Genomic DNA, 56,381 nt, shown 5'->3' on the forward strand with positions numbered 1-56,381 from the left:
GGTGCCGGAGCAACGCAGTGTTCCGCAGCCAGGCCCCGACGAGATCCTGGTCAAGGTCGAAGCTGCCGGCGTCAACCGGCCCGACGTGGCGCAGCGCTCCGGCGCCTATCCGCCGCCGCCCGGCGCCAGCGACCTGCCCGGCCTCGAGATATCAGGCGAAGTCGTTGCGGTCGGCAGCAACGCCAAGCGGCACAAGGTCGGCGACAAGGTGATGTCGCTGGTCGCCGGCGGCGGCTATGCGCAGTACTGCATCGCCCAGGACGCCCAGGCAATGAAAGTGCCGCCGGCGCTGTCGATGAAGGAAGCCGGCGCGCTGCCGGAAACCCTGATGACGGTCTGGCACAACGTGTTCGAGCGCGGCGGCCTCAAGGCCGGCGAGACGCTGCTGATCCATGGCGGCTCCTCTGGCATCGGCACCATGGCGATCCAGCTCGCCAAAGCCTTCGGTGCGAAAGTGTTCGTCACCGTGGGATCGCAGGACAAGATCGACGCCTGCCTCAAGCTGGGGGCCGACCGCGCCATCAACTACAAGAACGAAGACTTCGTCGCCGTGGTCAAGGAAGAGACCAACAACGTTGGCGTCAACCTGATCCTCGACATGGTCGCCGGCGACTATGTCGATCGCAACTATGATGCCGCCGCGGTCGACGGCCGCATCGTCCAGATCGCGACCCTCAACGGCCCCAAGGTCAGCGTCAACATCGCCAAGGTGATGGTCAAGCGCCTGACCCATACCGGCTCGACCTTGCGCCCCCGTAGTAATGCGGACAAGGCGGCGATGGTGGCCGCTATCGAGCAGAAAGTGATGCCGCTTTTGCGCGAAGGCCGCGTCAAGCCGGTGATGGACAGCACTTTCCCGCTGGAAAAGGCGGCAGACGCCCACCGGCGCATGGAAACGAGCGCACATATTGGCAAAATTGTGTTGGAGGCCTAGGCCGCTGGCCCACAGGGCAAGCCGGAAACCCTTTGATTTTCCTCGCTTTCGTGGCATCTATCGCGACGCACCGAACCGCATCGGTCCGGTCTGAAATCGCCTACTAGATTTGCCTTGCACTGACGAGTTTGCGTCGAACGCGGAGAACTGACCTTGCGTCTGATCAGGTGCCTCGCGCCCATCGCGCTGGGCCTCATGATTCTTGTCGCCGCGTATCCTGCGCGCGCGCTCGACGCCGTCAGCGTCCGTAGCGACGCGCCCGCGATCGACCTCACCGGCGTGCTCGAGCATCAGCGCAGCGATGCCGATCGTATCCAGGTCTCCACCGCACCCGGCACCGACGGCATCGTCCGCCGCATCGAGGTGCGCGCCCGCGAGGGCGGACAGAACTGGGTGGTGTTCGCGCTCGCCAACAACACCGACGACCAGCTCGACCGCCTGATCGTCGCTCCGCATTACCGCATCGTCTCCTCGGGATTGCTCTGGCCCGACCTCGGCCTGTCGCGCATCGCGACCATCACGCCCTCGATCGGCGACCGCCCGGAACGGCAGGAAAGCGCCACCGCGGACGTGTTCCGCATCACGCTCGACCCCGGCGCCGTCGTCACCTTCGTTGCGGAGCTGCGCACCGACAAGCTGCCGCAGCTCTATCTGTGGGAGCCGGAAGCCTACAAGGACAAGGTCAACTCCTTCACGCTGTACCAGGGCATCGTGATCGGCATCTCCGGGTTGCTCGCGCTGGTGCTGACCATCCTTTTCGTGGTGAAGGGCAGCATCATGTTCCCCGCCGCGGCGGCGCTGGCCTGGGCGGTGCTGGTCTACATCGGCGTCGATTTCGGCTTCTGGGGCAAGGTGCTCGACATGTCGAACAACGCCGAGCGCATCTGGCGCGCGGCGGGCGAAGCGATCCTGGCGGCGACACTCCTGGTGTTCCTGTTCGCCTATCTCAATCTCAGCCGCTGGCACGTGCGCTATTCGCACATCACGGTCGGCTGGCTCGCGTTCCTTGGCTCGCTGGTGGCGCTCGCGCTGTTCGACCCGGCGGTGGCTTCCGGCATCGCACGCATCTCGCTGGTGCTGATCGCCTTCGCCGGTTTCGCGCTGATCGTCTATCTCTCCACCCACGGCTTCGACCGCGCCGTGCTCTTGATCCCGACCTGGTTCCTCCTCGTGGTCTGGGTGGTCGCGGCCGGCATGACGGTGGCGGGCTCGGTCACCAACGACATCGTCGGCCCGGCCCTGCTCGGCGGCCTCGTGCTGATCGTGATGCTGATCGGCTTTACGGTGATGCAGCACGCCTTTGCCGGCGGCGGCGCCAGCACGGGCGTCGTCTCCGACATCGAGCGGCGCGCTTTGGCGCTGGCCGGCTCCGGCGACCTGATCTGGGACTGGGACGTATCCGCCGACAAGGTGTTCACCAGTCCCGAGACCGAAGCCCTGCTCGGGCTGAAGCGCGGCACGCTGGAAGGCCCGGCGGCGTCTTGGCTAGAGGTGCTGCATCCGCTCGACCAGGACCGTTTCCGCGCCGCGCTCGACAGCGTGCTCGACCAGCGCCGCGGCCGCCTCGTGCAGGATTTCCGTCTGCGCACGCCGGACGGTCATTTCATGTGGTTCGCGCTCAAGGCGCGCCCGGTGGTCGGCTCGGACGGCGAGGTCTCGCGCGTGGTGGGCACGCTGACCGACGTCACCGAGCTGCGCAACGCCGAGGAGCGCCTGCTGCACGATTCCGTGCATGACAATCTCACCGGCCTGCCCAACCGAAAACTGTTCATGGACCGGCTGGGCGCGGTCGCGCATTTCGCCAAGACCATGCCGACGCTGCGGCCGACGCTGATGGTGATCGACCTCGACCGCTTCAAGCAGGTCAACGATTCCGTCGGGATCGCGGTCGGCGATTCCATCCTGCTCACGCTGGCGCGCCGTCTCACCCGCATCCTGAAGCCGCAGGACACGCTGGCCCGGATGGCCGGCGACCAGTTCGGCCTGATCCTGCTGTCGGAGCAGGACCCGGCCCGCATCACCGCTTTCGCCGAGACCATCCGCAAGACCATCCGCGCGCCGATCGCCTTCAACGACCGCGAGATCTTCCTCACCGCGTCGATCGGCCTCGCGCTGTCCGATCCGCAAACCCAGCTCACGGACGAGATCATCAAGGACGCCGAGCTGGCGATGTATCACTCCAAGCGGATCGGCGGCGACCGCATCGACGTCTACAAGCCGGCGATGCGGGCGCGCAAGACCGACCGCCTGACGCTGGAGAGCGAGTTGCGCCGCGCCATCGAGCGCCAAGAGATCACGATCCTGTACCAGCCGATCGTGCGGCTGGAGGATCGCTCCATCGCCGGTTTCGAGGCCCTGGCGCGCTGGGACCACCCGAAGCTCGGACGCATGGCGCCCTCCGAGTTCATCACCATCGCCGAGGAGACCGGGTTGATCGTCGACCTCGGCATGTTCGTGCTCGACCAGACCGCCAAGCAGCTTTCGGTGTGGCAGCGGGCGATGCGCTCGCGCGAGCCGATCTTCGCTTCCGTCAACGTCTCCTCGCGGCAGCTGCTGCGCCACGATTTGATCCACGATGTCCGTACCGTGCTGTCGCGCTCCTCGGTGGCGCGCGGCACGCTCAAGCTCGAGCTGACGGAATCGCTGGTGATGGAGAATCCGGAGCACGCAGCCCAGATGCTGACCCGGATCCGCGAGCTCGGCACCGGGCTGTCGCTCGACGATTTCGGCACAGGCCACTCCTCGCTGGCCTATCTGCAGCGCTTCCCGTTCGACACTATCAAGATCGACCAGTCGTTCGTACGCACCACCAGCCGCGGCACCCGCCCCGTGATCCTGAAGTCGATCATCGCGCTCGCGCATGACCTCGGCATGGACGTCGTCGCCGAAGGCGCCGAGACCGATTCGGACGCCGTCGAGCTCTACCAGATGGGCTGCGAATACGCGCAAGGTTTTGCCTTCGGCGAGCCGATGGACGCGGACGCGGCGATGCGTCTGCTCACGGAAGTGCGGCTGGAAGCTGCGAGTTGATCTTCCCCTCTCACCTTGCGGGAGAGGGTCCGCTCGCAAGCGAGCGGGGGTGAGGGGTATCTCTCCCCACGTCCAAATCCATCTGAATGCGCGGAGACATACCCCTCATCCGGCGCTTCGCGCCACCTTCTCCCGCAAGGGGAGAAGGGAAGTCACGCACTAGCGCCGCCGCTCACCCTTCTGCTTCCTGAACCGGACGCTCTGGCCGTCCGGCATGCGTGTCGCCACGAAGCCGGCGGCGAGGCAGGCTTCGCGTTGCGGCATCTGGATGTCGGGGCTGCGAAGGCTGTCCCACCATGAGGCACGCTGGGCCGCGCGCGGCAGCGCCGCGCCGATGATCTCCTCGATCTGCTCGAAGCTCAGCACGAGCTCCTCCTGCTTCTGCCGCAGCAGATAATCGCGCAACGCGTCGTAGTCGTTCACACTCGTCCTCTCGTCCGGAGCGAAGTCCAGCTGCTCAAAACCGTCAGCCGCATAAACCGATTCTTAACTCATTGCGGCAGCGCCGTCGCGGCTTAAACACTACGCAAGCTTTCGGGCGCATCCACTATGGACAGGAGCGAACAATGTTCTCTGGATGGCGCGACGTTGCGGCCCGCCGGCCGTGGCGGATTTCGGCGAAGCTGCTGATCATCTCGTCCGTGGTGACGGTGATCGGCTTTTCCGCCATTTGCGTCAACGTCATGCTCGACATGCGCCGCGGCGAGGAGGCACTCGCCCGCCAGACGCTGGAGAACCTCGCGACCACGATCGAGTCCGACGTCAGCCGCAACGTCGAGATCTACGATTTGTCGCTGAAGGCGGTGGCCAGCAACATGCTGCTGCCCGAGCTGGCGACGGTCTCAAAGACGATCCGTCACCTGATCCTTTTCGACCACGCGACCACCGCCAAACATTTCGGCGCCATCCAGGTGTTCGACGCCGAGGGCCGGCTGACCATCGATGCGTCCACGCTCGATCCCCTGCCCGAGGACCGCAGCGAGGAGGACTACTTCAAGGTCCACCGGGATAATCCCGGCACGGAGCTGTTCATCAGCCGTCCCATGCTGTTTCGCGGCGCCTACTCGATCGTGTTGAGCCGGCGCATCAGTGACGCTGACGGCGGCTTCATGGGCGTGGTCGCCGGCTCGATCCGCTTCAGCTATTTCCACGAGCTGTTCGATCGGCTCAACCTCGACCCTGAGGACACCATCACCGTGCTCAAGCGCGACCGCACCATCATCATGCGGCGACCGTTCGATCTCGACATCATCGGCACGAACCTGAACGACCGTCAGAACTGGAAGGCCGACAATCTCAGGGTCGGCGCCGCCTATTCGGGACAGGGCCCGGTCGATGCGACGCCGCGGCTCTATGTCCGCAGCAAGAACAATGGTCCGCTGTTCGTGGTCGCCGGCAAGCCTTTGGCCGCGGTGTTCGCACTCTGGCAAAGGGAGGCGCTCCGCATCGGCACCGTGGTACTGGCGCTCATCCTGTTCGTGCTGGGATCGACCCTCGTGCTCGCGCGCGAGATCGGCCGGCGCGCCGAGGCCGAGCGCAAGCTCGAGGAGTTGGCGACGACCGACGCGCTCACGGGCTTGAAAAACCGCCGCAAATTCGATTCCGTCATCGACGTCGAATGGCGGCGCGCCATGCGCCAGAAGGCGCCGATCGCGCTGCTCATGATCGATACCGATCACTTCAAGGCTTACAACGACACGTTCGGCCATCAGGCCGGCGACCAGGTGCTGGTCGGCATCGCCATCTGCATTTCCGATTCGGTGAGCCGCGCCGGCGATTGCGCGGCGCGCTACGGCGGCGAGGAATTCGCCGTGCTGCTGCCGAACACCTCGGCCACTGAGGCCCACAAGGTGGCGGAGATGATCCGCCTCAAGGTGCAGGGCTGGTCCGACGATCAGGCGATGTCGACGGTGTCCTGCGGCATCGCGAGCCTCGTCCCCGCCGCCGGCATGGACTGGCCGCTCCTGGTTGCCGCCGCCGACAAGGCGCTCTACGCCGCCAAGGCCGGCGGGCGCAACCAGTCGGTGGTGGCGAGCCTGCCGCAGCTGTCGTTGGTGGCGTGAGGCGGTCTCTCGCTCTCGTCATTGCGAGGAGCTCTTGCGACGAAGCAATCCAGACTTCCTCAGCGGAAGGATTCTGGATTGCTTCGCTTCGCTCGCAATGACGAGCGGCTCGCTACTGCCCCAGATACTTCTTCATCTCCGCGACCAGCCCGTCGCGCAATTCCGGGCGCTTCAAGCCATAGGCGATGTTGGCGCGCAGGAAGCCGGGCTTGGAGCCGCAATCATGGCGCTCGCCCTCGAATTCGACGCCGTAGAATTTCTGCGTCTTGGCAAGCCCGATCATGGCGTCGGTGAGCTGGATCTCGCCGCCGGCGCCGCGCTCCTGGGTCTCCAGGATCTTGAAGATCTCCGGCTGCAGGATGTAGCGGCCGGTGATCGAGAGGTTGGAGGGCGCGGTGCCCTTGGCCGGCTTCTCGACCATGCCGTCGACCTCGAACATCTTGCCGTTGCGCTTGCCGACGCCGCAGATGCCGTATTGATGGGTCAGGTGATCGGGCACCGCCTCGACCGCGATCAGATTGGATTTGTCGCCGAGCGAGGACGCCATCTCGATCATCTGCTTCAGGCAGCCGGGCGTGTTGAGCACGAGCTCATCCGGCAGCACCACGGCGAACGGCTCGTTGCCGACGATGTCGCGCGCGCACCAGACCGCGTGGCCGAGGCCGAGCGGCGCCTGCTGGCGGGTGAAGCTGACCGCGCCGGCTTCGGGTTGGTTCTGCGCCAGGATGTCCTGCTCGGCTTTCTTGCCGCGTGCGGCCAGCGTCGTGTCGAGCTCGAACATCCGGTCGAAATGATCCTCGATGACAGCCTTGTTGCGGCCGGTGACGAAGACGAAGTGCTCGATGCCGGCTTCCTTCGCCTCGTCATAGACGTATTGGATCAGCGGCTTGTCGACGATGGTCAGCATTTCCTTCGGCATCGCCTTGGTGGCAGGCAGGACGCGGGTGCCGAGGCCGGCGACGGGGAATACGGCTTTGCGAATCTTCATGGGATCGATCGAATACCTTGGGGGCACATGGGACGGGAGCAATGGCATCCTTGCTAGCCTGTTTGCAGCCGCCAACAAAGGCGGATGTGGGGCCTCGCCCCGACGGAGTTAAGAAAAAGGCGGCCACCAAAATTTCACCTTTGTTAAGCTATTGGCAACGCTAACCAGGCCTCCTGTGGCGGGTTTTCAGGCCGACGGGTGGAACATGATGCAATCAATGGCAGGACTGGCGAGACGGGCTGGCGGCGCAGTCGTTGCGGCCGCTTTGCTGCTGCCGGCCGGCGCGCACGCCCAGGCGCAGAACGGCCTGTCCAACCTGTTCGGCGGCATCTTCTCGGGATCGAACCCGGCACCGGCGCAACCCACACCTGGCCCGAGCGGCGCGCCGACGGGTCCATTGCCGTGGAGCGGCGAGGACGGCGCCTCCGGCCATCCCTTGATGACGGCCGCCGCGATCCGCGAGGCTGCCGGCAATTTCAACAATTGCGTCGCTGCGATGTGGCCCGATGCCGCACGACGCGGCGTCACGCAGGAGAACTTTCAGCGCTTCACCGCCGGGCTCTCACCCGACCTGCGCATCATGGACCTCATGGATTCGCAGCCGGAATTCACCAAGTCGATCTGGGCCTATCTCGACATCTTGGTGAACGACAACCGCCTCGCCAAGGGCCGCGAGGTCCTCGCCAAATACAAGACGCAGTTCGACGCCACCGAAAAGGCCACCGGTGTCGACCGCTACATCATCGCCTCGATCTGGGGCATCGAGTCCAATTACTCGACGCAGATCGGCGATCGCAGCGTGCTGCAATCGACCGCGACGCTCGCCTGCATCGGCCGCCGCCAAGCCTATTTCAAGGACGAATTCCTCTCCGCGCTGGAGATCCTCAACCGCGGCGATTTGCGTCCGGAGCAGCTGCGCGGCTCCTGGGCCGGCGCCTTCGGCCCGACCCAGTTCATGCCGACCGCGTTCAAGCGCTTCGCGGTGGACGGCGACGGCGACGGCCGGCGCGACGTCGTCGACAATCCGACCGACCTGATCGCGTCGACCGCCAACAATCTGAAGAAGGACGGCTGGCAGCCAGGCCAGACCTGGGGCTACGAGGTCGTGGTGCCGCAAGGCTTCAACTACATGCTGGCCGACCGCGCCAAGGCGATGCCGATCGCGCAATGGGAGAAGCTCGGGCTCAAGCGTCCGAACAACCAGGCCTTCCCGCATCCTGCGGACAAGGCCTACCTCCTGGCACCCGCCGGCGCGCAGGGACCGGGCTTTTTGATGCTGCAGAATTACCGCGTCATCATGAAGTACAACCCGGCCGAGGCCTATGCGCTGGCGATCGGCCATTTCGCCGACCGCCTGCGCGGGGGACAGCCTTTCGTGCAGCCCTGGCCGCGGCAGGAGCGCGAGCTGTCCCGCACCGAACGGCTGGAGCTGCAGCAGCTGCTGGCTCAGCGCGGCTACTACAAGGGCACCCCGGACGGCCAATTCGGCGGCATGACCAGGGAGGCCCTGCGCAACTTCCAGGCCTCGATCGGGGTCCCCGCCGATGGCTTTGCCTCCTCCGACGTGCTGGACCGGCTGCGCGGGCGGTAAAATCGCGCCTGAAGTAACCTTGAAGGGGGATTTTGGCTGATAGCCTTGACCGGGACTGGTGTTCCCCGGTCTATGGACAAGAATCTGCGATGGAATTTGCCCGTTTGGCGCCTGATTCCGTTATTATATTGAGCTAACTTCGATCCCCCATTGCACGTGCCCGAGATCGCATGTCGAAGAAGTCCCTGTTCAAGGCGCTGACCGAGACTGGCCCGTTGATCGCGCTGGGGACGGCGCTTGCGATCCTGGTGTCGGTGGCGGCACCCGCTTCGGCGCAGTTCTTCAACTTCCCTGGCTTCGGCGGTCCGCCGCAGCGTTCGGCCCCACCACCGCCACCACGGGGCGGCGGAGGTGGCGGATGGTTCGGCGGCGACTTCTTCGCACCATTCCAGCCGCCGCCGCAGGCGCCGCGCCAGGATTTTTCGCGCGCGCCGGCGCCGGCCAAACGCGACACCATTCCTGAGAAGAACGTGCTGGTGATCGGCGATGCCATGGCCGACTGGCTCGCCTATGGCCTCGAAGACGCCTACGCCGAGCAGCCCGACATGGGCGTGATCCGCAAGCACAAGACCACGTCCGGCCTGATCAGGTACCAGCCCAAGGGCGAGCCCGCGGACTGGGCCGCGGCGGCCAAGGGCATTCTCGAGACCGAAAAGCCCGACGTGATCGTCGTCATGCTCGGCCTCAACGACCGCGTCGCGATCCGCGAGCCGGCCGCCGACAAACCCGACAAGCCGGCCGCGGAGAAGGACAAAGATAAGAAGAACGACAAGGGTGCGCGCGCAAAGCCGCAAGGTAAGCCCAGCGACGCCAAGCCCGGCGACAGCGCCGCCAAGCCGGACGATAAGCCTGCCGACGCCGACCTGCCGCAGGACGACGCCGACAATGCCGACACGCCGGCAGCCGCGCCGGAAAAGACCGCGCGCAATCCGAACGGCCTCTACGAATTCCGTGACGAGCGCTGGGTCGAGCTCTACGGCAAGAAGATCGAGGAGCTCGCGGCCGTCCTCAAAACCAAGGGCGTGCCGGTGCTCTGGGTCGGCCTGCCCGCGGTCCGCGGACCGAAGGGCACCGCGGACACGCTTTTCCTGGATTCGCTGTACCGTGAGGGCGCGGCCAAGGCCGGCATCACCTATGTCGACGTATGGGACGGCTTCGTCGACGAAGCCGGCCGCTTCCTGCAGAAGGGCCCGGACTTCGAAGGCCAGATCCGCCAGCTCCGCAGCTCCGACGGCATCTATTTCACCAAGGCCGGCGCGCGCAAGCTCGCGCATTATGTCGAGCGCGAGATCACGCGTCTGCTTGCCGGACGCTCCGGCCCGATCGCGCTGCCGAGCGAGCCCGCGACCCCCGACACCAGCGCCGAGCCGGGCAAGCCCGCGCCACGGCCGTTGGCCGGACCGATCGTGCCGCTGGTTGCAGCCTCGATCGCGACCGATCAATTGCTGGGCGGACCGGGCACGCGTCCCGCCGCTGTCGATGCGCTCGCCGCCAAGACGATGGTGAAGGGTGAGCCGCTGGCGGCTCCCGCCGGCCGCGCCGACGATTATGCCTGGCCGCGCCGGGAAGTCGGCCGCGAGCAGGCCAAGGGCGATACGCCGATGGCGGCAACGACGCCGGACGGCGGGGCAGCTCAAGGCGTATCGGGCGCGGCCGCCGCGATCGCACCGCCAAAGCTCGCGCCGAAGAAGCCGCAGGTCGCCCCGCAACTGCCGGCCCAGGCAACGCCCACATTCCGTGATTTCTTCGGCTTCGGCTCGCCGCAGCCCCCGCCGCCGCGCCAAATGGCGCCGCCGCCCGGGCCGCGCAATCCGAATCCCAATCCTGGGATCCCGCGTCCGCCGGCTAACGTCGGCCGTTCCGCCGAGATGTTCCGGTAAGGTAAGATCTCGTGTCCCGGACGCGACGCTGCACCTTCTGGTGATGCGGCGCAGAGTCGGGACCCAATTCGTGCGGCATTCAGAAAAGATGGCCCCGGCTCAGCGATGCAGCGTCTCACGCTGCATCGCTGAGCCGGGGCACGCGTGACAGGCGTTTCGGCAACTAGCCGTAATAGCGCCAGCGTGACGGCGGGCGGCGGGCGGGACGCGACATCAGCAGCGCCAGCGCGAAGCCGATGCCGCCGGCAACCAGCAGCGCGCCGAGCGGATTGTCCTGCACCTTCTGCGCAATGGCCTTCGAGCCGTCGCGGAAAGTCTCACCACTGTTCTCGTAGGCGTCCTTGGCATAGCCCGCGGCGGTGTCCGTGGCGTCGCGCACGGCATCCTTGGCCTGGCCGTAGAGATTCTGCACCGTGCCCGCGGCTTCCCGCGCCTTGCCCGACGCCTGCGTCTTGGCATCGCCTGCCATGTCTCCGATCGCGCCTTCCGCGCGTCCGGCATATTCCTTCGCCGATCCAACAATCCGATCCGTGTCCATGATGATCCTCCTCGGTGGTCAGCCGAAGTAACCGATCAGACGCAGCGCGGTTCCTTAGGCTCTCCTATAGAATCAGGCCGCCATCGACGACCAGCGTCTGGCCGATGATGTAGGACGACAGCGGCGAGGCCAGGAACAGCGCCGCGCCCGCCATGTCGGCCGGCGTACCCAATCGCCGCAGCGGGATGCGTGCGAGCGCGCCTTCGAGCCGCTTCGGATTGTCGGTCGTCACCTTCGTCATCTTGGTGTCGACGAGCCCTGGCGCGATGCCGTTGACGCGGATGCCGTCCTCGGCCCAGGCCTCGCCCAGCGTCCGCGTCAATCCGACCGCACCGGTCTTCGAGGCGTTGTAGGCGGGATTGCCCATGGTGGAATGATAGGCCGCGGTCGAGGACACGATGATCAGCGCGCCCTTCGCGTCCCGCAACATGGAATGAAAGCGCGTCGCGCAGGCCATCAGGCTCATCAGATTGACCTCGACCACCTTGCGGAAACCCGCCATCTCGAATTCGCCGCGGCGGTAGATCACCGCGCCCTGCGCGAGCACCAGGACGTCGAGACGGTCGAACGGCGGCCTGAATGCTTCGATCGCACCGGAATTGCCGACATCGAGCTGCGCGTAAGCAAGACCTTCGAGATCGGAGCCTTCGTCGGCTGAATATTCCGTTGCGCGAGCACGCGTGCCGCAGACGGCAACAGCTGCGCCCTTGGCGCGAAAGGCCTGCGCGATGCCGTTGCCGATGCCGCTGGAACCGCCGACCACCAGCACCTGCTTGCCTGAGTAATCGAGCTCATTTGCCATTGTCGGCCTCCCCTTTTGTTTTCTGCTTGTTTGACCTGTCTGCGGATCGATGCCAGCCTTGTCAATCACAACAAGAACCAGCTCGGCGCGAGGGAACAGCATGTCCGACGTCAGGGAGCTCAGCCGGTCCGTGAAGGGGCTCACCGTGCTCGTCACTGGCGCAGCCAGCGGCATGGGGCGCGCCACAGCGCGCGTGTTCGGAAACGAAGGTGCGAACGTCGCCGTCACCGATTTCGACGAGCAAGGCGCGCAGGACGTCGCCAGGGAGATTGCGGCAAGCGGAGGCGCGGCAAGGGCGTGGAAGCTCGACGTCGCCGACGGCGGCGAAATCAAACGTGTGGTCGGCGATGTCGCCGCGCATTTCGGCGCCCTCGACATCGTCGTCAACAATGCCGGCATCTCCGTGCGCGTCGCGATCGACGATGAGGGCTACGAGGACGCCTGGGCGAAGGGCATCGCCGTGATGCTGACGGCGCACCCACGCATCATCCGCGCCGCGCTGCCGCACTTGCGCAAGTCGAAGAGTCCCCGCATCGTCAACATCGCCTCGACCGAGGCGCTCGGCGCCACCGCATTGCACAGCCCGTATTCGGCCGCGAAGGGCGGCGTCGTGAGCCTCACCCGCTCGCTGGCGGTGGAGCTCGGCCGCGAGGGCATCACCGTCAACTGCATCTGCCCCGGACCGATCCGCACAAAAATCACCGACCGCATCCCGGAGGAGCACAAGACCATCTACGCCAAGCGCCGCACCGCACTCGGCCGCTACGGCGACCCTGAAGAGGTCGCGCATATGACGCTGAGCCTGTGCCTTCCGGCGGCGTCCTTCCTCACCGGCGCGGTGATCCCGGTCGATGGCGGGCTGATGGCGCGGAACGCGTGAGAGCCATGCGCGCGGCGCGTTGACATCGCCGGATGCGGGAGTCATTTTTTCCACAAACAGAGCGGGGAAACCGCTCGTAGATGCGGGAGGAACGCAATGACCATCGCCATCCGGCAGCTTCAGAAACATTTCGTCGGCGAGGTGTCCGGCCTCGACTTGCGCAAGCCGCTCACGCCGGATCAGGCGCGCGAGATCGAGGCCGCCATGGACAAGTACGCGGTGCTCGTCTTCCACGACCAGGACATCACCGACGAGCAGCAGATGGCATTCGCGCTGAATTTTGGCCAGCGCGAGGAGGCGCGCGGCGGCAACATCACCAAGGCGGATGAACACCGCCTCACCTCAGGCCTGAACGACGTCTCCAACCTCGGCAAGGACGGCAAGCCGCTGCCCAAGGACAGCCGCGCCAATCTGTTCAACCTCGGCAATTGCCTGTGGCACTCGGACAGCTCGTTCCGTCCGATCCCCGCAAAATTCTCGCTGCTATCGGCGCGCGTGGTGAACCCGAAGGGCGGCAACACCGAGTTCGCCGACATGCGTGCAGCCTACGATGCGCTCGACGACGAGACCAAGGCGGAGATCGAGGACCTCGTCTGCGAGCATTCGCTGATGTATTCGCGGGGATCGCTCGGCTTCACCGAATATACCGACGAAGAGAAGGAGATGTTCAAGCCGGTGCTGCAACGGCTGGTGCGCACGCACCCCGTGCATCGCCGCAAGTCGCTGTATCTGTCATCGCATGCCGGCAAGGTCGTCGGCATGAGCATGCCCGAGGGGCGGCTATTGCTGCGCGATCTGACCGAGCACGCCACGCAACCCGAGTTCGTCTACGTGCACAAATGGAAGCTGCATGACCTCGTGATGTGGGACAACCGCCAGACCATGCACCGCGTCCGCCGCTACGACCAGTCCCAGCCCCGCGACATGCGCCGCGCGACGGTGGCAGGGACGGAGCCGACGGTGCAGCAGCAGGCGGCGGAGTAGGCCGGGTCGGAGTAGCCACAAATTCGGTCGTCGTCCCGGACAAGCGGAGCGCTGGGCAACGCGTAGCGTTGTCCGGCGCGAAGCGCCGATCCGGGACGACAGCGGAGAATAACTGAGGGCAGTGGAGAGTGTGGCAATAGCGGCCGATAACGCTACGCGTGCCCGGCCTCGTTCGAGAGCATACCAGGGTCGATGCCGATCTTCTGCAAAGCGCGATTGTACTTGTCCTCGACGTCGTCGCCGAAAATCAGATCCGCGTCCGCGTCGCAATGCAGCCAGCCGTTGCTCTGGATCTCCGTCTCGAGCTGGCCCGGCGCCCAGCCGGCATAGCCGAGCGCGAGGATGGCGTGCTTGGGGCCGGAGCCGTTGGCGATGGCGCGCAGAATGTCGACCGTCGCGGTCAGGCAGACGCCGTCATCGATCCGCAGCGTCGCGTTCTCGATGTAGAAGTCGCTGGAATGCAGCACGAAGCCGCGCCCGGTGTCGACCGGCCCGCCCCGCAGCACCTTCATACTTTCGGCATTCTCCGGCAGCTTGATGTGCTCGCCCTTCTTGATGATGCCGAGCTGCTGCAAGAGCTCGGGGAAATCGATGCTGCCGGCGGGGTGGTTCACGATGATGCCCATCGCCCCCTCCGCCGAATGGGCGCAAAGATAGATCACCGAGCGCTCGAAGCGGGAATCGCCCATCACGGGCATTGCGATCAGGAGCCGGCCGTCGAGATAGCCGCCGGAACTGGGCAGCGCGGCGCCCGAGCTGCGGGTGCTTTCGCCCGTCCTCTTGCCTGTGGGAGCCATCGCTCGAGCACTCCGGTTTCAATTCCTATCCTGATGTCGGGCCGGGCGGCTGTCAAATCAAGGCTTGCGGCGAGTTGATTCGAGTGCATCCATCACAAGCAATTCAATGGTTTGGCCCTGGGTGACCCTGTAAAGACGTGCCATGTCCAGCATTGTTCCCCTGCGTGCGGCGATTGGCGTCGCGACAACCCTGCTCGCGTCGTCGTTGGCTATCGCGGCCCGTGCCGATGACGCATCGCCTTGGCAACGCGATGGACATTCCGCGGTGCGGCTCCTGGCGGGCTCGCGCAGCGGCGCGGTGCTGCTCGGCGGTATCGCCTTCCAGCTGCAGCCCGGCTGGAAGACCTACTGGCGGTCGCCCGGCGATTCCGGCGTTCCACCCCGGTTCGACTTCTCCAAGTCCGACAATGTCGAGGCGGTGACGGTGATGTGGCCGGCGCCGCTGAAGTTCGACGACGGCGCGGGCGGCCATTCCATCGGCTATCGCGACCAAGTCGTGCTGCCCCTGCGCATCGTCGCCAAGGCTGCAGACAAGCCGGTGACCTTGAGGGCCGAGATCAACTACGCGGTGTGCGAGAAGCTCTGCATTCCCGTAGAGGCCAGCGCCGAGCTCGGCTTCAACAGCGTCGCCTCGACCGAGGACGCGAACTTGCGTGCCGCGCTCGACACCGTGCCGAAGCCCGCCAATATCGGCGACCCCAATCCGCTCACCATTCGCGACGTCAAGCGGGACGGGCCCAAGAACGTAGTGGTCGATGTGGTGGCGCCGGACAGCCGCAAGGTCAATCTGTTCGTGGAGGGACCGACACCCGATTGGGCGCTGCCGATTCCGGCGCCGGTGCAGCCCAGCCCGCCCGGGGTCGTGCGCTTCTCGTTCGAGCTCGACGGGCTGCCGCCGGGCGCCAAGCCCGAGGGCGCGGCGCTGAAGTTCACGCTGGTCGGGCCGGAGAAGGCGTACGAGTTCAACACGAATTTGAACTAGCGTCCGCCCAACCGAATCTTAACGAATGGTTGCTAATCCCTCGCCTGCCGCTGCAGGTCGCTGGGGATTGTTCGAATTGGCCGTGATGGATGCACCACCCGCAACGACCGGACCGGCCGGGCTGGTCGCGCGGCTGCGTGCCAGGCTCGCGGGCGGATCGAGCGAGGCGTCGCTGACCCGACGGCTCGCCGGCACCATCTTCATCATTCGCGTCATCAGCGCCGGCCTCGCTTATGTCTCGCAGGTGCTGCTGGCGCGCTGGATGGGCACGTCCGATTACGGCATCTACGTCTATGTCTGGACCTGGGTGCTGCTGCTCGGCAGCATGATGGATTTCGGCATCTCGGCCTCCGCGCAAAAAATCATTCCGGAGTACCGCGCCAGCGGCGCGCACGCGCTGCTGCGCGGCTTCCTGTCCGGCAGCCGCTGGCTGACCTTTGCCGTGTCCACGCTGACGTCGCTCGGCCTTGCTGGCATCGTCAAATTGCTGTCGCCCTGGATCGATCCGGCCGAGGTGCTGCCGCTCTATATCGGCTGCATGACGCTGCCCGCTTTCGTGGTCGCCAACACCCAGGACGGCATCGCGCGCTCGCACGACTGGATGCAGCTCGGCCTGATGCCGCAATTCATCATCCGCCAGGCGCTGATCATCGGCATCACGGCGTTCGCCTTCCTGCTCGGCTATCACCTCGGCGCGGTCGCCGCGATGGTCGCGAGCCTTTGCGCGGTATGGATCGCGATGGCCGGGCAGATGGTGGTGCTGAACCGCAAGCTCGCCGATCACATCACACCGGGACCGAAGGCCTATGACGTCAAGGGCTGGCTTGCCGTCTCGCTGCCGATCCTGCTGGTCGAGAGCTTCTACCTGCTCCTGTCCTACACCGACGTGCTGGTGCTGCAGCAATTCCGTCCCTCGGACGAGGTCGGCGTCTATTTCGCCGTGGTGAAGACGCTGGCGCTGGTCTCGTTCATCCACTACGCGATGTCAGCTACGACGGCACACCGCTTCGCCGAATACAATGCCAGCGGCGACAAGGCGCGCCTGTCGGCCTACGTCGCGCATGCCATCACCTGGACGTTCTGGCCGTCGCTGGCCGCGACCATCGTGCTGCTCGCGCTCGGCAAGCCGCTGCTCTGGCTGTTCGGGCCGCAATTCACCGTCGGCTACGACATCATGTTCGTCGCCGCGATCGGGCTCGTGGTCCGCTCTGCGATCGGGCCGGTCGAGCGCCTGCTCAACATGCTCGGCCAGCAGAAGATCTGCGCGCTCGCCTATGCGCTAGCCTTCATGATGAACCTCGTGCTCTGCATCGCGCTGGTGCCGCGCTACGGCGGCCATGGCGCGGCGGCCGCGACCTCGATCTCCCTCACCTTCGAGACGGTGCTGTTGTTCTGGATCGTGCGGCAGCGGCTCGGGCTGCACGTGCTGGCGTTCGGCAAATAGACGACGATCGAAAACGCCGATCCACTCTCGCTGTCATCGCCCGGCTTGACCGGGCGATCCAGTACTCCGAGGCGGCTGTGATTAACCGAGAGGCCGCGGTGTACTGGATGCCCCGCCTTCGCGGGGCATGACCGAGAGTTGTCAGGTCGGCACGAATTACTCCGCGGTCCAGCCGCCGTCGATCGAGAGGTTGGTGCCGGTGATCTGGGCGGCGTCGTCGCTGCACAGGAACAGCGCGAGCGCGGCGACCTGCTCGGAGGTGACGAACTCCTTGGTCGGCTGCGCATCGAGCAGCACATCGTTGATGACCTGCTCGCGCGTCAGATTGCGCGCCTTCATCGTGTCGGGGATCTGCTTCTCGACCAGCGGGGTCCAGACGTAGCCGGGGCTGATGCAGTTGCAGGTGATCTTGTGGGTCGCGACTTCCAGCGCCACGGTCTTGGTGAGGCCGGCGATGCCGTGCTTGGCCGAGACGTAGGCCGACTTGAATGGCGAGGCCACCAGCGAGTGCGCCGACGCCGTGTTGATGATGCGGCCCCAGCCCTTCTTCTTCATGCCGGGCACCGCGGCGCGGATGGCGTGGAAGGCCGAGGACAGATTGATCGCGATGATCTGGTCCCATTTCTCCGGCGGGAATTCCTCGATCGGCGAGACGAACTGGATGCCGGCATTGTTGACGAGGATGTCGACCGAGCCGAACGTCTTCTCGCCGAGCGCGATCATGCCGGCGATCTCGGCGGGCTTGGTCATGTCGGCGGGCGAGTAGACCGCCTTGACGCCGAAATCGGATTCGATCTTGGCGCGCTCCTTCTCGATGTCCTCCGGCGAGCCGAAACCGTTGATGACGACGTTGGCACCGGCGCCGGCGAAGGCGCGTGCGTAAGCGAGCCCGATGCCGCTGGTCGATCCGGTCACGACGGCGTTCTTGCCTGACAGAGTACCCATTCTATTCGCTCCTTTTTGCCGGGGGCGCGGTGACGTCCCCCGTGAGATCGTAGGTCACCATGGTCTCGCCGGACTGCGGCCGCTCCAGCCAGTCCTTGTGGCGCATCGACAGGTGCACGTCACGCACGCCGGCCTCCCAATGCTCGACCATGGCAATGTGCGAGAAATCGTAATCCTTGGACGAGGATTCGTAGTTCTTGCTGCGATAGATCAGATGCACCACGGTGACGGTGCTTTCGCGCGACACTTTCGCCAGGAATTCGACGGAAGGATCGTTCTTGAGATAGTCCGGCAATTTGCCGATCAGATCGCGCACGGCCCTGCGGGCGTTGTGCAGCTGCTTGTTCTTGTCGGTGTTCATCCGCGTGCGGCTGGAATAGCGGATGTCCTTCTCGCGCTCGGCCGCCTCCAGCAGCGAGTTCGGCAGGTCGCCCCGCGCGGAAAACAAATCGACCTGAAAGATCAGCATGTCGCGTTCGACCTCGGCATCGAGCACGTAGTCGAGCGGAGTGTTGGAGGCGATGCCGCCGTCCCAATAATGCTCGCCGTCGATGACGACGGAGGGAAAGCCCGGCGGCAGCGCGCCGGAGGCCATGATGTGCTCGGGGCCGATCTTCTTGCCGAGCTTCTTGAACGCGTAATTGTCGAAATATCTGAAATTGCCCGAGGTGACGCCGACCGCGCCGACCGACAGGCGTGTCTTCAGATCGTTGATGCGGTCGAAATCGACAAGACGCTCCAGCGTCTTCTTCAGCGGCGAGGTATCGTAATAGCTTTCGGCCTCGGGATGCCCCGGCGGCCACAGCGGCGCCGGCGGAATGCGTGGGGTGAAGAAGCCGGGCACGCCGAACGTCGCAATCAGCGCGGCACTGGTGGAATTGAACAGCTCGCGGCTGCGGTCGCTCTTGCCGACCGGCTTCCACGGCACCGGGGCCGACACCATTTCCCAGAATTCCTTGAGCCGCTCGACGCGGGTGTGCCCCTCGTTGCCGGCGATGATGGCGGCATTGACCGCGCCGATCGAGATGCCGGCGACCCATTCCGGATCGAAGCCGTAGCCACACAGCGCCTGGAAGGCGCCAGCCTGGTACGAGCCGAGCGCGCCGCCGCCCTGGAGGACCAGGACGCGTTGCGCATTCGTGGGGATTGTTGCGGTTTCCGGACTATGATCGGTCATGCGGGAACAATAGCAAAAGGCTGGCCACCGTGGCGACACTCCGCCGCGACGTCAATGCATCCCCGGGATCAAGTCTGGCTTATCGAGGCTCGGTGGAGGCCAGGATCATGGTCCAGAACACCTTGTATTTGGTGCCTGGAGCATAGCTCGCCGCGATGCCCAATTTTGTGACACCGCTCTTGAGCATGTTCGCGCGGTGCGGAGGCGAGTCGCGCCAGCCGGAAAACGCTTCCGCCAGCGTATGATAGCCGGCCGAGATGTTCTCGACCGCCACGGTGGCAGGATAACCGCCAGAGGCCAGACGCTTGGCGAGCGGCGCGCGGACGTCGTGGTCCATCTTGTTGGCCGCCGCCATCGCGCCCGATTGGGATTCGGCGAGCCGCGTCAAATCCGGGTCGACCACGACCGTACCGAGCCCGTTGTTCTGGCGGTATTGCGAGATCATGATCGCAGCTGCCTGGACGTCGAGCTTGGAGCCCGGCACCGCCATATCGGCATACATCGACGGCTGCTGGACCGGTGCTTCGTTGCCGGCACAACCGGCGAGCAGCAACATGATGAGAATTGCGGCCGCAGCGCGCATGAATCGGGGCCCCCAAATGAGGGGCTGTTGTTGCATACCAACAATGGCTGAAAGGTGAATTTTGAAGAGAATTTGAGCCGTCATTCCGCGGCGGAATGACGGTGGGCTCAGCCCGCAAAAATCCGGTAGCGACGCGGATTGAGGCCGATGGTGTCGCCGGCGCGCAGTTCCTTGTCGCGGGGGGCGTCGATCTCGATGGTCTCGCCGCCGGACAGGGCTACTTCCGCCCGCTGCACCGGACCGAAATTGCGGACGTGCTGGACCGCGCCCTCGAAGGCGCCGCTGCCGGGCGGGCCGACCAGCATGTCATGTCGCCGCACGAACAGCTTCGACGCGCCAGGCGCAAGCCCATCGGCCGCCAGATCGAGCTGCCGGTCGCCGAGCCGGATCGCACCATCGCCGATCTGGATCGGCAGCACGATGGATTCGCCAATGAAGCCGTGCACGAACGCAGTCGCCGGATTGTCGTAGACGTCGTCGGGCGAGCCGATCTGCTCGATCCGTCCCTTGTCCATCACCACGACGCGGTTGGCGACTTCCAGCGCCTCCTCCTGATCGTGCGTGACGAAGATCGAGGTGACGTGGATCTCGTGATGCAGCGAGCGCAGCCATTTGCGCAGCTCCTTGCGCACCTTGGCGTCGAGCGCGCCGAAGGGTTCATCGAGCAGGAGGATGCGCGGCTCGATCGCAAGCGCACGGGCGAGCGCGATGCGCTGACGCTGGCCGCCGGAGAGCTGGCTTGGATAGCGGTCGGCGAGCCAGTCGAGCTGCACCAGATCGAGCAGCTCCTTGACGCGCGAGCGTATCGCAGCCTCATCCTTTCGGACCGCGCGCGGCTGCACGCGGAGGCCAAAGGCAACGTTCTCGAACACCGTCATGTGGCGGAACAACGCATAGTGCTGGAACACGAAGCCGACGTGGCGCTCGCGGGCTCCTTGCGCCAGCGCGTCCTCACCGTTGAAGGAGACTTCGCCCGAGTCCGGCCAGTCGAGGCCGGCGATGATCCGCAGCAAGGTGGTCTTGCCGGAGCCGGACGGGCCGAGCAGCGCCAGCAGCTCACCGTCATTGACCTTGAGATCGACGCCGTCGAGGGCTGCAAAACTGCCGAATTTCTTGACGAGATTCTTGACTTCAATGGTCACTGGCGTCTTGTCCTTCGTCGAGATGACGTTCGAGAACGGTTTTTGCGATCAGCGTGATCAGCGCCAGCATTGCGAGCAGCGAGGCGATCGCGAAAGCGGCGACGAACTGGTATTCGTTGTAGAGGATCTCGACCAAGAGCGGCATGGTGTTGGTCTCGCCGCGGATGTGGCCGGAGACGACGGAGACCGCACCGAACTCGCCCATCGCGCGCGCGTTGCAGAGCAGGACGCCGTAGAGCACGCCCCATTTGATGTTGGGCAGGGTGACGCGGAAGAAGGTCTGCAGGCCGGAGGCGCCGAGCGAGATCGCGGCCTCCTCCTCCTGCGTGCCCTGCTCCTGCATCAGGGGGATCAGCGCGCGCGCCACGAAGGGGAAGGTCACGAAGGTGGTGGCGAGCGCGATGCCGGGGACCGCGAACAGGATCTGGATGTCGTGCTCGCGCAGCCAGCTGCCGAAATAGCCTTGCGCGCCGAACAATAGCACGAAGACGAGGCCCGAGATCACCGGGCTGACCGAGAACGGCAGGTCGATCAGCGTGATCAGGAAGGTCTTGCCCGGAAACTCGAATTTTGCAATCGCCCAGGCGGCGACGAGGCCGAACACCAGATTGAGCCCGACCGAGATCGCCGCGACGATCAACGTCAGCTTGATCGCCGCCATCGCCTCCGGCTCGGCGAGCGCGGCGAAATAGGCGAGGATGCCGCGCGAAAATGCCTGCGCGAACACGACGACCAGCGGCAGCACGACGAAGACGGTGAGAAACAGCAACGCCAGCGTGATGATGACGATGCGGACAGCGCGCGGCTCGGTGCGCAAATTGTTCCGCGCCGCCGCCGCGTGCGCGCGTGCCTGCGAGTCGGAGGCCGAGAGCGACACGGAATCTGCGATCTGCATCGTCATGGTCCGCCCTCAGCGCGCCGGGATCCGGCTCTGCGCCCAGCGCTGGAGCCGATTGACCGCGAAGATGATGACGAAGGAGACGACCAGCATGACCACCGCAATCGCGGTCGCATCGGCGTAACGGAATTCGGACAGGCGTATCACGATCAAGAGCGGCGCGATCTCGGAGACGTTGGGCAGATTGCCGGCGATGAAGATCACCGAGCCGTATTCACCGACCGCGCGGGCGAAGGCGAGCGCGAGGCCCGTGAGCAGCGCCGGCGCGAGCGAAGGCAGGATCACGCGAACGATGGTCTGCAAGCGGCTGGCCCCCAGGCTGCCCGCGGCTTCCTCGATTTCAGGGTCGAGATCCTGCAGCACCGGCTGCACGGTGCGGACAACGAAGGGAATGCCGATGAAGATCATGGCGACGAAGATGCCGACCGGCGTGAACGCCACCTTGAGGCCGAGCGCGGCGAGCGGCGCCCCCAGCCAGCCCTTCTCGGCGAACAGCGCCGTCAGCGCGACGCCGGCCACCGCCGTCGGCAGCGCAAACGGCACGTCGACGATGGCATCGAAGATGCGGCGGCCGGGGAAGCGGTAGCGCACCAGCGCCCAGACGATGATGCTGCCCATCACCAGATTGACGCAAGCCGCCGCAAAGGCGAGGCCGAACGAGACGCGGAGCGCGTTCAGGGTGCGGCGGCTGGAGAGGATGTTCCAGAACTGCTCGGGGCTGAGCTCAAGCGATCTCAGGAACAGGCCGGCGAGTGGAATCAGGATGATCACGGACAGCCAGGAAAGCGTCAGTCCCATGGTGAGACCGAAGCCCGGCAATGTCCGGCGTCGTGCTGCGAGTGCGCTCACCAGGCCCCCTGCTAAAGCCCCCTACGACAGCGCCCGATCAGTTCTTGTAAATCTGATCGAAAACGCCGCCGTCTGCAAAATGTTCCTTCTGTGCCTTGGTCCAGCCGCCGAAGACGTCGTCGATCGTGAACAGCTCGACCTTGGCGAAGGCATTTTCGTACTTTTTGGCGGTCTCGGCATCACGCGGACGGTAGAAATTGCGCGCGGCGATTTCCTGCCCTTCCTTGGTGTACCAGTATTGGAGGTAGGCGTCAGCCGCATTGCGGGTGCCCTTTTTGTCGGCAATCTTGTCCACGATCGCGACCGGCGGCTCGGCGAGGATCGACTGCGGCGGTGCAACGATCTCGAACTTGTTCGCACCGAATTCCTTGAGGGCCAGGAACGCCTCGTTCTCCCAGGCGAGCAGCACGTCACCGACGCCGCGCTCGACAAAGGTCACAGTGGCGCCCCGGGCGCCGGTATCGAGCACCGGCACCTGCTGGAAGAGCTTCCCAACGAAGTCCTTGGCCTTGTCGGCCGAACCGTATTTCTTTTGCGCAAAGCCCCAGGCGGCAAGATAATTCCAGCGCGCGCCGCCCGACGTTTTCGGGTTCGGCGTGATGACGGCAACGCCCGGCTTGATCAGATCATCCCAGTCCTTGATGCCCTTGGGATTGCCCTTGCGCACCAAGAACACGATGGTCGACGTGTAGGGCGACGAATTCTGTGGCAGCCGTTTCTGCCAATCCGTCGCGGTGAGGCGCTTGCTCGCGATGGCGTCGATGTCATAGGCGAGCGCCAGCGTCACCACATCAGCCTGCAAGCCGTCGATCACCGCGCGCGCCTGCGAGCCGCTGCCGCCGTGCGACTGCTTGATCTCGACGCTCTTGCCGGTTTCCTTCTGGTAGGCGCTCGCGAACGCCTTGTTGAACTCGACATAGAGCTCGCGCGTCGGATCGTACGACACGTTCAGCAAATTGATGTCGGCGGCCAGAGCCGAGCCTGCCCAGAACCCCGTCGCGAGCAATCCTGCGGCGAGCGGAACGATACGGCGCATCATGTCCATCTCCATTCACCTCGACGACATCGGCGTCATCGACGGCAGGCATAACTCGTGGCGAAACGCTCTTGTGTCAACGGAACCCGATTTTCTTGTTCGCTAGCTCGCAGCGTGACTGTGCTACGAAGTCTTCATCGTATGGATGCCGCATTCTGTCTTGGCCCGGCCGCGCCACCGGCCGGCGCGTGCATCCTCGCCCTCAGTCGTTCTGCTGGTGCAAGGCATACACCCAACCGACAGGAATCCTGACACAACCAGAGGGTGCCGCGGCAATTTAGCGCGGGTGAAGATCGCCTCGATCTCCTCGCGCGAGACGTTGGCGAAGGGATTGAACTTCAGCCGCGCGCCATCGTCCTCGACGACCGGAATGTCGGCGCGCGCATTGCCCTGAAAGCGCTTGCGGCCGTTGAGCCAGGCGCCGAACGGCTTCAGCGCACGCGCCAGCGGCTCGACCTTGCGGATGCGGCAGCAGGCGTCGGGATCGGAGAACCAGAGGTCGCGGTCGGGATCTTCGCGCGACAGCGTCTCCTCGGCCGGCTTGATCGAGCGAACGTCCTTCAGGCCCAGCGTCGCAATGAGCGTATCGCGATAGGCCAGCGTCTCCTCGAACAACCAGCCGGTGTCGAGAAAGATCACGGGGATTGCGGGATCGACATCCGACATGACCTTCAACAGCGTCGCCGATTCAGTACCGAACGAGGACACCAGCGCAAGCTTCTCGCGCCCGACCGTCTTCAGCGCCGCGGCAATGACCTCCGCAGGCGAGGCATCGCGCAAGGCGCGATCGAGCTCGTCCGCCGAAGGTAGCGCAGACACGGGCGAAACCTGAGGCGCGATCGCGTTCACGTGCCGACCCCTTCGGAGTGGCGCAATTGCATGCGCCGGTGCAGCGCTGTGATGCGGCCATCGCCGGTCGGCTGGTAGAACACCGAATAGCGCTTCGCGGTCTGCATGAAGGCCTCCGCATCGGCCTGCTTCTTGACCTCGAAGGCATCGAAGCCGGCGCGCAGCATGAACACGAACTGGTCGCGCAGCACCTGACCGGTCGCGCGCAATTCGCCGCGGTAATTGTAGCGTTCGCGCAGCAGCCGCGCCTGGCTGTAGGCCCGTCCGTCACGGAAGGTCGGGAACACCAGCGCGACGGCGGCGATCTGGCCGAGATACGGCACGAGCTCGGCGATGTCGCGATTGTTGGGCCAGATCACCCCGACCTTTCCGGCGCGCTTGAGCAAGCCCTCGGCCTCGCCGAGGAAGCGCTCGGCGGGCACCAGGATGTCGCCGCCCTCGGGCAGCGGCGTGTCGACGGCGAGCTTGACGAAGCGGTCGTCCGTGATCTTTCCGCCATTAACGAGTGGCATAGACGCGCTCCTTGAAGGGTTCGACGCCGAGGCGCTTCACCGTGTCCATGAACAGCTCTTCGGGCCGCTCGCGCAGCGCCAGATAGGCTTCCACGATGTCCTCGACCACGTCGGCGACCTCGTCGAACTTGACGCCGGGACCGATCAGGGTGCCGAGCGCGGCGTTCTCGTCGGCACGGCCGCCGATGGTGATCTGGTAGACCTCCTCGCCGTTCTTCTCGACGCCGAGAATGCCGATATGGCCGACATGGTGATGGCCGCAGGCATTGATGCAGCCGGAGATGTTGATGTGCAGACGGCCGATCAGGTTAGCGAGCTCGTGATTGGCGAAGCGCCGCGTCAGCTCCTGCGCGATCGGAATCGAGCGGGCATTCGCCAGCGAGCAATAGTCGAGCCCGGGGCAAGCGATGATGTCGGTGATCAGGTTGACGTTGGGCGTCGCCAGCCCGAGCTTGTCGAGCGCCTTCCACAGTGCCGGCAGGTCGCGCTTGGCGACGTGCGGCAGCGCTAGATTCTGCTCGTGGCCGACGCGGATCTCGCCGAAGGAATATTTGTCGGCAAGATCTGCCAGCGCGTCCATCTGCTCGGCGGTGGCATCGCCCGGAGGCCCGCCGGTCGGCTTCAGCGAGATCGTGACGATGGAGTAACCCTGCACCTTGTGCGGGGCCACCGAGTTCTTGCGCCATGCCTCGAAATCGGGGTCGGCCGCGGCCTGGCGCAGCTCGTCCGGCATATGCGGCAGCTTCTCGTAGGCCGGATAGGTGAAGCGCGAGCGAATGTCCTCGATCACCTCCTCGTCGATCTGGAGCGAGGAGTTGCGAATGTGCTCCCACTCGTCCTCGACCTCGCGCGAGAATTTCTCGATGCCGAGCTCGTGGACCAGGATCTTGATGCGCGCCTTGTAGATGTTGTCGCGGCGGCCGTACTGATTGTAGACGCGTAAGATCGCCTCGATGTAGCTGAGGATGTCGCGGCCGTGCACGAAGTGCTTGATGGTCTTGGCGATGAACGGCGTCCGGCCGAGACCGCCGCCGACCAGAACCTCGAAGCCGGTCTCGCCCTTCTCGTTCTTGATCAGCCGCAGGCCGATGTCGTGGATCTTGATCGCGGCGCGGTCGTGGTCCGAGGCGGTGATCGCGATCTTGAACTTGCGCGGCAGGAACGAGAATTCCGGATGCAACGTGGTGTGCTGGCGGATCAGCTCCGACCAGATGCGCGGATCCTCGATCTCGCCCGGCGCGACGCCGGCCCACTGGTCCGAGGTGACGTTGCGCATGTTGTTGCCGGAGGTCTGCATCGCGTGGATGCCGACCTTGGCGAGGTCTTCGAGTGCATCCGGCAGCTCGGCGAGCTTGATCCAGTTGAACTGGATATTCTGCCGCGTGGTGAAGTGGCCGTAGCCGCGATCGTATTTGCGCGCGACATGGGCGAGCGCCCGCATCTGGTTCGTCGCCAGTGTGCCATAGGGAATCGCGACGCGGAACATATAAGCGTGCAGCTGCAGATAGACGCCGTTCTGCAAACGCAGGATCTTGAACTCGTCCTCCGTGAGCTCGCCGGACAGGCGCCGCTTCACCTGGTCGCGGAACTCCGAGACGCGCTCGTTGACGAGCGTGCGGTCGATTTCGTCGTAAGCATACATAAGTGGGTGCCTTAAACCTGGGCCGGCTGTCCGATGGTGACGCCGGTGCGGCGAATCTGTTCGCGCAGATTGCCGGGCAGGACCTTGCCATCGTCGCCGATCTGCACCGGCGCGATATAGGGGCCGATGGCGCCGACGTCATCGGCCACGGCTTCCGCAAGCAACGCCTTGGCCTCGTCGGAGTTGCGCACGATCGCGGCTTCCGACAGCTCGGCGGACCAGCTCTTGGCGGCGGTGCGGTAGACCACGATGCCGTCCCAGGTGCGGTTGGCGGTCACGACCGAGGGGCCGGCGATACGGATCTTCTTTTGTTCGAGCGGAGAGGTCATTCGGCTGCATCCAATAGGTCAGAGATGATTTGTTTGGGTGTCTGGCGGCGAAGCGAGCCGGCATGCCGGACCACGTCGCCGATGATGAGGATGGCGGGACCGCCATGGATCCGCCGCACCAGTTCCGGCAGATCGCGCAGCGTGCCAATTGCGCCTTGCGCATCGGGCCGCGTGACGCGGGCGAACACGCCGACCGGCGTCTCCGGCGAGCGGCCGGCCGCGAACAAGCCTGCGCGCACGGCGGGCGCTGCGGTCATGCCCATGTAGACCACAACGGTCATCTTGGTGTCGGTCAGTGTCGACCAATCCACGTTCTCTGCATCGCGGGCCTTGTGTGCGGTGAGGAAGGTGATGCGGGTCGCTTCGTGACGATAAGTGAGCGGCACCTCGAAATCGGCAGCGGCGCCGAGCCCTGCGGTGATGCCGGGAATGATCGAATAGGCGACGCCGGCGGCGCGCAACGCTTCCACCTCTTCGCCGCCGCGGCCGAACACGAAGGGATCGCCGCCCTTCAGCCGCACGACGCGCTGGCCCGATTGCGCGGCCTCGATCATGCGCTTGTTGATGGCGTCCTGGCCGATGCCGGGCTTGCCGACGCGGCGGCCGACCGCAACGCGCGTGGTGTCGCGGCGAATGCGGTCGAGAATCTCGGGCGAGACCAGCTCGTCATAAAAGACGATGTCCGCGTCCTGCAGCGCGCGCAGCGCCTTGATGGTGAGCAGATCGGGATCGCCGGGGCCAGCGCCGACCAGCGCGACGGAGCCTTCCGGCTTGTCGGCGCGCGCGAACGCGGTGGGATCGGAGATCGCCTTGAGCGATGCATCGGCTTCGCTGTTGCGGCCGGCGAGCACGGCGGCGCCGATAGGACCGTCGATGACGCGCTCCCAGAAGCGGCGGCGCAGCGGAAACTCGGCGATGCGCTCGTTGATCGACTTGCGGAAGGTGCCGATGAACTCGGCGAGCTCGCCAATGCGCGCCGGCAGCAGCGCCTCGATCTTCTCGCGCACGCGCCGCGCCACCACCGGAGAGGTGCCGCCGGTGCCGACCGCGACCACGACATCGCCGCGATCGACGATGGCGGGGAAGATGAAGCTGGAATGCTCGAGGTCGTCCATGACGTTGACGGGCAGGCCAGCCGCCTTGGCGCGAGCCGACATGGCCACACCGACATCGCCTGCGCCCGCGCAGACGACGGCGATGACGCCGGAAATATCCACCGTGAGCGGATCGCCTGCCGCGATCTCGATGCGCGCCAAGTCTTCGGAGCCGAGGCCAAGGTCGTGATTGCCATCGATCGCATGCACGCGCAGGCGCGCGCCGGCAGCGACGAGCACGCGCAGCTTGGCGCGCAAAAGCTCGCCCGTCCCGATGAGGACCACCGGGCCGGCCTTGAGATCGAGAAACACCGGCAAGAACCGCATGTGATACTCGCTTCCCCACAAACGGGGTTGACTGGAATTATTTTCTATATATGTCTCGTTTCGAGCGCGCAAAGAGAAAATTTTTTCTTCTCTTCCGCACCGCAACTATAGAATTTTCGCCTCCAAACGCAAAGTGGCAGAGATGCATCTTCTCAAGGACGATTCCGCTGCTGATCGACTGAGCAATCCGGCGCTGGCTGAGCGCGTGCGCGCGCAAGAATTTGCTGCCGAACTTGCCTCGAGCATGGACCATCTCGACCAGCTCGAAGCGCAGAGCATCTACATCTTCCGTGAGGCCTTTGCCCGGCTGAAGAAGATTGCCCTGTTGTGGTCACTCGGCAAGGACTCCAACGTCATGATCTGGCTGGCGCGGAAAGCCTTCTTCGGCAAGATGCCGTTCCCGGCCCTGCACGTCGATACCGGCAAGAAGTTTCCGGAGATGTATCGCTTCCGCGATCATTACGGCAAGGAATGGGATCTCGATCTGCGCGTCGAGCCCTGCCCGCCGATCGATGCCGTCGACCCAACGCTGCCGCCGGCCGCCCGTTCCGCCGCGCGCAAGACCGAGGGCCTCAAGATGGCGCTCGCAAAGTATGGCTTTGACGGCCTGATCGCCGGCATCCGCCGCGACGAGGAAGCAACGCGCGCCAAGGAGCGGGTGTTCTCGCCGCGCGGCTTGGAGGGCAATTGGGACGTGCGCGACCAGCCGCCGGAATTCTGGGATCATTTCAACGCCTCGCCGCCGCAAGGCGCGCATCTGCGCATCCATCCGATCCTGCATTGGACCGAGGCCGACATCTGGGCCTACACCAAGCGCGAGAACATCCCGATCATTCCGCTGTACCTTGCCAAGAACGGCAAGCGTTATCGCTCGCTGGGTGACCAGGACATCACCAATCCGGTTGCCTCGAATGCCTCGAACATCGACGAGATCCTGATCGAGCTCGAACAGACCAAGGTGCCGGAGCGCTCGGGGCGCGCGCTCGACCACGAGACCGAGGACGCCTTCGAGCGCCTTCGCGTCGCCGGCTATCTCTGATCAAGGACGCGGCCATGAACATGATCGTCACGTCAGCCTCGCCCGGCACGCCGAACGGCACCACGCGTCCCCAGGTCCGCATCGTCATCGTCGGCCATGTTGACCACGGCAAGTCGACCCTGGTCGGCCGCCTCCTGCATGAAACCGGCAGCCTGCCCGAGGGCAAGCTCGAAATGCTCAAGGCCGTCAGCGCGCGGCGCGGCATGCCGTTCGAATGGTCGTTCCTGCTCGACGCGCTGCAGACCGAGCGCGACCAGGGCATCACCATCGACACCACCCAGATCCGCTTCCGCACCAATTCGCGCGACATCGTGCTGATCGATGCGCCCGGCCACGCCGAATTCCTCCGCAACATGATCACCGGCGCCTCGCAGGCCGACGGTGCGGTGCTGATCATCGACGCGCTGGAGGGCGTGCGCGACCAGACCAGGCGGCACGGCTATCTCCTGCATCTGCTCGGGGTGAAGCAGGTCGCCGTCGTCGTCAACAAGATGGACCGCGTCGATTTCTCCGCCGCACGCTTCAAGGACATCAGCGACGAGATCTCCGCGCATCTGAACGGCCTCGGCGTGACGCCCACGGCCGTGATCCCGATTTCCGCGCGTGACGGCGACGGCGTTGCGATGCGCACCGACCGCATCTCTTGGTACAAGGGACCGACCGTGGTCGAGGCGCTTGATCACCTCGAGCCGGCGCGTCCGCTGGAAGCGCTGGCGCTGCGGCTGCCGGTGCAGGCGATCTACAAGTTCGACGACCGCCGCATCGTCGCCGGCCGCATCGAATCCGGCAGCCTGATTGCCGGCGACGAGATCGTGATCATGCCGGCCGGTAAGATCGCCAAGATCAAGACGGTCGAGAGCTGGCCGGCGACGCCGGTAGCGGGCCGTCAGGGCGCCGGCCGCTCGGTCGGCATCACGCTCGACCGCGAATTGTTCATCGAGCGCGGCGACATCATCGCGCATGCGGGCAGCGCCCCGCGCGAGACGCGGCGGCTGCGCGCGCGCATCTTCTGGCTGCACGACAAGCCGCTTGCCAAGGGCGACCAGCTTTTGGTGCGCTGCGGCCCCAAGGAAAGCCGCGCCACCGTGGTCGCCATCGAGAAGGCGGTCGATCCCGGCGAGCTCTCGAGCAGCGAGAACAAGGCGATCGGCCGCAACCATGTCGGCGAGATCGACATCTCCCTGTCCAATCCGATCGCGACCGATCCCTACACCGAAAATCCGCGCACCGGCCGCCTCGTGATCGAGGTGTCCGGGCGCATCGCCGGCGGTGGCCTGGTGCTGTCGGTCGATGCCGGCCAGCGTGCCGTGCCTGTCGACATCGTGCCGGTGGAATCGGCGCTGCGCAGCGACGAGCGTTCAGCCCGCTACCGCCACAATGGCGCCGTGGTCTGGCTTACCGGCCTGCCGGCTTCCGGCAAGTCGACGCTGGCGCGGGCGCTGGAGCGGCGTCTCTTCACCAATGGCGGCTCGCCGATCCTGCTCGATGGCGACACGCTGCGCGCCGGGCTCAACAGCGATCTCGGCTTCTCCGCCACTGATCGCAGCGAGAACATCCGCCGCCTCGCCGAGGTCGCGACGCATCTCGCCCGCAACGGCCACATCGCCATCGTCGCGGCGGTCTCGCCCGCGCGCGAAGATCGCGCCGCCGCGCGTCGCATCGCCGACACCGCGTTTCGCGAAATCCATGTCGCGACGCCCGCCGAGGTGTGCGAGGAGCGCGATCCCAAGGGCCATTACAAGAAAGCCCGCGCCGGCGCGCTCGCCTCGTTCACTGGCATTGGCAACGACTACGAGAAGCCTGAGGCCGCCGAGCTGGTGATCGATACGTCGAAGCGGACGGTTGCGGAAGCGGCCGACGAGATCGAGCAGATGCTGAAGGCATCAGGCGTGCTGTTCGACGAGCTCGTTGACCTCGCTGCGAATATTTGAGGCCGCCCTAGTCGTCGCCCGGCTCGGCCGGGCGACCCAGTATTCCAGAGACAGCGTTGGAATACGAAGAAGCCGCAGCGTACTGGATTCCCCGCTTGCCGCCTTCGCTAAAGCTTCGGCGCCCCTAGACCTCAACCTCGGCGAAGCCTTAGCGTAGCCGGGTCGCGGGGAATGACACCGGTGCGTGGGACCGTCTCCCACCTCTCCTTGACATTTTGACAAGCTCCCGGGGGTCTTCTCACGGCCTCTTTTTTGGGGCTAATAGGCCCCCGAAAGCTGCCCCGCGCGGGCGCATTTTGCTGCTGTCGGGTCAAAAGCAGCCAAAAACAGCCATTTCCAACAAGAAAGCCCATCATGAAACGAGTCGACGCCCACGGATTGAAGATCGCACCCGTCCTGTTTGACTTCATCGCCAAGGAAGCGGCCCCGAAAACCGGGATCGCGCCGGATGCGTTCTGGGCCGGGCTTGCCGGCATCATCAAGGAGCTGGGACCGAAGAACCGCGAGCTGCTCGCATTCCGCGACAATCTGCAGGCCAAGATCGACGACTGGCACCGCGCGGGCAAGGGCAAGGCGTTCGACCTCGATGCCTATACCGCCTTCCTCAAGGAGATCGGCTATCTCGTCCCGGAGCCGGCGACGCAGAAGGTCGAGACCGCCAATGTCGACGAGGAGATCGGCAAGATCTGCGGCCCGCAGCTCGTCGTGCCGCTCACCAATGCGCGCTACGCGCTGAACGCGGCGAACGCACGCTGGGGCTCGCTCTATGACGCCTTCTACGGTACCGATGCGATTCCGCATGATCCGTCCGAGAGCGGCAAGGGCTACAACAAGGCACGCGGCGACAAGGTGATCGCCAAGGCCAAGGCGTTCCTCGATAACGCCGTGCCGCTCGCGACCGGCAGCCACACCGACGTGACCGGCTATAGTGTCGTCGCGAGCCAGCTCGCGGTGAAGCTGAAGAGCGGCAACGCCACCGCCCTGAAGAATGCCGCGCAGTTCGCGGGCTTCCAGGGCGATCCAGCCGCGCCGAGCGCCGTGCTGCTCGTCAACAACGGCCTGCATATCGAGGTCAAGATCGACCGCAGCAGCGCGATCGGCAAGGACGATCCGGCCGGCGTCGCCGACATGATCATGGAGGCTGCGGTCTCCACCATTCTGGACATGGAGGACTCGGTCGCCGCGGTCGATGCCGAGGACAAGGTGCTGGTCTACCGCAACACGCTCGGCCTGATGAACGGCACGTTGTCGGCCGATTTCGAGAAGGGCGGCAAGACGCTGACCCGCTCACTCAACGCCGACCGCAGCTACAAGACTCCCGGCGGCAAGGGCGAGCTCAAGCTGCACGGCCGCAGCCTCCTCCTGATGCGCAATTGCGGTCACCACATGTTCACCGACGCCGTGCTCGACGAGAAAGGCGAAGAGATTCCAGAAGGTCTGCTCGATGCCGCGGTCTCTGGCCTGCTCGCGATCCACGACCTCAAGGGCAATTCCAAGGTCAAGAACAGCCGCACCGGTTCTGCCTACATCGTGAAGCCGAAGATGCACGGCCCGGACGAGGTCTCGCTGACCTGCGAGATTTTCGACCGCGTCGAGAAGATGCTCGGCCTGCCCGAGAACACGCTCAAGGTCGGCATCATGGACGAGGAGCGACGCACCACCGTCAACCTCAAGGCCTGCATCCAGCGCGCCTCCAAGCGCATCATGTTCATCAACACCGGCTTCCTCGACCGCACCGGCGACGAGATCCACACCTCGATGGAAGCGGGTCCGATGATCCGCAAGAACGAGATGAAGGCGCAGGCCTGGATCAAGGCCTATGAGGACTGGAACGTCGACATGGGCCTGATCGATGGCCTGCCCGGCCACGCCCAGATCGGCAAGGGCATGTGGGCCGCGCCCGACAAGATGGCGGACATGCTGGCCCAGAAGCTCGGCCATCCGCAGGCCGGCGCCACCACCGCCTGGGTGCCCTCGCCGACCGCGGCGACGCTGCACGCGCTGCACTACCACCAGGTCAACGTCATCGCGCGCCAGGAGGAACTCGCCAAGGGCGGACCGCGCGCAAAGCTGTCCGACATCCTCACCATTCCGGTGTCGAAGTCGAACTGGGCGCCCGATGACGTCAGGCAGGAGATCGACAATAATTGCCAGGGCATCCTGGGCTATGTCGTGCGCTGGATCGACCAGGGCGTCGGCTGCTCGAAGGTGCCCGACATCCACGACGTCGGCCTGATGGAAGACCGCGCCACCTTGCGCATTTCCAGCCAGCACCTTGCCAACTGGCTGCATCAGGGCGTCATCACCGAGGCGCAGGTGATGGAATCGCTTAAGCGCATGGCCGTCGTCGTCGACAAGCAGAACGCGGATGATCCCATCTACAAGCCGATGGCGCCCGCCTTCGACGGCGTCGCCTTCAAGGCCGCCTGCGACCTCATCTTCAAGGGGCGGGAGCAGCCGAACGGCTACACCGAATACATCCTCACCGCGCGCCGCCGCGAGGCCAAGGCTCTTGCATAAAAAGGCTCTTGCATAAAGAGGCTCTTCGATAAAAGAGGCTCTTGGATAAAGAGGCGCTCGGCTGAGCAGAGTCACGGAACATCGAAAGCCCCGGCCGAACCCGGGGCTTTTTTGTTGGGGAAACGTCGCGCTGTGTCACGGAACAGGCTGCGTGCGCCTCGCGTTGTCGGGCCATCAACCAACGGGAGATGGTCATGGACTGGAATCGGATCGAAGGAAACTGGAAGCAGTTCAAGGGATCGGCCAAGGAGAAATGGGGCAAGCTCACTGACGACGACCTCCAACTGATCGAGGGCCGCCGCGAGCAGCTTGAGGGCCGGTTGCAGGAGCGTTACGGCAAGGCCAAGGACCAGGTCCGTCAGGATGTCGACGACTGGCTGAAGTCGCTGCACTGAAGCAGCACGAACGAAGCCCCGGCGAAAGCCGGGGCTTTTGATTTGAGGTGTAGCCCCGGCGGGCGTGAAGTGCGATCCGGGACCTTCGCTGCGGCCCGGATACCGCTTCGCTTGTCCGGGCTGCGATTGCTAGAACACCGCCAGGTATTTCAGCAGCGAAACAATGCCGATGATGATGACGATGACGCGCGCGATCTGCTTGGCGCGGCCGTCCATTGTCAGCATGTTGATGAGATAGAGCACAAGAATGACGACGAGAAAGGTGACGAGTACGCCAACCAGCATCGCGAGGCCCCCTTCAGGCAATTGCTACGCTGTTCTAACGCGCTGCACCCAAGCCGGTTCCATCTCGGAAACCCTCCGCGCGATCTCATGAGGCCGTCTCCGCGGCAGGCCAATCCGGCATTTGCCGTCCGACAAGGTTCGGAGGCCGACAGATGCGGCGTTTCCTACTCTTTCGCTACCACGGGGACCTGGCGGAATCTCGCGCGCACTGAATCCGGCAGCGGCGAGAAATTCATCGCAACGCCGCGGCGGTCGTTGGCATTGCGGCTGGCGACCACTAAACCATTGGCGCCGGCGACGATATCGCCCTTGCGCAGGGTCGGATCGTCCTCGACCTTGACGGATGCGAGCCCCACCGGGTTCTTGCCGTTGCAGGTGCAACCCGCGACGATCTCATTGCGATAGCGGTATGCGTTGGGCAGATCCGAATAGGATTTTCCCTTCTCCGTCGTGGCATCGTCGATGTTGCCGCCGTAGACCAGCGAGGTTTCCGAGGCAGGGCAGAAACTCTTGCAAGATTGCGCCTTGCTCTCGGCATCATTGCCTTGTGCCGGGAAGTAGCGACCGTCGCAGCTGCGCACGCAATAGGCGGTGCCGCCGCCGTAGGACGCGCGCTGGCGTGGCGCCTCATAGCGCGGCATATCGTCGGTGGGGAAAGGCATCCGGATTTCCGGCGGTGGCCTCATCCGAAAGCCGCCGAACAGGCCCGAGAAGAAATCCTGCGCATGCGCCGACGGCGCCATCGCCAGCCCGCTGGAGACGACGACGACAATCGCCGCTCCGCCCGCCAGTTTGTCAATCAGCCGTCTCGCCATAGGACCTCGCAGACTAATTCACGGCCGACGTGGTCATGTTCAGCGCCTGCCGACCCGAAGGCAGTGTCGTCACGGCCGGACGCTTGCGCACGGGATCACCTCCCTTCGCCATTAACGGCGCGTTCTTCGGCAGCACCACGACCTTGGCGCCGACATTGACGCGGCTATACAGGTCGACGACGTCCTCGTTGGTCATGCGGATGCAGCCGGACGAGACGAACTTGCCGATGGTGGAGGGATCATTGGTGCCGTGGATGCGGTATTGGCTCGAGCCGAGATACATCGCGCGCGCACCGAGCGGGTTGCCGGGCCCGCCGGCGACGAAGCGCGGCAGATAGGGCTGGCGCGCGATCATCTCAGCCGGCGGATGCCAGTCCGGCCACTCGGCCTTGCGGCTGACGCTTTGCACGCCCGACCAGGTAAAGCCCTCGCGGCCGACGCCGACGCCGTAGCGGATCGCGCGGCCGCCTCCGAGCACGTAATAGAGATAGGTGCTGTTGGTATCGATGACGATGGTACCGGCCGGCTCGCTCCGGTCGAAGCCGACGATCTGCCTGCGCAGCCGGTCGGGCAATTGGGCATCCTCATCGGCGACCTGCGGCGCCTCGTTGATGTCATCCTGCGAATAGCCTTGGTCCTGCAAGTGTTGGCCCTGCAAGTATTGGCCCTGCGAGTAAAGGTCCTGCGGATACACCCGCTGCATCGGCGCATAGCCGAAGGTTTGGGCGCTTGCGGTGCCCACCGGCACTGCGAGAAGAGCGGTTGCGAAGGCGAACGCGCCGACGGCGCGCGGCGAGAAGCTGCGACGGACTGCAAACAACTTTGTCATGAGCTGCCCCGTTGGATGTGCATCAGGTGATGCGCTGCCTCAACAAACTCCGCCGCCTCGATCGAAGTTCCGGCGCAGCGTGCGGCAGCGACGTCACAGTCAAGCGAGCATCCGTTCACGAAGCCGCGATGGAACCAGCACGCCGCCCAAGCATTAGTCACGTCATCAATGGGCGCGCGGATCACGGATTCCGTGCGGGAGAGATATTGTGCGCGTCCTACCCAGTGAACGTTTGATTTCCGGCAACAGCGAAGGCGATCCGCTTCCCGAGAGCCATGTCGAGCTGCCGCCGGTGATCCGCCGCACTGAATTCGTCGCGTTCGCGCTCGCCGGGCTGTTGCTGATCGCCATCGTCGCCGTGCTCTATGTCGGCCGGGCGTTCTTCCTGCCGGTCGTGATGGCGTTCGTCATCGGGACCATGCTGTCGCCGGCGGCCACCTTCCTGGAGCGAAGCAAGGTCCCACGCAGCGTCGGCGCCGTGCTGATCGTGGTCGCAGTGAGCGCGGTGGTCGCTTTCGCCGTCGCGTTGATCGCTTCGCCGGTCATGGCGTGGAGCACGCGCCTGCCAGAGCTCGGCGCGCAATTGAAGGACAAGCTGCACGTGTTCGACCGGCCGCTTGCGCTCTGGCGGGAGCTGCAAGCCATGCTCGGCGGCTCGGAGGGATTGCCGAGCCTGCACATGCCCAAGATCGAGTGGGTGCAGCCGACGCTGGAATTCCTGTCACCGACCTTTACCGAATTCCTGCTGTTCTTCGTCACCCTGATCCTGTTCATCGCAAGCTGGCGCGACCTGCGGCGGGCCATGATCATGACCTTCAGCAATCACGACGCGCGGCTGCGCACGCTCCGGATCCTCAACGAGATCGAGGTCCATCTCGGCAATTATCTGCTGACCGTCACCCTCATCAATGTCGGCGTCGGCGTCGCCACCGGCCTGATCTGTGCGCTGACCGGAATGCCCAATCCGGCCGGGCTCGGCGCACTGGCGGCCACGCTCAACTTCATCCCGATCATCGGGCCCGTGGCGATGTTCGTGGTGCTGGTCGTGGTCGGGCTGATCGCCTTCCCGACCCTCGGCGGCGGCCTGATGGCCGCGCTCGCCTTCGGTGGCCTCACCTTTCTCGAGGGTCACTTCATCACGCCGACGATCATCGGGCGGCGGCTCGCCCTGAACGCGCTCGCCGTGCTGCTCGCGCTCGCATTCTGGACCTGGCTGTGGGGGCCGATGGGCGCGTTCCTGTCCTCGCCGCTCCTGATCGTGGCGCTGATCCTGAAGGACCACCTGCTGCCGGAGAATTCGCCGCAGCTGCCGCAAGCCTGACCGGTTTCAGCGAACGGAACTTACCCGGCGACGAAACGTTCTCCGCCCATCTCAGCCGTCAACAGTTCGGAGCTCCCGATGTCCACGCCCAATGCCGAAGCCGGGATGAGAGACTGGACCGACAAAGCCACCCGAGACCGCCTCGAAAAGGATGTAGCAGCCGTGAAAAGCGATATCGCCGCCCTCACCGACCAGATCACCGACGCGCTCAATACTTTCGCCAACTCCACCAGCAAGCAGGCTCGCCGCGGCTATCGCCAGGCGCGCGAGAACATGGACTCCGCGATGGACGACATGTCCGAGCGCGGCAGCGCGATGATGGAAGCTGCACATGACGCCTACGGCTCGATCGAGGAGACGCTGGAAGAGGCGATCACGCAGCGGCCGCTGGCGACCGTCGGGCTGGCGCTCGGCATCGGCTTCCTGATCGGCGTCGCCTGGCGTCGCTAAGGATGTCGACGCCCATTTGATACGGCGGCGGCACGCCGCCGCTGTCGGCTCGTGACCATTCGGCTGGCGGGGATTGAGGAGCAAGGCCATGTTTCAGCGCATCATCGACGGCATCAGCGCATCAACCGGCACGACGGTTCGGCTGACCTCCCTTGCCGCGGGCGCTGCCTTCGCGCTGCTCGTGACCACAGGCTTCCTCTGTGCCGCCGTCTTCATTTGGGTGCTGCAGAAATATGGCCCGGTGCAGGCTTGTCTTGCCGGCGCCGGCATCTTCTTCCTGCTGACCCTGGCCGCGGCAGGCTCCTATTGGAGCTACAAGCGCGAGGTGCAGAAACGCGCCCAGATCGCGGCCGAGCGCGCCGCGAAATCGGCCGCGCAGAGCATGCTTGCAGATCCGATGCTCCTCGCCACCGGGCTCCAGATCGTTCGTGCCATCGGCGTCAAGCGGCTGCTGCCGATCCTGGCGATCGGGGGCGTCGCCCTGGGCATCCTGGCGAGCCGCGCCGGCGTGTCCGACGAGGTGTCGGCCGAACCTGCCGAGTAGAGGTCGGAGCTGGGTAGAAAATTTCGTCGTAAGTCCTTCCGGCGCATCTATCCTACTTCGATAGTAGGCGAGGGCCGCAGTCTGCGCCGTTCGGCGCGATTGCCTTGCCGCTCACGCAAACGCTACTCGGACGAGCAGGCGGTTGCCGTTAAAAGCATCATCCTGATTCCCAAAGCTATTTTGCTCAATGAAACCGTCCGTCAAGGCGAACCTCGCCGCATTCCAGCATGACGCCAGGCTCTATCTGACGCTCGGCATCGCCAATTGGTCCATATTCGTCGACCATATTCCCAACAACGTCGTCAACCTGCTGACGCTGCGCAATTTCGGCTTCAGCGGCGCGGCGGACCTGTTCGTGTTCGTGGTGGGCTACGGGGTCGCCATCATCCATGGCAGGATGGCGCTGGAACGCGGCTACTTGGTCGCGGCGACGCGCATCTTTCGCCGGGTCTGGCGGCTCTATGCCGCCTATGTCGTGCTGTTCGTGATCTATATCGATGCCATCGCCTATGTCGCCAGGCAATCGATGGCGCCGGAGATCATCCACCAATACAACATCTCCGGAATTCTCGAGCATCCACTGCGCATCCTGGTCCGCGGTCTCGTGCTCCAGGAAGAGCCGCTGAACCTCGACCTGCTGCAGCTGATGGTCCCGCTGATGGCGTTCTTTCCGTTCGCGTTGTGGGGCCTGCTGCGGGGCCCGAACCTGACGCTGGCGGCATCGGTCGCGCTGTATCTCGCCGCACGCTGGTTCGACTGGAATTTTCGGATCTATCCGGACGGGGAATGGACCTTCAATCCGCTGTGCTGGCAGATGTTGATGGTGCTGGGCGGCTGGTTCGCCGTGACGGGCGCTCCGGGACGTGCGCTGCACGGCATGTCCTGGCTGCGGATCCTCGCCGGCGCCTACCTGGTCTTCGCGATGGCCGTCACCTTGATGCGCCATTCGCCGGCGCTGTCGGCTTACCTGCCCGATCTGCTCCTCAACAGCATCGCTCCGACCGACAAGGAAAACCTCGCTCCCTATCGGGTGGTCCACTTCCTCGCCCTCGCATTCATTGCCACCCATCTCATTCCGGCAGATCACCCCGGCCTGAGATGGAAACCGCTGCAAGCGGTGATCGCATGTGGTGAGGAATGGCTCGCGGTATTCTGCGTCGCCGTGTTCCTATCCTTCGCTGGCCACCTCATCCTGATCACCGGGCCGAACCTGGCGGTGATGCAGGTGGCGGTGAGCATCACCGGCTTCGCGGCGATGACCGGGCTCGCCTACTACATCGCCTGGTCGAAACGGCAGGATCTGCCGGCAGCCCTGCGGCAGCAGGCCCAGAGCTGATCGCTTCGCGACGAAATCGTGCGATTCTGCTAGGCCGAATGCCGCCCCTGGGCTATGCCGGGACCCTGCGTGAGGAGACCGGGCGTGGCGATGGCGAAAGACGGGCGTGAAGAGGCGGAGCGCGCGCCCCGGCGCGGCCGGCCAAGGTCGATCGAGACCACCAACGCCATCCTCGAAAGCGCCTATGCACTGATGGCGACCACCGGCCTTGCCGCCACCACCATCGATGCGATCGCACGGCACTCCAGCGTGTCCAAGATGACGATCTACAAATGGTGGCCGTCGCGGGAAGCGCTGCTGATCGACGCCTTCCTCCACCATGCGTCGCAGATGCTGCCGCTGCCGCCCGCGAGCGCCGGCACGCCCGCGGCGCGCGCGCGGCGCCACGCCGCTGCCTATGCCGAGGCGCTGCAGGGCGAGTTCGGCAAGGTCCAGCTCGCCGTCGTCTCCGAATGCATCTCCAAGACCGGGTCGGCCGAGCTGTTCTACGCCCGGTACCTGCAATTCCGCCGCGACGCGCTGGTGGACATGATCGCCGCCGGCCAGAAGGACGGCAGCATTCAGGCCGAGGGTCCCCCCGAAAATCTATACGACGCGATCTATGGCAGCCTGTTCTACCGCTATATCTTCGGCATCGCGCCGATCACACCCGGCTACGCGCGCAGCCTCATCGATCTGGTGTTACGGCCGAAGGGCTAGCTTCGCACCGGCCTGACCGGCGCCGAGATTTTGTCCGTGCGGTCGCGCTCGGTCATGTCGACCACCGTCTCCATCGGCGCGGTCAATTCATAGACGTAGGAGACGTCGGTGAAGAAGCGCTTGGCGGTCCCCCCCAGCGCCTCGGGCGCGACGCGGTCGAGCAGGATCAGGCCGAAATCGGAATCGGGCCGGCGCGTCGCCTCGCTGGTGTTGAACTCCTCCCAGCGGAAATGGAAGACCTCATCGCCCTCCTCGCCGGTCACCGTCCAGTTGGCGGTGATGTGCGGATGCTTGCCGACCAGCGACAGGCCCTCGTCGGAATGCGAGGCGAGCTCGAAGAACAGCAGCGACAGGCTTTGTGCGGCACGCGCGCTGACCGCGATGTCGGGGCCGGTGACGGCGATGCGATCGGCATGCGGAATCGCGCGCGCCTCGAACAGGCCCTTCAACTTGACGCCCTGCCACTGGCTCTCGCTGAGCAGCGAGACCACATTGGACATGGCGTGGATGCGCCCGATCAGGAGCTCGCGCGCGATGTCGATGTCCGAGCCGTGGCGCAAGGTGCGCGTCACGATCGACTGGATCACCGCCAGGATGTTCTTGACGCGGTGGTTGAGCTCGTCGATCACCGCGGTCAACCGCCGCTCGAAGCCGATCCTGACCTGGATCTCCCGGCTGAGCCGCAGATTGTTGTAGGCGACGTAACCGAACAGGCCGCACACCATTGCGGTGATGGCAAAGCCGATCGCCGCCACGATGATGGCGGTCTGCTCGGCGCGGCGTACCGAATTGGTCTTCGCGTAATAGCCGAGCTGCCAATCGCGGCCGCCGAAGCTCACCGTGCGCATCGCCGACGGCGCCCCGTCCGCCGCCGCGATCCGGGTCGAGACCACGCCCTGATCGTTGGCGATCAGCTCGCCGCCGTCCTTGCGCGGATCCCTGAGCGCCACCGCGAACAGCGACATGTCGTCATTGGCCAGCATCAGCGAGGCGAGCTCGTAGGAAAATGTGACGAAGCCGGCCGGCTCCGTCGCACCCTCGGGAACGACTGGCGCGGCCACGATGATGCCGATCGGACCGTTTCCGCGGATCAACGGCACCGGGTCGGAGGCAACCGACTTCTTTTGGGCGCGCGCCCGCGTCAGCATCGCGCTGCGAACCGGATCCTGATCGTAGCTGCGGCCGGGCAAGGCCGTGGTCTCGTTGCTGCGCGGCTCGAGATCCAACAGCACGTCGATCGGCTGGGTGACGTCGGCAGGATTGATCGGCTTGTCGTCAAACGAGCGGATCTGCGGATTCGGGAAGCCGGCGCTGGCGATGGCGGCTTGCGCGTCCGCAAGCTCGTTCGGCTTCAGCCGGGCGATCCAGCCGGCCACCACAAAGTCGGTCTTGAAGGCGTAGATCGCCGAGCGCAGCGGCTCCAGCATGTTCGGCTTGATCACCGACGGCGCGCGGAACAGGCCCGAGGCGACACGCGCGAGCAGCTCCCGCTCGGTCAGGCGGTCCTGAACCAGGCTCGCATGCACGTCGATCGCCCGCGCTAGCGCGATCCGGTCCAGCGCCAGCTCCTGGTCGTGGACGCGATAAGCCGCAAGCCCGGAGAGCAAGGCCCCGAGCAGAGCGATGAAGCCGATGATGAAACCCAGCCTGACCACGCGATTACTCAGGCGAAAGCAGGAGGTCGGCAATGAACACGGAGCACATGAACGCCGCTCGAACGGCCAGAGGCCGAAGCAGGGTAAACCCCAGTGGCGGAGATAATGAAGGAGGAGGCATCAGTACGCAACTTAGGTCGCCTGAAAAGCTTAATCCGCCCGGCCGATGGTCTGGCCGGGATGAATTCGCCCCGGGCGCCGGAGGTAGTTAATCGCCGTGTCCGAAATTTGTTCCGTGGGTTGCGGCACGGCCCGGGCGTTAACGGCGAGAAACGCCTGCGCCAACTGGTCGCGTCCGGTCAGCCGCCCCGTTTCAGGCCGCCTTTAGCCTCGATGAAGCCGACGATTCGGTCGAGCCCCTCGCCCTTCTTGAGGTTGGTCATGACGAAGGGCCGCTCGCCGCGCATACGCCTGGCGTCCGTCTCCATCTTCTCCAGGGAGGCGCCGACATGGGGCGCAAGGTCGGTCTTGTTGATGACCAGGAGGTCGGACCGGGTGATGCCCGGGCCGCCCTTGGACGGGATCTTGTCGCCGGCGGCGACGTCGATGACATAGATGGTCAGGTCGGCCAGCTCCGGGGAAAAAGTGGCAGCGAGATTGTCGCCGCCGGATTCGATCAGCACAAGGTCAAGTCCGGGAAACTTGGCGCGCATGTCCGCGACCGCAGCGAGATTCATCGAGGCATCCTCGCGGATCGCCGTGTGCGGACAGCCGCCGGTCTCGACGCCGGCGATGCGATCCGGCGTCAGCGATCCCGAACGCACCAGGAACTCCGCATCCCATTTGGTGTAGATGTCGTTGGTGATTGCCGCAATGTCATAGCGCTCGCGCATGGTCTTGCAGAGCAGGTCCATCAGCGCGGTCTTGCCCGATCCGACCGGACCGCCGACGCCGACACGCAAAGGACCGTGAGATTTCGCCATGTGACTTGTTCTCTCCTGATGACTTGACGGCCGCACCGCTCACGACCGAAACAAGCGGGTATATTGCGTCTCGTGCCGCAAGCTGGCGAGATCGGCCCGGAACGTCGCGCTGCCGAGATCGTCCAAGGTCGCATTCAACGCGCGATTGGCGGTGGCGGCGACGGCGGCTTCCAGCCTCACCAGCACACGCTGGCTATCGGTCTGGCCGAGCGGAATGAGCCGGCTGGCGGCGGAAATCCAGTTCGAGACCAGCGCATGCAGGAAGGCGTGCAGCGTCGGCGCCAACGGCACGGCGTGCATCGCGGCAACTACACCGACCGCGACCGGATAGACCAATGGCGCGCTGCATGCCGCGACCGTCGCGTCCAGTCCGTCGGCATCCCACGCGGCGCGCGAGATGTCGATGAAGGCGCGGCCCTGTGAGGTCGTCTCCAGCTGCCGCTCGCGCGACGGCACGAAGGCGCTCGCGAGCTCGGCGATCTCGTTCAATGCGGCCGTCTCGCCCGATTCCGTGGCGCGATAGGCGTGGACCAGAAACGTCGCGTCACAGAAGCCGGAGCCGTCGCCGAGCATCGCATCGAGCCAATCCGCCAGCGTCGTCGTGTCGGTGACGTCGCCCGCCTCGACCGCCCATTCGATGCCGCTGGAGTAGGAGAAGCCGCCGACGGGAAATGCCGGCGAAAGCCAGGTCATCAGCCGGTACAGCGCCGCCGCCTCGCCCTCGGCAAGATCACCGGCGCCGACCGGCTCATTTGTGGTCATGAGCATGCTTGTGGCCGTGGTGATGGTCGGGATGATCGCAATGCTCGTCGTGGTGATGGTGGTGCTCGTGGCTATGGTCGTGCGAGCCATGATCATGGTGGTGGCCATGGTCATGGTGATGATGGCCGCGATCGTGATGCGCATGGTCGTGTCCATGCGCGTGGCCGGCATCGGCGTAGGCGCCGCCTTCGGGATCGAACGGCGCCTCGATCTCGATCACACGCGCGCCAAGGCCCTTCACCATCGCCTCGATGACGTGATCGCGGCGGATGCGCAGGGCCTTGGCCATGATCTGGGTCGGCAGATGACGGTTGCCGAGATGCCAGCCGACGCGGACGAGGTGGTGCGGATCGCGGCCGCGGATTTCGAGCAGCGGCTCGGGCGCCGCGACCACCTCGATCAGCCTTCCATCCTCCAGCACCAGCGCATCGCCGCCGCGCAGCGCGACGGCATGTTCCAGGTCGAGCAGGAATTCGAGACCACGCGTTCCGGTCATCGTCATGCGGCGGCGGTGCCGGTCGTCGAAATCGAGCACGACCGTGTCCGCCGGAGCTTCCGTGAAGCGGTGCTGTCCCCTGACCTGCGTCGCCCGGATCATGCGTCTTACCTCTTTACCGTGTCTCGACCTTCTCGGGCGTGATGTATTCGATCTTCGGCGGCGCCGTGAAACATTTCACCGCAACGCGGCCGAACGTCTTCATGTGCTCGGCAGCGCGATGCGGCCCCAGCGCTTCCATATTCTCCCACTGCTCGACGAACACCATCTTGGCAGGGTCGGTGACGCTCTCATGCAGGTCATAGGCGATATTGCCGGGCTCTTTCCGCGTCTCCTTGATGCAGGCGGTGGCGGCTGCAATGAATTCGGCGCGCGTCTCAGGCTTGATGGTCAAGGTTGCAACGACGTAGATCACGAGAAATCCTCCCGGCTTTTCTTCTGAGGGTTACGATACCGGGCGGGACATTAGACCAGGCGGGACCGAACGCAAAACCGCAAAAAGCCGTCCCCGGACAACCGCCGGGGACATGCGTCGAGACGCTATTTCAGTACATGAAATATCGCTGCGCCATCGGCAGCACCTCCGCCGGAGCACAGGTCAGGAGCTCGCCATCGGCGCGCACTTCATAGGTCTCCGGATCGACCTCGATATCGGGCGTCGCGTCGTTGTGGATCATGCTCTTCTTGGAGATCTTGCCGCGGGTGTTCTGGACGGCATAGAGCTTCTTCTCGAGGCCGAGCTTGCGCGCGAGGCCACCGGTGATCGCGGCCTTGGAAGTGAACACCACCGAGGAGGCCGTACGTGCCTTGCCGAACGCGCCGAACATCGGCTGGTAGTGCACCGGCTGCGGCGTCGGGATCGAGGCGTTGGGATCGCCCATGGGCGCCGCGACGATGGTGCCGCCCTTGACGATGCAGTCCGGCTTGACGCCGAAGAAGGCCGGCGACCACAGCACGAGATCGGCCATCTTGCCCTTCTCGACCGAGCCGATCAGCTTCGACACGCCATGCGCGATGGCGGGATTGATGGTGTACTTGGCGATGTAGCGCTTGACGCGGAAATTGTCGTTGTCCTTGCCCTTGTCCTGCGGCAGCGACCCGCGCTGCTTTTTCATCTTGTCCGCGGTCTGCCAGGTCCGGATGATGACTTCGCCGAGGCGGCCCATGGCCTGCGAGTCCGAGGACATCATCGAGAGCGCGCCGAGGTCGTGGAGGATGTCCTCGGCCGCGATCGTCTCCTTGCGGATGCGGCTTTCGGCGAACGCCAGATCTTCGGCGATGGACGGATCGAGATGGTGGCACACCATCAGCATGTCCAGATGCTCGTCGATGGTGTTGCGGGTGAACGGCCGCGTCGGGTTGGTCGACGACGGCAGCACGTTCTTCAGCCCGGCGACCTTGATGATGTCAGGGGCATGACCGCCGCCGGCGCCTTCGGTGTGGAAGGCGTGGATGGTGCGGCCCTTGAACGCCTTGATCGTGTCCTCGACGAAGCCGGATTCGTTCAGCGTGTCGGTGTGGATCATCACCTGGATGTCGTGATCGTCGGCGACCGACAGGCAATTGTCGATCGCGGCCGGCGTGGTGCCCCAGTCCTCGTGCAGCTTCAGCGCACAGGCACCGGCCCTGATCATCTCGACCAGCGCGGCGGGGCGCGACGCGTTGCCCTTGCCGGAAATGCCGAGATTGACCGGGAAGGCGTCGAACGACTGGATCATCCGCCCCATATGCCAGGGCCCCGGCGTACAGGTGGTCGCGAAGGTGCCGTGCGACGGGCCGGTGCCGCCCCCCAGCATCGAGGTGACTCCTGACATCAGCGCGTGCTCGATCTGCTGCGGACAGATGAAATGGATGTGGCTGTCGAAGCCGCCGGCGGTGAGGATCTTGCCCTCACCCGCGATCACGTCGGTGCCGGGGCCGATGATGATGGTGACCCCGGGCTGGATGTCGGGATTGCCGGCCTTGCCGATGCCTGCGATCATGCCGTCCTTGATGGCGACGTCGGCCTTCACGATGCCCCAATGGTCCACGATCAGCGCATTGGTGATGACGGTATCGGCCGCGCCCTGCCTGTTGGTGACCTGCGACTGCCCCATGCCATCGCGGATCACCTTGCCGCCGCCGAACTTCACCTCCTCGCCATAGGTGGTGAAATCCTTCTCGACCTCGATGATGAGGTCGGTGTCGGCCAGCCGCACCTTGTCGCCGGTGGTCGGGCCGAACATGTCGGCATAGACGGAACGCTTCATCTTGACGGACATCACAAGCCCCGTTTGCGATTGAATGTCTGGTTGGTCACAGCAAGGCCTTTGCTGCTTTCACGGCGTCATCGAATTTTTCGTCGAGCCACGCATTGCCGCCGCGGCACCCCGCCACGACCTGCGTGGCCCAGGCGATATAGTCGGCGAGATCTTCGCGCTCCCCAGCACTCGGATCGGTTTGAATGCGCGCGCCCGTATTGCTGATCTTGTCGGCGATCTTGATCAGCTTGGCGCCCGGCGATTTGTGGGGCGCGTCCTCGATCTGCTTCTGCCGCCGCTTCGCTTTCGGCAAGCTCATGTCGTCGGTGCACTCGGCAACGAGGGACGCGACCCGATCGGAAAATCTCTGCGCGAGTTCCTCGCGCGTGGTGTCGGTGTCCTCGATGGTATCGTGCAGCCAGCCGGCCGCGACCAGCTCGGCATCGGCGCCGTTGGTCGCGGTCGCGAGCAGGTTCGCGACCTCGGCGAGATGATTGATATAGGGCTCGTTGCCGCGGCCCTTGCGCGCCATGCCGTTATGGCGCTGCGCGGCGAGCTCGGCAGCTTCCGAGACGAGGCGGATTGGCGAGAGCATGGAAATTACCTCCGTTTCCGCCTCAACCATGCCGCGCCGTGCTCGTTCCTGCGGAGGTCACAGCTTCCCCATCACATCGCCGCGGAAGCCGTAGATCGTCTTCTTCCCCGCCATGGCGACGAGCTGGACGTCGCGGGTCTGGCCGGGCTCGAAGCGGACGGCGGTGCCGGCGGCGATGTCGAGGCGCATGCCGCGCGCCTTCTTGCGGTCGAACTTCAGCGCGGGGTTGGTCTCGAAGAAATGGTAGTGCGAGCCAACCTGGATCGGGCGGTCGCCGGTATTGGCGACCGTCAGCGTCACGGTCTTGCGGCCGGCGTTGAGCTCGATCTCGCCGTCCTGAATGAAGAGTTCGCCGGGGATCATGCTCTGCTCCTACCTGATCGGCTCGTGCACGGTGACGAGCTTGGTGCCATCAGGAAAAGTCGCCTCGACCTGGATGTCGTGGATCATCTCGGGAATGCCCGGCATCACCTGGTCGCGGGTCAGAACTTGCGCGCCTGACTGCATCAGCTCGGCGACGGTGCGGCCGTCGCGCGCGCCTTCCAGAATGAAATCGGAGATGATCGCGATCGCCTCGGGATGGTTGAGCTTGACGCCGCGGTCCAGCCGGCGGCGGGCCACGATGGCCGCCATCGAGATCAGAAGCTTGTCCTTTTCGCGGGGAGACAGATTCATGCGACATCTCTTCCGTTCAACACGTCAATTCAACCAGTCTAGTTCAGCCAGAGCCGCGGCAGGGCCGCACCGGTGCGCGCCAGCACCGTCATCATGTCGGTACGCAAACGCGCCGCATCTTGGGCACAGAACCGCGCCATTGCAAAGCCATTCCAGGCCGAGATTCCGACTTCGCCGGAGAACGATTCCGACGCCTCCCGGATGCGCTCGACCAGGGCTTCGTCGCCGGGCACGATCAGGGCTGTGCCGATCGCCGCGCCACCTTTGGCGACGGCGGACCGGCCGAGCTTGGCACCGATATCGCCGTCGAGCCGGACCGTCTCGGCGAACACCAGCCGCCCGCCGCGGCGTAGCCGCCAGCGGTCGACGAACTCGCCCTGCTCCATCCGCTCGCCCATGGCGGTGCGGCCGAACACCACGATCTCGCAGAGCAGGAGCGAGGCCGCCTCGTCGAGGTCGATGTCGAAGCGGCGCTGGACGCGGGCACGGTCGAACAGAATCGTCTCCTGGGGCAGCCAGGCAAGATGCGCGTCCGCGCCGACCTTCAGAGCGTTGTTGAGCTGCGCTGCCGCTCCGGGCGTGCGATAGACCTTTTCGGCGGCCGCTGTGGTCAGCGTCAGCCGCGCTGCATCCGCCGCCGCTATCTCGATATCAAAGCGATCACCGCCGGCAACACCGCCGGCCGTGTTGACGAACACGCCGGACAGGCCCTGATCTTCCGGCGAGGGAAAGCGGACGCGGAGCGAACCGGATTCATGCAAGGTGCCGCGCCGTGTCACCCCGTCGCGCGCATGCACGTCGAAGCGCACGGTGCCACGGGCACGGTTGGCCTCGAACAGCGTGGACGTGGCTGACAATTCGCTGCGCATCCGTCTCCCCCAACCGGTCGCGGCAGGTCTGTTCCGGCTTACAGCGCCATCTGGCGGCTGATCTCGCCCGGATCGAGATTGGAGCGGTCGCAGGTGAACTTCACCGCGCCGCGATCCATCACCGCGAAACTGTCGCCGAGTTCGCAGGCAAAGTCGAGATATTGTTCGACCAGCACGATGGCGATGTTGCCGAGGTTGCGCAGATACGAAATGGCGCGGCCGATGTCCTTGATGATCGAGGGCTGGATGCCTTCGGTGGGCTCGTCGAGCAAAAGTAGTTTCGGCCGCATCACCAGCGCGCGGCCGATCGCGAGCTGCTGCTGCTGGCCGCCGGAGAGGTCGCCGCCGCGCCGGCCCAGCATGGATTGCAGCACCGGAAATAGCGAGAACACGTCGTCCGGAATGTGCTTGTCCTCGCGCTTGAGCGGACCGAAGCCGGTCTTGAGGTTCTCCTCAACCGTCAGCAGCGGGAAGATCTCGCGGCCCTGCGGCACGAAGCCGATGCCTTTGCGCGCTCGCTCATACGGCCTGAGGCCGGTGATATCGCTGCCGTCGAACACGATTGCGCCCGAGGAGATCGGATATTGCCCGACCATCGCGCGTAGGAGTGAGGTCTTGCCGACACCGTTGCGCCCGAGCACGCAGGTCACCTTGCCGGGCTCGGCCGAGATCGAGACGCCGCGGAGCGCCTGCGCCGCGCCGTAGAACAGATTGATGTCCTTGACCTCAAGCATTGCTCAGCGTCCCAGATACACTTCGATGACCCGCTCGTTGGACGAGACCTGGTCGATGGTCCCTTCCGCGAGCACCGTGCCTTCGTGCAGGCAGGTGACCTTGACGCCGAGCTCGCGCACGAAGGTCATGTCGTGCTCGACCACCATGACGGTGTGGGTCTTGTTAATTTCCTTCAGCAGCTCGGCGGTGAGATGCGTCTCGACGTCGGTCATTCCCGCGACGGGCTCGTCGACCAGCAGCAGTTTCGGATCCTGCGCCAGCAGCATGCCGATCTCCAGCCATTGCTTCTGGCCGTGGCTGAGGCTGCCGGCGAGACGATTGCGAGCCTCGGTGAGGCGGATCGTCTCCAGCACCTTGTCGATGCGCTCGGACTCCGCCTTGCTGCCGCGCCAGAACAGCGTGCCGCGGACCGAATGGTCGACATTGAGCGCCAGCAGGAGGTTGTCCTGCACGGTCTGGCTCTCGAATACGGTCGGCTTCTGGAATTTGCGGCCGATGCCGAGCTCGGCGATGCGAGTCTCGTCGAGGCGCGTCAGGTCGGTGACGCCGTCGAACAGCACGGTGCCTTCATCCGGCTTGGTCTTGCCGGTGATGATGTCCATCATCGTGGTCTTGCCGGCGCCGTTCGGGCCGATGATGGCGCGCATCTCGCCGGGCTCGAGCGTCAGCGATAGATTGTTGATGGCGTGGAAGCCGTCGAAGGAGACGTGCACGCCGTCCAGATAGAGCATCGCGGAGGTCGCGCGGGTGTCCATGACGTTCATGACCGCTTACTCCGCCATCTTGGGTTCGGTGACGCCGTCTTCGGCCGCGGCGCTCACGGAAGTCGCGGGGGTGCGTTTTTCCTTCGACTGATCCCACCAGGCGTTGAAGGTGCCGACGATGCCCTTGGGCAGCAGCAGCGTCACCAGGATGAACAATGCGCCCAGCATGAACAGCCAGTACGGCGCGAGCACGCCCGAGGTGAAGAACGTCTTGGCGTAGTTGACGACGACGGCGCCGAGCGCCGCGCCGACCAGCGTGCCGCGGCCGCCGACCGCGACCCAGATCACCGCCTCGATCGAATTGCCCGGCGCGAATTCGCTCGGATTGATGATGCCGACCTGCGGCACGTAGAGCGCGCCGGCGACTCCGGCCATGCAGGCCGACACCGTGAACACGAACAGCTTGTAGGATTCGACGCGGTAGCCGAGGAAGCGCGTGCGCGATTCCGCGTCGCGCACGGCAATCAAGACCTTGCCGAGCTTGGAGGAGACGATGGCGCGGCAGATCAGGAAGCCGATGATCAGCGCCAGGCAGCTCAGCGCAAACAGCGCGGCGCGCGTCCCTTCCGCCTGCACGTTGAAGCCCAGGATATCCTTGAAGTCGGTCAGGCCGTTATTGCCGCCAAAACCAAAGTCGTTGCGGAAGAAGGCGAGAAGCAGCGCGTAGGTCATCGCCTGCGTGATGATCGACAGATAAACGCCGGTGACACGTGAGCGGAAGGCGAGCCAGCCGAAGCAGAAGGCGAGCAGGCCGGGCACGACCAGCACCATCAGCGCGGCGAACCAGAACATGTCGAAGCCGTACCAGTACCAGGGCAGCTTCTCCCAGTTCAGGAACACCATGAAGTCGGGCAGGATCGGATTGCCGTAGACGCCGCGGGTGCCGATCTGCCGCATCAGGTACATGCCCATGGCGTAGCCGCCGAGCGCGAAGAAGGCGCCGTGACCGAGCGAGAGGATGCCGCAATAGCCCCAGATCAGGTCGATCGACAGCGCCAGGATGGCGTAGCAGACATACTTGCCCCAGAGCGCGACGAGATAGGTCGGCACCTGCAGGAACGAGCCCGCGGGAAGCAGCAGGTTGGAGAGCGGAATGAGGATGCCGCAGGCCGCGACGACGGCAAGGAAGATCGTCGCGCTGCGGTCCAGCGATCGCGTCAGCATGTGAGGGGTCATGCTTCCACCGCACGGCCCTTGAGCGCGAACAGGCCGCGCGGCCGCTTTTGAATGAACAGGATGATGAGAACCAGGATCGCGATCTTGCCGAGCACGGCGCCGGCGACCGGTTCCAGGAATTTGTTGGCGATGCCGAGCGTGAAGGCGCCGACGAGCGTGCCCCAGAGATTGCCGACCCCGCCGAACACCACGACCATGAAACTGTCGATGATGTAACTCTGGCCGAGATTGGGGCTGACATTGTCGATCTGCGACAGCGCGACGCCGGCGATGCCGGCAATGCCCGAGCCGAGGCCGAAGGTCAGGGCGTCGACGCGCGAGGTGGCGATGCCCATGGAAGCCGCCATGCGGCGGTTCTGCGTCACCGCACGCATTTCGAGGCCCAGCGCGGTGTAGCGCAGCATCGCGAGCAGAATCGCGAACACGGCGAGCGTGAAGAGAAGGATCCAGAGCCGATTATAGGTGATGGTGATCTGGCCGAGCTCGAACGCGCCGCTCATCCAGGAGGGGTTGCCGACCTCGCGGTTGGTCGGGCCGAACATGGTGCGCACCGCCTGCTGCAGCACCAGCGACAGGCCCCAGGTCGCGAGCAGCGTCTCGAGCGGACGGCCGTAGAGGAAGCGGATGATGCTGCGCTCGATCAAGACGCCGATCGCGCCGGCGACGAGAAAGGCGAGCGGCACGGCGATCAAGAGCGAATAGTCGAACAGGCCGGGATAGCGGGTGCGGATCACCTCCTGGACCACGAAGGTGGTGTAGGCTCCGATCATCACCATCTCGCCATGAGCCATGTTGATGACGCCCATCACGCCGAATGTAATGGCGAGCCCGATCGCGGCGAGCAGCAGCACCGAGCCGAGCGAGAGACCGTACCAGGCATTCTGCACCATCGACCAGACCGCGAGCGAATTCTGGATCGAGCCGATCGCGCTCGCGGCGGCCTTGGTGACCGAGGCCGGCTGGTCGCCCATGCCGGTGAGCAGCGCCAGCGCATCCTGGTCGCCCCGCGCCTTGAGGGTTGCGACCGCTTCGAGCTTCTCGACCTCGGTGGCGTCGGACTTGAACAGCAGGATCGCGGCTCGGGCCTCAGTGAGCGCCGCCTTGACGGATTTGTTGGCTTCCTTGGCAAGCGCGGCATCGACCGCCTCGAGCGCGGTCTCCTCGTGCGACTTGAAGACGGACTGCGCGGCTTGCAGGCGCGTTCCCAGATCCGGAGACTGCAGCGTCAGGCTCCCGAGTGCGGCGTCGACGCTGCGGCGCAGGCGGTTGTTGAGGCGAACCGCGCTCGCACTGTCGGGAACGCTGGCAACGGCCTCGCCGGTCGCAGCGTCGATCGACTTGCCGTCCGCATCGGTGACGTAGACCTTCTTACTGTCGGGATCGGCCATGAGACGGCCGTCCTGGAGCGCATTGATGATGGGAAAAGCCAGCTTGCTGCCGCTGCCCGCGATCACACCGATCGCTTCTTCCGTGTCGGAAAAATCATCGTTGGCGAATTTGGCGACCGCATCCTCGAACGGACCGGCGAAGGCCGGCAGCGCGAACGCAATCAGGAACAACGAGAGTGCAAGCGAACAGAGACGAGCGGACAAATGGGCTGGCACTGTGAATGACCCCGGCAGAAATGAGTGGAGAAGGCGGCGGGATCGCCGCCCTCTCCGGTCTTGCAATGGAGCGTCAGATCGGGATCAGGAGCCCGAGCCGAGGCACTTGTTGGACTTGGTGTTGAAGTTGCCGCACTTCTTGCCGACCCAGTCGCCGATCAGGTCCTTGGAGCCGTCGAGCTCCTTCGACCAGGCGTCGCCGGGGACGAGGCTCGGGGTCTTCCAGACCACGTCGAACTGGCCGTTGCCCTTGATCTCGCCGATGAACACCGGCTTGGTGATATGGTGGTTCGGGAGCATCTTGGAGGTGCCGCCGGTCAGGTTCTTGGCTTCGATGCCCGGGAGAGCGTCGATGACCTTGTCGGGATCGGTCGACTTCACCTTCTCGACCGCCTTGACCCACATGTCGAAGCCGATCACGTGCGCTTCCATCGGATCGTTGGTCACGCGCTTCGGATTCTTGGTGTAGGCCTGCCACGCCTTGATGAACTTCTCGTTCTCCGGCGACTTGATCGACTGGAAGTAGTTCCAGGCGGCGAGGTGGCCGACCAGCGGCTTGGTGTCGATGCCGGCGAGCTCTTCCTCACCCACCGAGAACGCCACCACCGGGATGTCCTTGGCCTTGATGCCCTGGTTGCCGAGCTCCTTGTAGAAGGGAACGTTGGCGTCGCCGTTGATGGTCGAGACCACCGCGGTCTTCTTGCCGGCCGAGCCGAACTTCTTGATGTCGGCCACGATCGTCTGCCAGTCGGAATGACCGAACGGCGTGTAGTTGATCATGATGTCTTCCTGGGCGACGCCCTTGGACTTCAGATAGGCCTCCAGGATCTTGTTGGTGGTGCGCGGATAGACGTAGTCGGTGCCCGCGAGCACCCAGCGCTTCACCTTCTCGTCCTTCATGAGGTAGTCGACGGCAGGGATCGCCTGCTGGTTCGGCGCAGCCCCCGTGTAGAACACGTTACGCTCGCTCTCCTCACCCTCGTATTGCACGGGGTAGAACAGGATGCTGTTGAGCTCCTTGAACACCGGGAGCACCGACTTACGCGACACCGAGGTCCAGCAGCCGAACACGACCGAGACCTTGTTCTTGGTGATCAGCTCGCGCGCCTTTTCGGCGAACAGCGGCCAGTTCGATGCGGGATCGACGACGACGGCTTCCAGCTTCTTGCCGAGCACGCCGCCCTTCTTGTTCTGCTCGTCGATCAGGAAGAGGATGGTGTCCTTCAGCGTGGTTTCGCTGATTGCCATGGTGCCGGACAGGGAGTGGAGTACACCCACCTTGATGGTGTCGTCGGCGGCCTTTGCGCCAGTCAATGAAGCCAGACCGAGCATCAGTCCGGCGGTCGCAGCGAGCACGCCGCGGCGGCTAAATGACGCCGCTATATCGTGAGTGGATTTGTTAAACATGAGTGCCTCATCTCCCTGACGCAGACGTGAAAAACGCTGCGAAACGGCCCCACGGCCGCCTGCGGTTAACGGAATCGCAAGAACCATGCCATGGGCTGGGCACCCATCAACTTATTGAATTTACAAAACTAATTGACAGAAATCGAAGTTTCTCCGCAGACTTGCAGCCTAAATCATAGGCAACATAAATGTATGCGAAAGCGGCAGTCAGACTACTTTCTAAGCAAATCGCCAATTCTGGCTAAATTTCTGGCAGCAGTATTTTTGCATCGCACCCGCTGTTTCGGAGGCAAGTGCCTTGAAAGCGCCCCCTCGATGTTCCATATGAGCGTCCGAGACCTCTTGCGAATCAAGGGGTCGTAGCGAGCCGCGTGTTCTTAAGCCCTCTACGGGCCTCTGGCTTGCCCCATCTCTCCCAAGCCATCCGACACCCCAAACACGCAGGTGTCTTCTCGACACCCTTTTGCGCGCGCCGCGCTGATGCGCCGGGCGTTCGCTTTTGACATGGAAAGAACCCCTCTTTTGACTTCGTTTCAGGACTTCGGCCTCGCCGAACCCATCGCGCGCGCTCTTCGTGAAGAGAATTACGTCACCCCAACCCCGATCCAGGCCCAAACCATCCCGCTGGCATTGACCGGCCGCGACGTCGTCGGCATCGCCCAGACCGGTACCGGCAAGACCGCGTCCTTCGCGCTGCCGATCCTGCATCGTCTGCTCGAGAACCGCATCAAGCCGCAGCCCAAGACCGCCCGCGTGCTGGTGCTGTCGCCGACCCGCGAGCTGTCCGGGCAGATCCTCGACAGCTTCAACGCCTACGGCCGCCACATCCGCCTGTCCTCGACGCTCGCGATCGGCGGCGTGCCGATGGGCCGCCAGGTCCGTGCGCTGATGCAGGGCGTCGACGTGCTGGTCGCCACCCCCGGCCGCCTGCTCGACCTCGTGCAGAGCAACGGCTTGAAGCTTTCAAGCGTCGAGTTCCTCGTGCTCGACGAAGCCGACCGCATGCTCGACATGGGCTTCATCAACGACATCCGCAAAATCGTCGCCAAGCTGCCGATCAAGCGGCAGACCCTGTTCTTCTCGGCCACCATGCCGAAGGACATCGCCGAGCTCGCCGATTCCATGTTGCGCGACCCCGCCCGTGTCGCGGTGACCCCGGTGTCCTCGACCGCCGAGCGGATCAACCAGCGCATCCTGCAGGTCGACTTCGCGGCCAAGCCGGCCTTCCTGACCAAGCTGCTGCAGGACGAGGCGATCAACCGCGCGCTGGTCTTCACCCGCACCAAGCACGGCGCCGACAAGGTGGTGAAGACGCTGGCCAAGGCCGGGATCGCCGCCAACGCCATCCACGGCAACAAGTCGCAGAACCATCGCGAGCGCACGCTGGCCCAGTTCCGCTCGGGAGAGATCCGCACCCTGGTCGCCACCGACATCGCCGCCCGCGGCATCGACGTCGACGGCATCAGTCACGTCATCAACTTCGACCTGCCGAACGTGCCGGAGACCTACGTCCACCGCATCGGCCGCACCGCACGCGCCGGCGCCGACGGCACCGCGATCTCGCTGGTCGCGGGCGGCGAGGAGCTCGGCTACCTGCGCGACATCGAGCGGCTGATTCGCGTCGCCCTGCCGCGGGAGGACCACCGCACCGACGCCGGCCGCCGCGACCCCGGTCCCGCCCCGTCACAGCAACGACAGGGCCGGCCGGGCGGCCGGCCGGGCCAGCGCCCGCAAGGCGCACGGCACGGTGACGGACGTCGCGCCGACGAACGGCATGCCGACGGGCGCCACCATAGTGCCGGCAAGCAAGGCGACGGCAGGCACGGTGAGGGACGCCACGCCGAGGCAAGGCATGCGGACGGACGGCCCGGCGGTGGCCCGAATGCCCCCAAGGGTTCTCGCCGCCGCCGCTCCGGTGGTAAGATGCATTCATCGCCTGTCGACCGTCCGGAACAGCGTTCCGCGCATAGCGCCGGGACCCCTGATGGGATACAAGGCGTTGCCTTTTTGCGCCGCCAGA

54 protein-coding genes (2 of these 54 only partly in view) are annotated in these 56,381 nt (G+C 64.9%); 19 read left to right on the forward strand and 35 right to left on the reverse strand.

All coding sequences use genetic code 11. From position 1 onward, the window contains the following. A protein-coding gene (locus I6F16_RS13975) for an NAD(P)H-quinone oxidoreductase (RefSeq protein WP_225173821.1) crosses the window boundary here: on the forward strand, window positions 1-934 show its 3' portion. 65 nt of this gene lie to the left of the window's left edge; the window shows 934 of its 999 coding nt (coding positions 66-999); its start codon lies off the left edge, out of view; it ends in the stop codon at window positions 932-934. 153 nt (window positions 935-1,087) lie between these two features. Then, the gene (locus I6F16_RS13980; RefSeq protein WP_035998272.1) at window positions 1,088-3,964 is read left to right on the forward strand and encodes an EAL domain-containing protein; all 2,877 of its coding nucleotides are present in this window, start codon (window positions 1,088-1,090) and stop codon (window positions 3,962-3,964) included. 159 nt (window positions 3,965-4,123) lie between these two features. Here I6F16_RS13980 and I6F16_RS13985 read toward each other — a convergent pair whose 3' ends face one another. Then, window positions 4,124-4,387: a hypothetical protein gene (locus I6F16_RS13985; RefSeq protein ID WP_035998268.1), complete on the reverse strand. Its 264-nt coding sequence runs from the start codon at window positions 4,385-4,387 to the stop codon at window positions 4,124-4,126. Between the two features lie 143 nt (window positions 4,388-4,530). Between I6F16_RS13985 and I6F16_RS13990 the strand changes: the two genes are divergently transcribed. Next, complete coding sequence (locus I6F16_RS13990; protein WP_225126385.1) at window positions 4,531-6,027, forward strand: diguanylate cyclase; 1,497 nt, start codon at window positions 4,531-4,533, stop codon at window positions 6,025-6,027. Between the two features lie 112 nt (window positions 6,028-6,139). Here the strand turns inward: I6F16_RS13990 and I6F16_RS13995 are convergent, their stop codons facing one another. Then, window positions 6,140-7,015 (reverse strand): UTP--glucose-1-phosphate uridylyltransferase, encoded by an 876-nt coding sequence (locus I6F16_RS13995; protein WP_225134644.1) that lies wholly within the window; start codon window positions 7,013-7,015, stop codon window positions 6,140-6,142. A gap of 208 nt (window positions 7,016-7,223) precedes the next feature. Here I6F16_RS13995 and I6F16_RS14000 point away from each other — a divergent pair, with 208 nt between their 5' ends. Together I6F16_RS14000 and I6F16_RS14005 are read left to right on the forward strand one after the other, a co-directional pair. Beyond that, window positions 7,224-8,606, forward strand: a complete 1,383-nt coding sequence (locus I6F16_RS14000) for a lytic murein transglycosylase (RefSeq protein WP_225134659.1) — start codon at window positions 7,224-7,226, stop codon at window positions 8,604-8,606. Window positions 8,607-8,776: 170 nt separating this feature from the next. After that, window positions 8,777-10,486: a DUF459 domain-containing protein gene (locus tag I6F16_RS14005; protein ID WP_225173822.1), complete on the forward strand. Its 1,710-nt coding sequence runs from the start codon at window positions 8,777-8,779 to the stop codon at window positions 10,484-10,486. 163 nt (window positions 10,487-10,649) lie between these two features. On the opposite strand, the gene I6F16_RS14010 is transcribed toward I6F16_RS14005, so the two are convergent. Both I6F16_RS14010 and I6F16_RS14015 read right to left on the reverse strand, forming a co-directional pair. Further along, window positions 10,650-11,024 (reverse strand): CsbD family protein, encoded by a 375-nt coding sequence (locus I6F16_RS14010; protein ID WP_035998251.1) that lies wholly within the window; start codon window positions 11,022-11,024, stop codon window positions 10,650-10,652. 64 nt (window positions 11,025-11,088) lie between these two features. Then, a complete protein-coding gene (locus I6F16_RS14015; RefSeq protein ID WP_225111688.1) occupies window positions 11,089-11,826 on the reverse strand; it encodes an SDR family oxidoreductase in 738 nt (245 codons plus the stop codon). A gap of 100 nt (window positions 11,827-11,926) precedes the next feature. Between I6F16_RS14015 and I6F16_RS14020 the strand changes: the two genes are divergently transcribed. Both I6F16_RS14020 and I6F16_RS14025 read left to right on the forward strand, forming a co-directional pair. Continuing rightward, entirely contained in the window at window positions 11,927-12,706 is a 780-nt protein-coding gene (locus I6F16_RS14020) for an SDR family NAD(P)-dependent oxidoreductase (protein ID WP_074447693.1), read from the forward strand. A gap of 96 nt (window positions 12,707-12,802) precedes the next feature. Continuing rightward, window positions 12,803-13,690, forward strand: coding sequence for a TauD/TfdA family dioxygenase (locus I6F16_RS14025; protein ID WP_035998242.1), 888 nt, complete (start codon window positions 12,803-12,805; stop codon window positions 13,688-13,690). 152 nt (window positions 13,691-13,842) lie between these two features. Here I6F16_RS14025 and I6F16_RS14030 read toward each other — a convergent pair whose 3' ends face one another. Further along, a complete protein-coding gene (locus tag I6F16_RS14030) occupies window positions 13,843-14,487 on the reverse strand; it encodes a YqgE/AlgH family protein (protein WP_035998239.1) in 645 nt (214 codons plus the stop codon). Window positions 14,488-14,629: 142 nt separating this feature from the next. Between I6F16_RS14030 and I6F16_RS14035 the strand changes: the two genes are divergently transcribed. Together I6F16_RS14035 and I6F16_RS14040 are read left to right on the forward strand one after the other, a co-directional pair. Beyond that, a complete protein-coding gene (locus I6F16_RS14035) occupies window positions 14,630-15,469 on the forward strand; it encodes a protein-disulfide reductase DsbD domain-containing protein (RefSeq protein WP_035998237.1) in 840 nt (279 codons plus the stop codon). An 85-nt stretch (window positions 15,470-15,554) separates the two neighbouring features. Then, window positions 15,555-16,913: a flippase gene (locus I6F16_RS14040; RefSeq protein WP_225111687.1), complete on the forward strand. Its 1,359-nt coding sequence runs from the start codon at window positions 15,555-15,557 to the stop codon at window positions 16,911-16,913. 156 nt (window positions 16,914-17,069) lie between these two features. Here the strand turns inward: I6F16_RS14040 and I6F16_RS14045 are convergent, their stop codons facing one another. From I6F16_RS14045 to cysG, 12 genes are all read right to left on the reverse strand, one after another. Continuing rightward, window positions 17,070-17,858: a 3-hydroxybutyrate dehydrogenase gene (locus tag I6F16_RS14045; RefSeq protein WP_035998234.1), complete on the reverse strand. Its 789-nt coding sequence runs from the start codon at window positions 17,856-17,858 to the stop codon at window positions 17,070-17,072. 1 nt (window position 17,859) lies between these two features. Next, the gene (locus I6F16_RS14050; protein ID WP_036036932.1) at window positions 17,860-19,035 is read right to left on the reverse strand and encodes a patatin-like phospholipase family protein; all 1,176 of its coding nucleotides are present in this window, start codon (window positions 19,033-19,035) and stop codon (window positions 17,860-17,862) included. Between the two features lie 79 nt (window positions 19,036-19,114). Next, complete coding sequence (locus I6F16_RS14055) at window positions 19,115-19,618, reverse strand: CAP domain-containing protein (RefSeq protein WP_035998228.1); 504 nt, start codon at window positions 19,616-19,618, stop codon at window positions 19,115-19,117. A 107-nt stretch (window positions 19,619-19,725) separates the two neighbouring features. Continuing rightward, window positions 19,726-20,760, reverse strand: coding sequence for a sulfate ABC transporter ATP-binding protein (locus I6F16_RS14060; RefSeq protein WP_035998225.1), 1,035 nt, complete (start codon window positions 20,758-20,760; stop codon window positions 19,726-19,728). After that, window positions 20,750-21,661 (reverse strand): sulfate ABC transporter permease subunit CysW, encoded by a 912-nt coding sequence (gene cysW, locus I6F16_RS14065; protein WP_036021670.1) that lies wholly within the window; start codon window positions 21,659-21,661, stop codon window positions 20,750-20,752. Before cysW ends, I6F16_RS14060 begins: the two co-directional genes overlap by 11 nt. A 9-nt stretch (window positions 21,662-21,670) precedes the next feature. Further along, on the reverse strand, window positions 21,671-22,507 hold the full coding sequence (gene cysT / locus I6F16_RS14070) for a sulfate ABC transporter permease subunit CysT (RefSeq protein WP_074447692.1): 837 nt from the start codon (window positions 22,505-22,507) through the stop codon (window positions 21,671-21,673). A 37-nt stretch (window positions 22,508-22,544) separates the two neighbouring features. Beyond that, window positions 22,545-23,546 carry a sulfate ABC transporter substrate-binding protein gene (locus tag I6F16_RS14075; protein ID WP_225111686.1) on the reverse strand — a complete coding sequence of 334 codons (1,002 nt, stop codon included), beginning with the start codon at window positions 23,544-23,546 and terminating at the stop codon, window positions 22,545-22,547. Between the two features lie 120 nt (window positions 23,547-23,666). Next, the gene (locus tag I6F16_RS14080) at window positions 23,667-24,392 is read right to left on the reverse strand and encodes a phosphoadenylyl-sulfate reductase (protein ID WP_109142443.1); all 726 of its coding nucleotides are present in this window, start codon (window positions 24,390-24,392) and stop codon (window positions 23,667-23,669) included. Then, window positions 24,389-24,904 carry a DUF934 domain-containing protein gene (locus I6F16_RS14085; RefSeq protein WP_035998199.1) on the reverse strand — a complete coding sequence of 172 codons (516 nt, stop codon included), beginning with the start codon at window positions 24,902-24,904 and terminating at the stop codon, window positions 24,389-24,391. The genes I6F16_RS14080 and I6F16_RS14085 overlap by 4 nt, the downstream gene beginning before the upstream one ends. Beyond that, window positions 24,891-26,546 (reverse strand): nitrite/sulfite reductase, encoded by a 1,656-nt coding sequence (locus I6F16_RS14090; protein ID WP_225111685.1) that lies wholly within the window; start codon window positions 26,544-26,546, stop codon window positions 24,891-24,893. The genes I6F16_RS14085 and I6F16_RS14090 overlap by 14 nt, the downstream gene beginning before the upstream one ends. Before the next feature lie 11 nt (window positions 26,547-26,557). Continuing rightward, the gene (locus tag I6F16_RS14095) at window positions 26,558-26,875 is read right to left on the reverse strand and encodes a DUF2849 domain-containing protein (RefSeq protein ID WP_036036910.1); all 318 of its coding nucleotides are present in this window, start codon (window positions 26,873-26,875) and stop codon (window positions 26,558-26,560) included. Continuing rightward, window positions 26,872-28,296: a siroheme synthase CysG gene (cysG, locus tag I6F16_RS14100; RefSeq protein ID WP_225111684.1), complete on the reverse strand. Its 1,425-nt coding sequence runs from the start codon at window positions 28,294-28,296 to the stop codon at window positions 26,872-26,874. Before cysG ends, I6F16_RS14095 begins: the two co-directional genes overlap by 4 nt. Window positions 28,297-28,540: 244 nt before the next feature. On the opposite strand from cysG, the gene cysD reads away from it, so the two are divergent. From cysD to I6F16_RS14120, 4 genes are all read left to right on the forward strand, one after another. Continuing rightward, window positions 28,541-29,335 carry a sulfate adenylyltransferase subunit CysD gene (gene cysD, locus I6F16_RS14105; RefSeq protein ID WP_035998209.1) on the forward strand — a complete coding sequence of 265 codons (795 nt, stop codon included), beginning with the start codon at window positions 28,541-28,543 and terminating at the stop codon, window positions 29,333-29,335. 14 nt (window positions 29,336-29,349) lie between these two features. Next, window positions 29,350-31,266: an adenylyl-sulfate kinase gene (cysC, locus tag I6F16_RS14110; protein WP_225139305.1), complete on the forward strand. Its 1,917-nt coding sequence runs from the start codon at window positions 29,350-29,352 to the stop codon at window positions 31,264-31,266. 354 nt (window positions 31,267-31,620) lie between these two features. Continuing rightward, window positions 31,621-33,786, forward strand: a complete 2,166-nt coding sequence (locus I6F16_RS14115) for a malate synthase G (protein ID WP_225173823.1) — start codon at window positions 31,621-31,623, stop codon at window positions 33,784-33,786. Window positions 33,787-33,980: 194 nt separating this feature from the next. Further along, window positions 33,981-34,181, forward strand: a complete 201-nt coding sequence (locus tag I6F16_RS14120) for a CsbD family protein (protein ID WP_008546815.1) — start codon at window positions 33,981-33,983, stop codon at window positions 34,179-34,181. A 129-nt stretch (window positions 34,182-34,310) separates the two neighbouring features. On the opposite strand, the gene I6F16_RS14125 is transcribed toward I6F16_RS14120, so the two are convergent. The 3 genes from I6F16_RS14125 to I6F16_RS14135 all read right to left on the reverse strand — a co-directional run bounded on the left by I6F16_RS14125 (window position 34,311) and on the right by I6F16_RS14135 (window position 36,110). Beyond that, window positions 34,311-34,466 (reverse strand): Thivi_2564 family membrane protein, encoded by a 156-nt coding sequence (locus I6F16_RS14125; RefSeq protein ID WP_225173824.1) that lies wholly within the window; start codon window positions 34,464-34,466, stop codon window positions 34,311-34,313. Between the two features lie 164 nt (window positions 34,467-34,630). Next, window positions 34,631-35,281, reverse strand: a complete 651-nt coding sequence (locus tag I6F16_RS14130; RefSeq protein ID WP_225173825.1) for a DUF2865 domain-containing protein — start codon at window positions 35,279-35,281, stop codon at window positions 34,631-34,633. 13 nt (window positions 35,282-35,294) lie between these two features. Further along, the gene (locus I6F16_RS14135; protein ID WP_035998178.1) at window positions 35,295-36,110 is read right to left on the reverse strand and encodes a L,D-transpeptidase; all 816 of its coding nucleotides are present in this window, start codon (window positions 36,108-36,110) and stop codon (window positions 35,295-35,297) included. Between the two features lie 208 nt (window positions 36,111-36,318). Between I6F16_RS14135 and I6F16_RS14140 the strand changes: the two genes are divergently transcribed. The 5 genes from I6F16_RS14140 (at window position 36,319) to I6F16_RS14160 (ending at window position 40,460) form a co-directional block, all read left to right on the forward strand. Next, window positions 36,319-37,431 (forward strand): AI-2E family transporter, encoded by a 1,113-nt coding sequence (locus I6F16_RS14140; protein ID WP_035998174.1) that lies wholly within the window; start codon window positions 36,319-36,321, stop codon window positions 37,429-37,431. Between the two features lie 78 nt (window positions 37,432-37,509). Further along, complete coding sequence (locus tag I6F16_RS14145) at window positions 37,510-37,881, forward strand: DUF883 family protein (RefSeq protein WP_035998171.1); 372 nt, start codon at window positions 37,510-37,512, stop codon at window positions 37,879-37,881. Between the two features lie 88 nt (window positions 37,882-37,969). Next, entirely contained in the window at window positions 37,970-38,425 is a 456-nt protein-coding gene (locus I6F16_RS14150) for a hypothetical protein (protein ID WP_057028148.1), read from the forward strand. 187 nt (window positions 38,426-38,612) lie between these two features. After that, on the forward strand, window positions 38,613-39,761 hold the full coding sequence (locus I6F16_RS14155) for an OpgC domain-containing protein (protein ID WP_035998141.1): 1,149 nt from the start codon (window positions 38,613-38,615) through the stop codon (window positions 39,759-39,761). 90 nt (window positions 39,762-39,851) lie between these two features. Further along, the gene (locus I6F16_RS14160; protein WP_225173860.1) at window positions 39,852-40,460 is read left to right on the forward strand and encodes a TetR/AcrR family transcriptional regulator; all 609 of its coding nucleotides are present in this window, start codon (window positions 39,852-39,854) and stop codon (window positions 40,458-40,460) included. Here I6F16_RS14160 and I6F16_RS14165 read toward each other — a convergent pair. The 15 genes from I6F16_RS14165 to urtA all read right to left on the reverse strand — a co-directional run bounded on the left by I6F16_RS14165 (window position 40,457) and on the right by urtA (window position 54,361). After that, window positions 40,457-42,115, reverse strand: coding sequence for an HWE histidine kinase domain-containing protein (locus I6F16_RS14165; RefSeq protein ID WP_225111681.1), 1,659 nt, complete (start codon window positions 42,113-42,115; stop codon window positions 40,457-40,459). The genes I6F16_RS14160 and I6F16_RS14165 overlap by 4 nt on opposite strands. A gap of 299 nt (window positions 42,116-42,414) precedes the next feature. Further along, complete coding sequence (gene ureG, locus I6F16_RS14170) at window positions 42,415-43,038, reverse strand: urease accessory protein UreG (protein WP_225111680.1); 624 nt, start codon at window positions 43,036-43,038, stop codon at window positions 42,415-42,417. Between the two features lie 39 nt (window positions 43,039-43,077). After that, entirely contained in the window at window positions 43,078-43,806 is a 729-nt protein-coding gene (locus I6F16_RS14175; protein ID WP_225111712.1) for an urease accessory protein UreF, read from the reverse strand. After that, window positions 43,787-44,398 (reverse strand): urease accessory protein UreE, encoded by a 612-nt coding sequence (locus I6F16_RS14180; RefSeq protein WP_225111679.1) that lies wholly within the window; start codon window positions 44,396-44,398, stop codon window positions 43,787-43,789. The genes I6F16_RS14175 and I6F16_RS14180 overlap by 20 nt, the downstream gene beginning before the upstream one ends. A 13-nt stretch (window positions 44,399-44,411) precedes the next feature. After that, window positions 44,412-44,711, reverse strand: a complete 300-nt coding sequence (locus I6F16_RS14185; protein WP_035998129.1) for a putative quinol monooxygenase — start codon at window positions 44,709-44,711, stop codon at window positions 44,412-44,414. Between the two features lie 130 nt (window positions 44,712-44,841). Next, entirely contained in the window at window positions 44,842-46,557 is a 1,716-nt protein-coding gene (gene ureC / locus I6F16_RS14190) for an urease subunit alpha (RefSeq protein WP_036021626.1), read from the reverse strand. A 34-nt stretch (window positions 46,558-46,591) separates the two neighbouring features. Further along, a complete protein-coding gene (locus I6F16_RS14195) occupies window positions 46,592-47,131 on the reverse strand; it encodes an HD domain-containing protein (protein WP_036021623.1) in 540 nt (179 codons plus the stop codon). A gap of 57 nt (window positions 47,132-47,188) precedes the next feature. Then, complete coding sequence (locus I6F16_RS14200; RefSeq protein WP_026202067.1) at window positions 47,189-47,494, reverse strand: urease subunit beta; 306 nt, start codon at window positions 47,492-47,494, stop codon at window positions 47,189-47,191. Window positions 47,495-47,503: 9 nt separating this feature from the next. Continuing rightward, entirely contained in the window at window positions 47,504-47,806 is a 303-nt protein-coding gene (locus tag I6F16_RS14205) for an urease subunit gamma (protein ID WP_007605424.1), read from the reverse strand. 38 nt (window positions 47,807-47,844) lie between these two features. Further along, window positions 47,845-48,675, reverse strand: coding sequence for an urease accessory protein UreD (locus I6F16_RS14210; RefSeq protein WP_225111678.1), 831 nt, complete (start codon window positions 48,673-48,675; stop codon window positions 47,845-47,847). Between the two features lie 38 nt (window positions 48,676-48,713). Beyond that, the gene (gene urtE, locus I6F16_RS14215) at window positions 48,714-49,409 is read right to left on the reverse strand and encodes an urea ABC transporter ATP-binding subunit UrtE (protein WP_035998115.1); all 696 of its coding nucleotides are present in this window, start codon (window positions 49,407-49,409) and stop codon (window positions 48,714-48,716) included. 3 nt (window positions 49,410-49,412) lie between these two features. Then, window positions 49,413-50,174 (reverse strand): urea ABC transporter ATP-binding protein UrtD, encoded by a 762-nt coding sequence (urtD, locus tag I6F16_RS14220; RefSeq protein WP_018646608.1) that lies wholly within the window; start codon window positions 50,172-50,174, stop codon window positions 49,413-49,415. Window positions 50,175-50,180: 6 nt separating this feature from the next. Then, on the reverse strand, window positions 50,181-51,350 hold the full coding sequence (gene urtC / locus I6F16_RS14225; protein ID WP_036021615.1) for an urea ABC transporter permease subunit UrtC: 1,170 nt from the start codon (window positions 51,348-51,350) through the stop codon (window positions 50,181-50,183). Beyond that, window positions 51,347-52,954 (reverse strand): urea ABC transporter permease subunit UrtB, encoded by a 1,608-nt coding sequence (gene urtB, locus I6F16_RS14230; protein WP_035998106.1) that lies wholly within the window; start codon window positions 52,952-52,954, stop codon window positions 51,347-51,349. Before urtB ends, urtC begins: the two co-directional genes overlap by 4 nt. 84 nt (window positions 52,955-53,038) lie before the next feature. Continuing rightward, complete coding sequence (gene urtA, locus I6F16_RS14235) at window positions 53,039-54,361, reverse strand: urea ABC transporter substrate-binding protein (RefSeq protein WP_035998103.1); 1,323 nt, start codon at window positions 54,359-54,361, stop codon at window positions 53,039-53,041. Between the two features lie 480 nt (window positions 54,362-54,841). On the opposite strand from urtA, the gene I6F16_RS14240 reads away from it, so the two are divergent. Further along, a protein-coding gene (locus I6F16_RS14240; protein WP_225111677.1) for a DEAD/DEAH box helicase crosses the window boundary here: on the forward strand, window positions 54,842-56,381 show its 5' portion. The gene runs 44 nt beyond the window's last position; the window shows 1,540 of its 1,584 coding nt (coding positions 1-1,540); it begins with the start codon at window positions 54,842-54,844; its stop codon lies beyond the right edge, outside the window.

It is taken from the genome of Bradyrhizobium sp. IC4060 (assembly GCF_020193715.1).
Classification (GTDB): domain Bacteria; phylum Pseudomonadota; class Alphaproteobacteria; order Rhizobiales; family Xanthobacteraceae; genus Bradyrhizobium; species Bradyrhizobium yuanmingense.

Bases quoted from the DNA above. Each gene is read 5' to 3' on its own strand.
- I6F16_RS13990 (WP_225126385.1), top strand. From the start codon at position 4,531: ATGTTCTCTGGATGGCGCGACGTTGCGGCCCGCCGGCCGTGGCGGATT.
- I6F16_RS13995 (WP_225134644.1), bottom strand. From the start codon at position 7,015: ATGAAGATTCGCAAAGCCGTATTCCCCGTCGCCGGCCTCGGCACCCGC.
- I6F16_RS14000 (WP_225134659.1), top strand. From the start codon at position 7,224: ATGCAATCAATGGCAGGACTGGCGAGACGGGCTGGCGGCGCAGTCGTT.
- I6F16_RS14005 (WP_225173822.1), top strand. From the start codon at position 8,777: ATGTCGAAGAAGTCCCTGTTCAAGGCGCTGACCGAGACTGGCCCGTTG.
- I6F16_RS14010 (WP_035998251.1), bottom strand. From the start codon at position 11,024: ATGGACACGGATCGGATTGTTGGATCGGCGAAGGAATATGCCGGACGC.
- I6F16_RS14015 (WP_225111688.1), bottom strand. From the start codon at position 11,826: ATGGCAAATGAGCTCGATTACTCAGGCAAGCAGGTGCTGGTGGTCGGC.
- I6F16_RS14020 (WP_074447693.1), top strand. From the start codon at position 11,927: ATGTCCGACGTCAGGGAGCTCAGCCGGTCCGTGAAGGGGCTCACCGTG.
- I6F16_RS14025 (WP_035998242.1), top strand. From the start codon at position 12,803: ATGACCATCGCCATCCGGCAGCTTCAGAAACATTTCGTCGGCGAGGTG.
- I6F16_RS14030 (WP_035998239.1), bottom strand. From the start codon at position 14,487: ATGGCTCCCACAGGCAAGAGGACGGGCGAAAGCACCCGCAGCTCGGGC.
- I6F16_RS14035 (WP_035998237.1), top strand. From the start codon at position 14,630: ATGTCCAGCATTGTTCCCCTGCGTGCGGCGATTGGCGTCGCGACAACC.
- I6F16_RS14040 (WP_225111687.1), top strand. From the start codon at position 15,555: ATGGATGCACCACCCGCAACGACCGGACCGGCCGGGCTGGTCGCGCGG.
- I6F16_RS14045 (WP_035998234.1), bottom strand. From the start codon at position 17,858: ATGGGTACTCTGTCAGGCAAGAACGCCGTCGTGACCGGATCGACCAGC.
- I6F16_RS14050 (WP_036036932.1), bottom strand. From the start codon at position 19,035: ATGACCGATCATAGTCCGGAAACCGCAACAATCCCCACGAATGCGCAA.
- I6F16_RS14055 (WP_035998228.1), bottom strand. From the start codon at position 19,618: ATGCGCGCTGCGGCCGCAATTCTCATCATGTTGCTGCTCGCCGGTTGT.
- cysW (WP_036021670.1), bottom strand. From the start codon at position 21,661: ATGACGATGCAGATCGCAGATTCCGTGTCGCTCTCGGCCTCCGACTCG.
- I6F16_RS14075 (WP_225111686.1), bottom strand. From the start codon at position 23,546: ATGATGCGCCGTATCGTTCCGCTCGCCGCAGGATTGCTCGCGACGGGG.
- I6F16_RS14085 (WP_035998199.1), bottom strand. From the start codon at position 24,904: ATGCCACTCGTTAATGGCGGAAAGATCACGGACGACCGCTTCGTCAAG.
- I6F16_RS14090 (WP_225111685.1), bottom strand. From the start codon at position 26,546: ATGTATGCTTACGACGAAATCGACCGCACGCTCGTCAACGAGCGCGTC.
- I6F16_RS14095 (WP_036036910.1), bottom strand. From the start codon at position 26,875: ATGACCTCTCCGCTCGAACAAAAGAAGATCCGTATCGCCGGCCCCTCG.
- cysG (WP_225111684.1), bottom strand. From the start codon at position 28,296: ATGCGGTTCTTGCCGGTGTTTCTCGATCTCAAGGCCGGCCCGGTGGTC.
- cysD (WP_035998209.1), top strand. From the start codon at position 28,541: ATGGACCATCTCGACCAGCTCGAAGCGCAGAGCATCTACATCTTCCGT.
- cysC (WP_225139305.1), top strand. From the start codon at position 29,350: ATGAACATGATCGTCACGTCAGCCTCGCCCGGCACGCCGAACGGCACC.
- I6F16_RS14115 (WP_225173823.1), top strand. From the start codon at position 31,621: ATGAAACGAGTCGACGCCCACGGATTGAAGATCGCACCCGTCCTGTTT.
- I6F16_RS14120 (WP_008546815.1), top strand. From the start codon at position 33,981: ATGGACTGGAATCGGATCGAAGGAAACTGGAAGCAGTTCAAGGGATCG.
- I6F16_RS14125 (WP_225173824.1), bottom strand. From the start codon at position 34,466: ATGCTGGTTGGCGTACTCGTCACCTTTCTCGTCGTCATTCTTGTGCTC.
- I6F16_RS14130 (WP_225173825.1), bottom strand. From the start codon at position 35,281: ATGGCGAGACGGCTGATTGACAAACTGGCGGGCGGAGCGGCGATTGTC.
- I6F16_RS14135 (WP_035998178.1), bottom strand. From the start codon at position 36,110: ATGACAAAGTTGTTTGCAGTCCGTCGCAGCTTCTCGCCGCGCGCCGTC.
- I6F16_RS14145 (WP_035998171.1), top strand. From the start codon at position 37,510: ATGTCCACGCCCAATGCCGAAGCCGGGATGAGAGACTGGACCGACAAA.
- I6F16_RS14150 (WP_057028148.1), top strand. From the start codon at position 37,970: ATGTTTCAGCGCATCATCGACGGCATCAGCGCATCAACCGGCACGACG.
- I6F16_RS14155 (WP_035998141.1), top strand. From the start codon at position 38,613: ATGAAACCGTCCGTCAAGGCGAACCTCGCCGCATTCCAGCATGACGCC.
- I6F16_RS14160 (WP_225173860.1), top strand. From the start codon at position 39,852: ATGGCGAAAGACGGGCGTGAAGAGGCGGAGCGCGCGCCCCGGCGCGGC.
- ureG (WP_225111680.1), bottom strand. From the start codon at position 43,038: ATGGCGAAATCTCACGGTCCTTTGCGTGTCGGCGTCGGCGGTCCGGTC.
- I6F16_RS14175 (WP_225111712.1), bottom strand. From the start codon at position 43,806: ATGCTCATGACCACAAATGAGCCGGTCGGCGCCGGTGATCTTGCCGAG.
- I6F16_RS14180 (WP_225111679.1), bottom strand. From the start codon at position 44,398: ATGATCCGGGCGACGCAGGTCAGGGGACAGCACCGCTTCACGGAAGCT.
- ureC (WP_036021626.1), bottom strand. From the start codon at position 46,557: ATGTCCGTCAAGATGAAGCGTTCCGTCTATGCCGACATGTTCGGCCCG.
- I6F16_RS14195 (WP_036021623.1), bottom strand. From the start codon at position 47,131: ATGCTCTCGCCAATCCGCCTCGTCTCGGAAGCTGCCGAGCTCGCCGCG.
- I6F16_RS14200 (WP_026202067.1), bottom strand. From the start codon at position 47,494: ATGATCCCCGGCGAACTCTTCATTCAGGACGGCGAGATCGAGCTCAAC.
- I6F16_RS14205 (WP_007605424.1), bottom strand. From the start codon at position 47,806: ATGAATCTGTCTCCCCGCGAAAAGGACAAGCTTCTGATCTCGATGGCG.
- I6F16_RS14210 (WP_225111678.1), bottom strand. From the start codon at position 48,675: ATGCGCAGCGAATTGTCAGCCACGTCCACGCTGTTCGAGGCCAACCGT.
- urtE (WP_035998115.1), bottom strand. From the start codon at position 49,409: ATGCTTGAGGTCAAGGACATCAATCTGTTCTACGGCGCGGCGCAGGCG.
- urtD (WP_018646608.1), bottom strand. From the start codon at position 50,174: ATGAACGTCATGGACACCCGCGCGACCTCCGCGATGCTCTATCTGGAC.
- urtC (WP_036021615.1), bottom strand. From the start codon at position 51,350: ATGACCCCTCACATGCTGACGCGATCGCTGGACCGCAGCGCGACGATC.
- urtA (WP_035998103.1), bottom strand. From the start codon at position 54,361: ATGTTTAACAAATCCACTCACGATATAGCGGCGTCATTTAGCCGCCGC.